Genomic DNA, 57,671 nt, shown 5'->3' on the forward strand with positions numbered 1-57,671 from the left:
TTACTATGATTGGTATTAATCTTATTTTAAATAAAAAGCCCAGTAAATCTGGGCTTTTTATTATCTTGATTTTGTTCAGTTTTGTGAACTAAGCGATGTATTCAACCTTAGTGATATCGTATTCGATAACGCCACCAGGTGTTGTAATTGAGATTTCATCGTCTAATTTTTTACCTATTAGGCCGCGTGCAATAGGTGAGTTGATAGAAATAAGATTACTTTTTATATCTGATTCGTCATCACCAACAATTTGATACGTCACTTCTTCTTCAGTATCAATATTAACAATTGTTACCGTTGCACCAAAAATAACTTTGCCGTTATTGGCAATTTTAGTCACATCGATTATTTGGGCATTTGAAAGTTTAGCTTCGATATCTTGAATACGACCTTCACAAAAACCTTGTTGCTCACGAGCTGCATGGTACTCAGCATTTTCTTTTAAATCGCCATGTTCACGAGCTTCAGCAATAGCATGTACAATCTCTGGACGCTTAACTGTTTTTAACTGCTCTAATTCAGCACGTAAAATTTCAGCGCCTTTGGCTGTCATTGGGTATTGAGTCATTAACCATCACCTTATTCTGGAAACAATGTTTCACTAACTATATTTAGAAAATCGGGTATTTTACGCTAATTACTCACATTAGTCATTTATTATAGGAAAAATGCTTTTGCTATTGTTGTAAATTCGTTGTGCGATCACGTCTCTTGGTTCTTCCCTCAAGGCGCATAATGCTTCAAAGATAACAGTAATATTTAACGGTGAATTAAACTCAGTTGATTGTTGGTATACGGGCATATCAGGCGCATCGGTTTCTAAAACTAAACTACTTAATGGTAGTTTACTTAAGGTCTTTTGCGTTTTCTTAGCGGTTGGGTGAGTGATCACACCACCAATACCTAATTTAAAACCTAACTTAATAAACTCATTGGCGATCTCTTCACTACCCGAAAAAGCATGGTAAACCCCGCCATAAGAGAATTTAGTTTGTTTGAGTAGTTGTAATATACGTGATTGAGTTTTCACTACATGTAAAATAACAGGGAGTTGCAGGCGTTGTGCGATAGCTAGTTGTGCTAAAAAAACCGCCTCTTGTGTTTCCATACTGGTATCGATTAACTTATCTAATCCAATCTCACCCAGTGCTATACAATGATGTTCAGCTTGATGATGTAAATTCAATAAAGTTGACTCTAGTGTAACGAGATCCTCTGCTTTAAAGGTCGATAAGAAATGCGGATGAATCCCTAAGGCAAAGTACAATTCAGCATATTTTTCACAAAGGGTGATAATCTCAGGCCAGCGTGCGGCATCCGTAGCTGGAATAATGACTTGAGTAATATTAGCTGACTTTAACTCTGCTAATAATGTTGCCAAGTCTTGTTTGAAGCAATCAAAGTTTAAGTGGCAATGACTATCTATAAACATATTCTCTCCGAACCTATAAAAAAGCGTCCGAAGACGCTTAATCATAAACACTTAACCTATTAATATAAAATATTAATGTTCACGTGTTTTACGGAATTTAACGTCTGGGTAACGTTCCATTGCTAGGTTTAAGTTAACCATAGTCGGCGCTACGTAAGTTAAGTTATTACTACCATCTAATGCTAGGTTATCGTAAGCTTTTTTCTCAAACTCAGCCATTTTAATTGGATCTTCACAATCAACCCAAAGTGCTGTTGCTACGCTGATACCTTCATAGATAGCATCTACCTTGTATTCAGATTTTAAACGTTGTACAACGACTTCAAACTGTAGCACACCTACCGCGCCTACAATCAGATCATTACTGCGTAATGGACGGAATACCTGAACAGCACCCTCTTCTGATAATTGCATTAGACCTTTTAACAGTTGCTTTTGTTTTAATGGATCTTTTAAACGAATACGACGGAACATTTCTGGTGCAAAGTTAGGAATCCCCGTAAATTTTAGATCTTCACCAACGGTAAATGTATCACCAATTTGAATAGTACCGTGATTATGTAAACCAATAATATCACCAGAGAATGATTCGTCAGACGCAGTTCGGTCACCCGCCATGAAAGTTACCGCATCAGAAATGCTGACCATTTTACCTGTACGTACATGGTGCATTTTCATGCCTTTTTCATATTTACCTGAACAGATACGCATAAAGGCAATACGGTCACGATGTTTTGGATCCATGTTCGCTTGAATTTTAAAAACAAAACCAGAAAACACTTCTTCAGTCGGTTCAACTACACGTTGTACTGTTGCTCTTGGTAATGGCTTTGGAGCCCACTCCACTAAGCCATCAAGTACATGGTCAACACCAAAGTTACCTAATGCTGTACCGAAGTAAACTGGCGTTAACTCGCCAGCCAAAAACATCTCTTTATCGAACTCATTAGATGCACCTACCACTAACTCCATCTCATCACGTAAATCATCAGCATGGTTTGGTAAGGCTTTATCTAATTCAGGGTTATCTAAGCCTTTAATAATACGCACTTCTTGGATGGTATGACCTTGACCTGATTCATATAAAATCACTTCATCGCGTAGAATATGGTAAACACCTTTGAACTCTTTACCCATACCAATTGGCCAAGTAATAGGAGCACAGGCGATATTCAGAACTTCTTCAACTTCATCCATCAATTCGATTGGGTCACGAGTGTCACGGTCACATTTGTTCATGAAAGTAATGATTGGTGTATCACGCAGACGCGTTACTTCCATTAATTTAATGGTACGTTGCTCAACACCTTTTGCCGCATCAATAACCATCAAACAAGAATCAACAGCAGTTAAAGTACGGTAAGTATCTTCCGAGAAATCTTCATGTCCAGGTGTATCCAGTAAGTTTACTAGACCATCATTGTATGGGAATTGCATCACCGAAGTAGTGATCGAGATACCACGGTCTTTTTCCATCTCCATCCAGTCAGATTTTGCATGTTGACCAGATTTTTTACCCTTTACTGTACCCGCTTTTTGTAACGCGTTTCCGAATAATAATACTTTCTCAGTAATGGTTGTTTTACCCGCATCAGGGTGAGAGATGATTGCGAATGTACGTCTAGAGTTGACTGCCTCTAGAAATTTAGCGTCTGCCATATTTAGTTTTCTCTTTAATATGCGCATCAAACTGCGCACAATAATTTTTCTACGAAATGAGTGATTTATAAATTTGGCAGAACTATAGCAAATTGCCTAGATGAATTCATTTCCTATTATCTTAATTACTATAAATTTGTTGTTTGAATTTCAATCAAATATTTAATGTTGAACATCATCTATCAACAGTTTTGTAATGGTTCAAAGCTATTAAGTCGCGCTTGCTAAGGCTAATTTAACGGCAAAACCAACAAAGCCAACACCAACACTACCTCCAGAAATAGCACTGACTCTTTTACGCTTCTTAAAACCTGCCGCTAACGTTGAACCGGCATAAATTAGGGTCGCTAAATACAGTAAACTAAAGACTTGAATAGTCACCGCGAGTATTAAAAAAGGCACAACAGGTTGCGGGTAAGTTGGGTCAACAAACTGCGCAAAAAATGACAGGAAAAAAAGAATCGCTTTCGGGTTTAATAAACTCACTAACAACGCTTTTCTAAAGGCTTGTCCTGCAGTTGTTTTCTTGATTTTAACGCTTTCTTGTAAGTCTACATGACCTAATTGACGCCAAGACTTAATTGCCCCGCTGATCAATTGGTATCCAATATAAATGAGGTAACCTGCACCGGCATATTTAATAAACATAAACACTGCAGGATAAGTAGTCAGTATGGTCACCGCACCCAATGCCGTTGCAATGATTAACAAAGAGTCACCAAGCAATACCGCAGCAACGGCAGCCCAACCAACGCGCCTTCCCTGCTGTGCAGCTAATGCCAGTACATATAAAGAGTTTGGACCGGGTAATAAAATGACAAACAAAGCGCCAAAAAAATAAGTAATGTAATTAACTACGCCAAATGCTTCCATGATCCCTCTATCCGTTATATTTTTGTATTTAGATATTTTAAATATCCATTATTAAAATAATGGCTATCACTTTTTATTTTATTGTTTAATCAGGTGACATATGTACTAAGGTTTCCACAACATCACCACATATTGATAAGCAATTAATTACATTTTTATCGAATGCTTTACTATTTTCGACATTACTCTCTAAGAGTTTGATAAACATTAGGTCGATGTAACTCCATAAAAAGTTCTGGAGATGCTAAAGCAGAAAAGCCAAACTTTCTATATAAATTATGCGCATCACTGGTGGCCAGTAACATGCGACGTAACCCTTGTAATTGAGGGTGATCTATAATGGTTTGTACAAGCCATTTACTTAATCCTTTACCACGATGTTCGGGTAATACAAACACATCAGCTAGATAAGCAGACGTTGCATAATCAGTGATCATACGCGCAAAAGCCACTTGTTGCCCTGCTTCGGTAAAAACACCAAAACAGAATGAATTATTAATCGCCGTTTGCATGGTCGATAAAGGAATGCCTTTAGCCCAATAAGAGCCAGATAAATAACCATGTATCACAGACAAATCCATCTGCTTTGGATCTGAACTGATTTTATAACCCGCTACCATAATACTCTCCAATATTAATCACTCATTGTGTGATTAGTCTAGCTCCCAGAGTGATAGATGACTTTGTTAATCGCTGGAGACTATCCAATCATTTCATGACGATCTAATACCCAACAACGCGGGTTATGGCTAAAGCCAATTCCTTCATAATATAAATTGGCAGCAGGAGCAGCTAATAAAATTAGCTTACATTTTGGACCCAATTGCTCTTGGGTTTTAATTTGTAATTGCTTACCAATGCCAAGCTGTTGAAAGTTTGCATCAACTGCCAAATCTGATAAATAACAACAAAAATGGAAGTCAGTCACACTTCTAGCAATACCAATTAATCGATCTCCAGACCACGCACTGATCATCAGGTTACTATTATTAAGCATCCCCTCTAGGCATTCAGCATCATCTACAGGTCGCCTTTCTCCTAAAGAAGTATTAGTTAACAATGTTTTAAATTGAATAACAGAAATGGCTTCATTAAGCTTATAATCAATGTTCATATATCCCTCAACACAAGACAATAAATTTACACTTCAATAACGACACATTACTTAAAGTTCATTTTTCAATCAATCATTTAACTGAATTAAAAATAAGTACAAATAATCCATAAGCATTGATAGTTCTCTCAAATTCATCACTACCTAAACTGACTTTAATGAGGTAAGTTAATTTGGCGTGTTATCAACATAATACACAAAAAACTGATAATAGAGAGACGACAAGAAAATGTTACTTGAAGGGATAGAAACACTATTAGTGCTCAGCAACGAAAAAACCATGAGCCGAGTTGGTAGCCAACTATACATTAGCCAATCAGCAGTGAGTAAACGGATAGCATTACTAGAGAAAAAGTTAGGTAAAAAGCTCATTATGCCTGATGGTCGCCACGTTCGTTTAACTGAAGCTGCTAATGAACTCATTGCCAGTGTTGGGCCTACCTTTCACGAATTACAAGGAAGAATCTATGAACAACATGCATTACAAGACCAAACTATTATCTCATTAAACTGTTCTGAAACCTTAGTTGCGGGTTATTTATCATCTATGATCGGTGATTATTTTCAGCATGACTGTGCAATCAAGATTAGCACTGACCATACACCAAGAATAATAGAAAAAGTACAATCAGGTAAAGCAACCATTGGATTTTGTGCAGGGCATTTACCGCCACATCATGGCCTTAAAGCCATTTTCCTGTGGAAAGAACCCTTTGTATTAGTAAGTAAAACACCATTAACGAGCTTACCAACGCAGATCTTAACTAATGACCTATCGAACCCAGCTAATCGTTATCAATTAGATATTCTATCATCACTGGGTATAGCACCTTTAATGGAGATGGACTCCTATACAGCCTCTGCACAACTAGCATTAAATGGTATTGCCGCTGCTTTAGTGCCTTTATCCATTGTTAATGCATTAAAGATTGAAGATAAATTTTGTTTTAGTTTTGCTGAATTACAACCATTATTTAGACCTGTACATCTTTGTTTGCGTCCTAACACCTATCAAAATTCACGAGTTAAAAAACTCCTTGAAGCCATTGCCAATGCTGTTCCCAAAGTAATTTAACCGCCATGGTCATGGACATAATAATCACCAGAGGTCGAATCAATTTTTGACCTCTTCCTAATACGACTTTTGCCCCCATTCTTGCGCCAATAAAACCACCACAAGCCATGGCTAAACCCAACTCCCATATAGGCAGTCCCGCGATAATAAAAAAGCTAAGTGCTGCAATATTAGACGTAAAATTAAGTACTTTAGTACGCGCCGTTGCAGCGACTAAACCATAACGCCCTATTGCCACAAAACAGACGGTAAAAATAGAACCTGTCCCTGGCCCTAAAAAACCATCATAAAAGCCAATACTACCGCCAACAATAAAGGCAAAAGCCGCTTCCGAGAGTTTTGGTTTATCTTCTGGGTGAGGAGTTATCGATGATGAAAAGAGAAAATAGCTAGAGATAGCAATCAACATAATAGGAATAATACTCATCAATAGATTAGGATTAACATGCTGCACTGTGATCGCGCCTAAAGCCGCTCCCACAAAAGTACAGGCAATGGATAAACACATCGACCTTATTTGTACAACACCAGAGCGAATAAAATACCAACTTGCCGAAAAACTACCAAAGGAGCTTTGTAGCTTGTTGGTTGCCAATGCTTGAGCAGGAGGAATCCCTGCCGCTAATAAAGCAGGCACAGTTAATAAACCACCACCGCCAGCCATTGCATCTATAAAACCTGCTAATGTAGCAACTGCTACCAATAACATGATGATCTCTAATGATAGTTCCATTACTTTCCCTTAACGTTTTGACGCCGAGAATATACCACCACTAGGTGATTAAGTATGAGCAAAAGAGAGGAAACCAACCTATTCCATTTTTTCATCAATTAAATAAATTGTTAATACTTCAATATCTATTTTCTAATTCTCCATGCTTTAAACAGCAATCAATACGAGTTCCTGTTAAAATAAGCTAAATCATCCAATCAAGTGAGTTCCCATGAAATTATTAGTACGTAACCTTGCCAAGGCAACAACAGAAGACAAATTACTGAGTTTATTTAAAGAGTACGGCAACGTTCAATCTTGTAATCTTGTTCTAGATAAAGAAACAGGCGCATCAAAAGGTTTTGCTTTTATTGAGATGCCTAAAGTAGGTGAAGCGAAGGCTGCAATCAAGCAGTTAAATAGCTATAAATTAGCGGGTAATTTAATTCGAGTTAAAAAAGCAGAGACTAAAAAAGAAGCAGCACCAGAAACGCCAGTAGCAACAGTAAAACCGGCAAAAGAAGCAGTGCAAACAGAAACAGCTGAAATGGTTGATCCGGCAACAGTCTGGGGTGAAGTAAAAGACGAAATAAAAGAATAATTTAACTACTCATCTTAAGCTAAGCCCACCTATGACCTAGTCTTTAATGGCTTTAAGCTTAGCTTCGTAATATTGGCGAGATACTGGGTCGAATCGATTTAAACAGAGCTGGAATAAACCAGCACTGTTTAAATGACTCAATAACAAAGCCCCTTTCTTATATTCACTGTTAATATAAGCCAGTTCTGCTTCACTATAAGCGGTATTTTCAGCTAACGTTGTTTGTTTAATATCTTGATAATAATAAGCCATCACTGCATCACCTTCACTCTCAGCTAACACCTGGCATTGTTCATAATTAGCAAGCTTATCACCAATGGTTTTTAAAGCCTCTTGGTTAACAGGTACTGTTTGTTCCTTTGCCAATGCAAAAGAACTTAATAAAGAGATTAACAATACAACGGAATATTTCATCAATATCAATACCAAACAAAAAGGAGCTTCACGCTCCCTTTATGATTTAAGCTAACGCTTGCTCAAAGTCTGCAAGTAGATCAGCAGTATTTTCAATACCAATTGAACAACGGATCATATTCTCACTAATGCCCATCTCTTGACGTAACTGTAAGCCCATTTCAAAGTAGATAGTAGGCGCAACTGGTAAGGCTAACGTGCGGTTATCACCTAAATGTGTTGCGCTGATCACTAGATTTAATTTATTTAAAAATTCACAGCAATCAATACCATCAACCAGATCAAAACTTAATAAAGCCCCAAAACCAGTAAATAGGTCTTTAGCACGTTGATGTTGTGGGTGATCAGCTAAACCAGGGTAATACACTTTAGCTACTTTAGGGTGTGCTTGTAACAGTTCAGCTAAAGCCATACTATTTACTGCTTGGCGCTCCATGCGCAGCTCCATTGTTTCACTACCAACAGAGATAAGATGTGCACCTTGAGAGCTTAAACAAGCGCCCATATCACGGAGGCCTTTTTTCTTGATCTGGCTGATGCCCCATAAGTTACTGTCACCTTTACGGTAACCTTCATAGATATTTGGGTATTTTTCCCAATTAAACAACCCAGTATCAGTCACTGAACCACCCATGGCATTACCATGACCCGCTACGTATTTAGATAATGATGTTACGATTAGACTTGCTTTAACGCTATTAGCATCAAATAAAAAGCTCGAAGTAATGGTATTATCAATGACATAAACTAGCTCATTTTCAACACAGAACTCACCAATTTCATCTAATGCACTGATTTGTGTAACTGGGTTTGCAATTGTCTCTACAAACACGATTTTAGTGTTACTTTTTAGCGCTGCACTAACATCATTAATATCCGTTGCGTCGACTAAAGTAACCTCAATACCGTAACCTTCTAATGTGCCTAATAACGAAGTGGTATTACCAAACAAGAATCGACTACAGATAAGGTGATCACCAGACTTTAACAGTGTTAAAAAAGTCGCTACGATAGCTGACATTCCACATGAAAAAACAGCAGTTGCAACACCGTTATCTATTTTCTGAATTTTTTTACATAATGCATCTAAAGTAGGTGTTGAAGAACGAGCATAAGCGTGGCCAGGTTGCCCTTGGAAAACGTCAATTAACCCTTGTACATCTTTAAACCCGTATGGGACTGAGTTATGAATCGGAGCATGGACCGCGCCTGCTTCTAGGCCTAATTGATGATCTGAATGCACTATTTTTGTGGTAAAACCTAACGCTGTCATTTAAATTCCTTGCTTTTATTCTCAATAATGATCGCTTTGATCTAAAATGTCGTAAATTTAACGTATTATGCCTAATCTAGACGGATTTAGCATCAGGTGTATTAAGGAAATAAATTGAAGTCAAATATATACGGTGTGTTAGTTTTTTTCTTAGGGTTAGTATTTTCATACTTCATTTCCCTGCATTTGACTGAAAAAGAAAAAGTACAACAACAGCAAAATATTTTAGTGGAGAGTAAAAGTATTGCTTTTAACATCCGTAATAGCATCGAAAGTAATGCAGAGCAGATTCAATTATTAATTAATCATTGGGGTTCTATTGATGACCTCAATGGGCATTGGGAAGTGGACACCAACCTTCTGATTAATAGAAACCGTTTTCTAAAAACCATCAAATTGTTTCCAATGGTAGATGAATCCTTATTTGATTTACCAGAGGGCACATTGATTAAAACCAATGATGAAATAGACAAAAGAAGACAGTTACGTACACGTGAGCATCTCCCTAAAAACGCAGATCAAGTTGTCTCTAATTTTGTTTATACCACCCGTGCTACTTATTTACCTGATAATAATATTGAGTTAAAACTGCAATTCCCGATTGTTATTGACAACCAATTGATTGCTTATGTTGAAGCACCAATACAATTAGGCATGTTATTAAACCATAAGTTAGATACCTACCAAATCACTAAACCCTTTGCTATTTCCGAAAATGGGACTGTGTTATTTAATTATCTCCCTCAAAAACTGCATATCAATAATATTACTAAGGAATCGATCATTCACATATATGGCCATACATGGACGTTAATGGTGTGGTCAAATATAGTGCATCAAGAGAAAGGATTATTCTTAATATTATCGCTCTTGGTTTCGTTTTTAGCTGCAATAACAGTGAAACTTGCTATGTCGAATATTGCACTCATTAAAAATGATCTGAAAAACAAGCATTTAATTAGGCAAGTTGATGATGAGTATAGAAGTAGCCAAGCTAAGTTAATACAATCTAATAAACTCGCCTCTTTAGGGGAGATTGCGGCTGGTATCGCCCATGAAATTAATCAACCTTTACAGGTTATTTGTATCCATACCGATATTTGCCAAGAAAATATTAAAAATGGTAACTACCATTTAATCGAAAAAAGCTTTAAAGCCATTACATCTCAAAGTGAACGTATCGAAAAAATTGTTAAACAAGTGGGTAGCTTTGGCCGAGATAGTGAGCTGGATAATTACCAGCAAGAGGAACCAAATCGTATATTGAATAATGTAATATCAATCGTCATTAACCAATATAAACAAGATCAAGTGGAGCTTAGACAAGTTATTCCTAGCTCTTTACCATTGCTTTACTGTAATAAAACGCAGATAGAACAAGTGCTGGTTAACTTATTAATTAATGCTAAAGACTCGGTGGAAACGTCAGAAAGGAAAGTGGTCTTTTTCAAAGCGCACGCTCAAGATCATAAACTGTATATTCAAGTCTCAGACTCAGGTACTGGAATAGACCCCAGTAAAGTCAATGATATCTTCACCCCCTTCTACACAACTAAACCCATGGGTAAAGGCACCGGCTTAGGTTTATCTATTAGTTACTCTATTATCCATCAACATCAAGGTCATATTAAAGTGTCTAGTGAAATTGGACATGGTAGTGTGTTTACAGTGATCTTACCTTTTGAACGACCAAAAACAAAAGCTTAGGTGTAGGTGTTAGATACTCTGTCCGTTAGTTAATATAAGGGCATATCAAAGTGTCTAGTGAAGTTGGACACGGTAGTGTGTTTACAGTGTTCTTGCCTTCTCAACGACCAAAAATAAAGCTTAGGTATTATATTAGATAAACAGTTTAGTTTTTGAGGATTGCAGCAAATCACATCATCCTAATATATGGGAAATAGCTTCACTAATTATATGTTGGAAAACATATAACATAAGCATGTTATTAGGATGATGTGATTCGAGTGTTTTTGGTAAGGCTTGTTGCTAGGATAAATCTACAAATATATTTTTTATAACGCATAAAAAAAGGCAAGTCATAACCTACCTTTTTTTCAATCAGAATGAGCATTTACATGCTCATCGAAGCAATATTAAAGAGCTACGATGTTTTCTGCTTGAGGACCTTTTTGACCTTGAGTTACAGTGAACTGTACTTTTTGGCCTTCAGCAAGAGTTTTAAAACCAGTGCTTGCGATAGCAGAGAAATGTGCGAAAACGTCAGGACCGTTTTCTTGCTCGATGAAACCAAAACCTTTAGATTCGTTGAACCATTTAACTGTACCAGTAGTAGTAGACATGTGTATATCCTAATATATTTGAGTAATTTAACCTTAAAAATTAAGGCAGTTGGCTAGAAGTGTTGCTATTACTTATGATGTATAGGATTCGGTACATAAATACGGAACAAAGAACATAAATATCAAACGAACTTTCAAGCTAAAAATTATTATATATAGGTTTAATATGGTGTCAATAGCTATTTAACTTAAATATAAAAAAAACATTAATTTTATTATCAAGTTTAAAGCATTCTTTTATTTTTCAGTCAGTTAAAGTCAATTTAAAATTTAACGATTAATTAACACTAGAATATTTGTTATATTTATCCTTTAAATATTGAGGTTAAATATGACAATTTGGATTGATGCAGATGCTTGCCCAGTGGCAGTTAGAGAGATGGTTTTAAGAGCCAGTACAAGAACCCAAACACCATTGGTTTTTGTGGCAAACTCCCCCTTACCTGTGCGTAGAACACCTTTAGTAAAAACAGTACAGGTTTCACAAGGCTTTGATGTCGCCGACAATTATATTAGTCAACATGTGGAGTTAAACGACTTAGTTGTGACTCAAGATATTCCTCTTGCCGCTGAATTGGTTGAAAAAGGCATCATAGCGCTTAATCCTAGAGGCGAGCTTTACACCCCAGATAACGTTAGACAACGTCTAGCAATGCGTAATATGGCCGAAGAGTTAAGAAGTATTGGACAGATTAGTGGTGGGCCGAGTAAGTTCTCAGACAAAGATAAACAAAACTTTGCTAATTCATTAGATAAATGGCTACAAAAAGCAAAAAGGTAAGCCGAGGCTTACCTTTGGTAATAAAAGAAATAAATTCAAACTTAAATAATACGAGTTTCAGCTTGTAATTTCTTTAATCTAAGTTCTTCTGCTTCCTTCTTCTTACGGGTATCACAAGGATCTGGGCAGTCGCACTCTTTGTCGATACCTACAGATGCAAGTCCACCGCAGCTACCTCCAATGGTTTTTTGGTTAACAATATAACCAATTGCCATTGCAACGATAACTAATAAGAAAACAACAAAGGTAGCAATAAAATAGATCATTATTTTTCCTCTACAAGGTATTGTTCAAACTCAGGAGTAAAGGATTCTATAAATCCATCCCCCTGCTTGGTCAATAAAAAAACAGGCTGTTTTAATTTAGTTGCAAATTCCAAGCCGTCTTCAGGTCCTAGTACAGTAATTGCAGTAGCTAATCCATCTGCAACCATACTACTTTCATCAATCACAGTAACAGATACTAACTTATGATTGATAGGACGACCAGTTTTTGGATCAATCGTATGGGAATAACGTATGCCATCTGCTTCAAAGTAATTACGATAATCACCTGAAGTTGCAATCGCACTATCACCAATATGTAATAGGCGTTGTACATCTTGGCCTGCACCAGGACGTTCAATAGCCAATGTCCACGGTTGTTGGTTTAGTTTAGTGCCACTGGCTCTTAACTCGCCACCAATATCAACTAAGTAGTTATTGATTCCTTTTGTCTCCATAAACTCAGCAACTGCATCAACACCATACCCTTTAGCAATTGATGATAAGTCGACATACAAATCGGGTTTGCTCTTAATAAGCTTGTTACCATCAATGGATAAATATTGGCTACCAATACTTTGCTTAGTTTTTTCAATCAATTCAGCGTCAGGGATCTTATTCGGTTTTTTATCTGGACCAAAGCCCCATAAATTAACCAAGGGTCCCACTGTCACATCAAAAGCACCTCCACTTTGCTGATAAATTTTAAGAGCTTCAGAAACCACTTTGATGGTAGCGTCTGATACTTCCTCTGTGGATTCGCTTTTATTAAATAAAGACAATTCAGAATTAGGTCGATAAGTCGACATTTGATCGTTAACTAACTCTAGTTGTTGATCAATTAACTCTTTTAATGCATTACTTAGTAGTTGTTTGTTAGATGTTTGTTCACTCGATAAAACATAAGTAACTTGATAATAAGTCCCCATGGTTTGCCCCTGAATTTTTAATAATGCAGGTTCAGGTTTAGTGCACGACGAAATAAAAAAGGCTAGCCCTATTAAGGCTAGCCATTTGATTGATGCGTTAATCATCGGGGTTAGCCGCCGAAATCATCAAGTAAGATGTTTTCGTCTTCTACGCCTAAATCTTTAAGCATAGCAATAACCGCTGCATTCATCACTGGTGGACCACACATGTAAAACTCACAATCTTCAGGAGCTTCATGGTCTTTAAGGTAGTTTTCATATAACACGTTATGAATAAAGCCTGTGTAACCATCCCAATTATCTTCAGGTTGTGGATCACTTAGTGCAACATGCCATTCAAAGTTGTCATTTTCAGCAGCAATAGCATCAAAATCTTCTACGTAGAACATTTCACGCTTAGAACGCGCTCCGTACCAGAAACTAGCTTTACGCTTAGTTTTCAAACGACGGAATTGGTCGAAGATATGAGAACGCATTGGCGCCATACCAGCACCACCACCAACAAAGACCATCTCATTTTCAGTTTCTTTCGCAAAGAATTCACCGAATGGACCAGAGATTGTTACTTTATCGCCCGCTTTCAAGCTAAAGATATATGATGACATTTTACCACAAGGTAATGACAGATCACGTGGCGGTGGCGTAGCGATACGCACGTTCAACATGATGATGCCTTCTTCACCAGGGTAGTTAGCCATTGAGTATGCACGGATAGTTTCATCATCTACTTTTGATTCTAGCTCAAAGAATTTGAAATGTTCCCAATCACCGCGGTACTCTTCATCGATATCAAAATCTTTATATTTAACATGATGTGCAGGTGCTTCAATTTGAATGTAACCACCGGCTTTAAACGGTACAGATTCACCATCAGGAATTTGCAGTTTAAACTCTTTGATGAAGGTAGCTTGGTTATCATTAGAGATAACAGTACATTCCCACTTCTTAACACCAAAGATCTCTTCTGGTAGTTCGATATCCATGTCTTCTTTAACATTCACCTGACATGATAAACGCTCGCCTTCTTTAGCTTCACGTTTAGTAATGTGGTCAAGCTCTGTTGGTAGGATATCACCACCACCTGATTTGATTTTCACACGACACTGGCCACAAGTACCACCACCACCACAAGCTGAAGAAACGAATACACCAGCATTTGCTAATGCGCCCAATAACTTACCACCCGCTTGGGTTTTGATGCTTTTATCTGCATCATCATTAATAGAAATTGTAATATCACCCGTGCTTACAAGTTTTGCTTTTGCCGATAAAATAATAACGACTAGAGCTAAAACGATAATTGTAAACATGGCAACGCCGAGAAAGATTTCCATCGACTTTTTCCTTGTTTTGGGAGGGAATAAATTCCCTCGAATTCATCTAAGCTACAACAGTAACAACTACAGCTGGATACCAGAGAACGACATAAAACCTAATGCCATTAATCCAGCCGTTACAAATGTAATACCTAAGCCACGTAAACCATCTGGTACGTCAGAGTATTTCATTTTTTCACGGATACCCGCTAATGCAACGATTGCTAATGTCCAACCAACACCACTACCTACACCGTAAACAACAGACTCTAATAAGTTGTATTCACGTTGAACCATGAACGATACACCACCGAAGATGGCACAGTTAACAGTAATAAGTGGTAGGAAGATACCCAGTGCTTGGTATAACGCTGGAAAGTATTTATCTAAAATCATTTCCAAGATTTGTACTAACGCTGCAATAACACCAATGAAAGTGATAAAGCCTAAAAAGCTTAAGTCAGCATCAGGGAAACCAGCCCAACCAAGCGCACCAGGTGCCAGTAGGTTAAAGTAGATAACTTGGTTAACAGGTACTGAAATACCTAACACCACGATTACCGCAATACCTAGACCGATTGACGTTTTTACTTTCTTAGATACAGCAAGGAAAGTACACATGCCTAAGAAGAAAGCCAGTGCCATATTTTCCATGAAAATAGAACGCACAAATAAACTAAGATAATGTTCCATTCAAATTACTCCTTTGGCTCAACTTGTTCTGGTTTAATCACGCGAATAGCCCAGATAATGCCACCAATAATAAAGAAAGCACTAGGAGGTAATAGCAATAGACCATTACTTTGGTACCAACCACCATTAGAGATTAACGGTAAGATTTCGAATCCAAATAAAGCACCTGAACCGAATAACTCACGGAAACCACCAACTAAAACAAGGATTAAGCCGTAACCTAAACCATTACCAATACCATCCATAAAGCTTGGGAATGGCGCATTTTTCATCGCAAATGCTTCCGCACGTCCCATAACGATACAGTTAGTAATAATAAGACCAACATAAACCGATAACTGTGTAGACAGTCCGTATGCATAGGCTCTTAATACTTGGTCAACAACGATTACCAATGATGCGATAATCGCCATTTGAACAATGATACGTACACTGTTTGGAATGTAGTTACGAATCATCGAAATGAACAAGTTAGAGAAAGCAGTTACAAACAATACCGCTAAGGTCATTACCACAGCAGTTTGCAGTGTTGCTGTTACCGCAAGTGCAGAACAAACACCAAGGATTTGCAATGCAATCGGGTTATTACTTACAACCGGGGAAGTAAGTACTTCTTTTAATTCAGTTGATTTAGCCATTGTTTAGCGCTCCTTCACGAACTTTGCTAAGAAATGGACCAAAACCTTGCTCACCTAACCAGAAAGTAAAGGTATGCTCAACCCCAACACTAGTTAGTGTTGCGCCTGATAAACCATCAATTTTATGTTTAGAACCAGCAGGTGCTTGGCCTTTAACGATTTCAATTGCAGGGTCACCGTTCTCATCGTACAACTCTTTACCTTTAAACAAGTTAGTCCAACGTGGGTTTTGAACTTCACCACCTAGTCCAGGTGTTTCACCTTGCTCGTAATAAGTAATCGCTTCAATAGTATTACCATCAGGTTGTATCGCAACAAAGGCATACATCGTTGACCATAAACCAGCACCGTGTACAGGTAAGATGATACGTTGTAATTCGCCTTGGTCGTTAGACACTAGGTAAACTGTTGCTAAGTTTGCACGACGACCAATTTTAGCAATATTATCCTCTGCACTAAGCTTAATGCTCGTTTCAGGATCTTTAGCTGCTTTACGTTGGTCATAAGTGATTGGGTCTTCTGATGAAACAAACTCACCCGTTGCTAAATCAACTAACTTAGTTTCAATGTTTGAATTAAAGATTTCAGACACTGTTTTATCAGTTGTTAAACCAGCAACATCAAGAATTTTATTTTGCTTATCAATCGCTTTATTTTCGATTTGTAGAGGGCGTAAGCCAACGGCTGCGCCTGCTACAATAATTGAACATACTAGACAGACTGCCAGTACGACAATCATCGTTTTGCCAAATGTTTCTTGTTGGTTAGACATTACGAGCTAGCCTCCGTTTGATGTTACCTTGAACGACGAAGTAATCGAATAACGGTGCAAATAAGTTAGCGAATAGAATTGCTAACATCATACCTTCTGGGAAAGCAGGATTTACAACACGAATCAACACCACCATCAAACCAATCAAAATACCGTAGTACCATTTACCTTTATTAGTGAATGAAGCCGATACGGGATCAGTTGCCATGAAGATCATACCAAATGCAAAGCCACCCATTACTAAATGCCAATACCAAGGTAATTGGAACATATGGTTAGTATCACTACCAATCACATTAAATAGTAATGATGTTGCAATCATACCGATCATCACACCTGCAATAATACGCCATGACGCAATACCGGTAATTACAATGAAAGCACCACCGATCAGAATCGCTAATGTCGATACTTCACCGATACTACCTTGCATGTTACCTAGGAAAGCATCTACCCAAGTTAATTGAGCGTGAACAGCATCTAAACCACCTTGAGACATCACACTTAGTGAAGTCGCACCAGAGAAACCATCTACTGCAGTCCAAACAGCATCACCAGAGATATCTGTTGGGTAAGCAAAGAATAGGAAAGCACGACCTGCTAATGCTGGGTTTAAGAAGTTACGACCAGTACCACCGAAGATCTCTTTAGCAACGACAACACCAAAGGTAATACCTAGTGCAACTTGCCAAAGTGGAATTGTCGCCGGAACGATTAATGCAAACAGTACAGAAGAAACGAAGAAACCTTCATTAACTTCATGTTTACGTACACTTGCAAATAATACTTCCCAGAAACCACCAACAACAAACGTCACTGCGTAGATAGGTAAGAAGTAAGCAGCGCCGAATAAGAAGTTATCAAATACACTAGCCCCAGACCCTAAGGTCACACCAAATGTATTTAACAAAGCAACGCGCCAATCTTCAAGTGCTGAATAACCAGCTACGATTGCATCGTTAGCTTGTACCCCCGTGTTATACATACCGTAAAACATCGCTGGGAACGTTGCTAACCAAACAAAAATCATCATGCGTTTAAGGTCAATACTGTCACGAACGTGCGTAATACCTTTGGTCACATAACCAGGAGTATAGAAAAATGTCGCTGCAGCTTCATACAGAGCGTACCATTTTTCATAACGGCCTCCTGCTTCGAAGTGCGGTTCCATTTTTTCAATTAAGTTCTTAAGACTCATTATTAGCCTTCCTTCTCAATTTTACCTAGACAATCACGCAAGATTGAACCGTATTCGTATTTACCCGGACAAGCGTAAGTACATAAAGCCAAATCTTCTTCGTCTAATTCTAAGCAACCTAACGTTTGCGCACCATCTGTATCACCCACTATTAAATCGCGTAATAACACAGTCGGTAAGATATCTAATGGCATAACACGCTCATATTGACCGATTGGCACCATCGCACGCTTACTACCACCAGTAGTTGTAGTGAACGCAAACTTCTTAGCACTATTTAACGCAGATAAGAACGCACGAGAAACTGAGTGTTTATTTAAACCAGGAGCACCCCAACCAAATAACTCTTTCTCATAACCTTCAATCAATGCAGATACTTGATTATGGTAACGACCTAAGTAAGCATGTGGACCTGTAGCAGTAACACCACATAACACAGAACCCGAAATAACACGTACTTGACCAGTAACAAGTTGGTCAGCAGTTAATTGAGTAGTAGAAGCACCTAGAACCGTACGCACTAAACGTGGTTTTGTTACAGCAGGACCCGCTAAAGAGATCACTTTTTCACTGTAAATTTCACCCGATACAAACAACTTACCGAATGCGATCACATCTTGGTAGTTAATTGACCAAACTTGCTTAGTAGCAGATACTGGGTCAATGAAATGTATATGCGTTCCCGCTAATCCAGCTGGATGAACGCCGGTAAATACTTTTTCTTCAACGCTAGCAACATCAGAAGTTGGCAGTGTCGCTTGGTCTTTACAAACGTACACTTTACCTTCAGTTAGCTGAGATAAAATAGCTAAACCGTCAGTGAAGGCTTGCTGGTTATCATTAATGATAAGGCTTGCGTCAGCCGCTAATGGATTAGTATCCATTGCAGTAACGAAAATAGAAGCAGGCTGCGCATCAATAGCTGGTACTTTACTAAATGGGCGAGTGCGTAATGCAGTCCAAGCACCTGATGCAACCAAGTTCTCAACAACTTTACTACGCTCAATGCTAGCTAGTTGTTGGCTTTCATACTTAGCAAATTGCACATTCTCATTGCCTTGTATTGAAATAACTACAGATTGCAGCACACGTTTAGCACCACGGTTGATTTCTTTAACTACACCAGATGCTGGAGCGGTAAAAAGTACACCTTCATTTTTCTTATCAGAAAATAAAGTTTGTCCTTTTTTCACCACGTCTCCGACTTTAACAGCCATTGACGGGCGCATTCCAACATATTCTTCACCCAGTATAGCAACTTCAGAAATGGCAGGGCCATTTTGAATGACTTGCTCTGGCGCTCCTGAAATCGGGAGGTCCAGTCCTTTTTTTATAGTAATCATATTCTCTTGCACTATGTTACGGGAGGAAAAAGTTAAATGCCTTTCGGCGATAAAACATTACACGCAAAAAATTGAAGTTAACAATTGATTAACATGTACACTAAAAAATTCGGTGAAATATTAACATTAGAGAGGGGTTAAATGCTATATCAAATCAAAAAGCTTACTGCAGTTAGTTCAAATTTAAATAAAAAAGAAAACAAAGTTTGCAAAAAGCGTTCACATTTTAAATTGTGATTAATTAATTTTTCGTTCAGAGCGTCTCTTGTTGATATTTCTTGCTTATACCAATCGCATTGGTATTACTTTCCACCGCCTAAACATTTTGCTGATTCAGGTGATAACTGATTTTTTTCAGCCCATTGAGTAGGTGTGTAAGTATGTAAAGCTAAAGCATGGACAGGGCCAGCAATTTCTTCAGCAAGCAATTCATTAATTAAACGATGTCGCATAATTAAACGCAGTCCCTCAAATTCGTCACAAACAATAGTGACTTTGAAATGAGTCTCAGAATTTGGTGGAACAGAATGATTATGACTTTCATTTACAACTTGCAGGTAATCCGTTTGGAAACGTGCTACCAACTTATCTTGGATAGTTTTTTGAACGATCATATTACCTCTATTGACGGTGTACATTAGCTTAGGGAAAACTAAATTCGTACAACTTAATTAGACGGGACGCATATGGTACCGTATTTCTAAGCTTTTTTTCCACAAATTTAACATTTAATTTACTTTTTAATATTCACTCAATAATTTGCATTGTTTTATCAGCTAATATCATCAAAATATAATCCATACTCAGCAATTAGAAGAGATAAGCCAACGCATCGATAGACAAGTAAGGTGAATATTATTACCCTGAACTGTCATTGGCCTTAATGTTTGTTTATGTGCCCTCATTTTTAACTAACGTTATCAATTATAAAGGTAATTTGTGTCCCAAACTTCAGAACTCAAAGTAGGCCTGACCGCTACTTTTCCATGTTCCTACTTAGCGGAGAAGGAAGAACAGTTAATTATGTTGCTGGATCCTGAAGAAAACGCTAAACAACATTATTCTGCATTGATGGCGATAGGTTTTCGACGCAGTGGTGAACAAGTGTACCGTCCACACTGCCCTGCCTGTAACCAATGCGAATCATTACGTATCGCTAGCCAAGAGTTTAAATTATCCAAGAGCCAAAAACGTTTATTGAATAAAAACAAACATTTCACTACACGTATAGCAAGGACTATTAGCGTAGACTATTACCCTTTATACGAACGCTATATTAACCAAGTTCACCGTGACGGTGTAATGTACCCGGCTACAAAAACACAGTTCGACTCTTTTGTAGCCTGTACTTGGGGAGAGATTCTGTTTGTTGAAGTGTATGATCAAGATAAATTAATTTCTGTTGGTGTTACGGATGCCCTGAACTATGGAGCAACTAGTGCATGGAGCGCTTTTTATTGTTTTTATGATCCTGATTATGCGCATGCTTCTTTAGGTAAATATACGGTTCTGCAACAATTAGCACTCACTAAACAGCATAGTATTGATTTTTTGTATTTAGGGTATTACATTCAAAATTGTCAAAAAATGAATTATAAAAATCAATTTAATCCTCACCAACGTTTCATAAACCAGCAGTGGAAGGACTTTGATTAGCTTTTTAGTGTGAATTATGAACAACAATCCTTTACCACTCTCAATTATTCTGGCATTATGCGCCGATTGAAATTAGCACTACTTACCTATTACAAAGGATCCATCGCCAATGGCAAAAGAAGACAGTATTGAAATGCAAGGCACTATCTTAGATACGCTGCCTAATACAATGTTCCGTGTGGAATTAGAAAACGGTCACGTTGTTACTGCACATATCTCAGGAAAAATGCGTAAAAACTACATCCGTATTCTAACTGGCGATAAAGTGACAGTTCAGCTTACACCTTACGATTTATCAAAAGGTCGTATTGTTTTCCGTGCTCGTTAATACAAGCCGGTAACAAAATTAGGCTTTTATTAGCCATAAAAAAACCAGCTAAACGCTGGTTTTTTTATACTTGAAACAAAATAATTAAATAATTAGTTACTCATCTCTAGTTTTTTCTCGTAATTAAACTCAATACCATCGCCGTCGCTATTTAATATTACACGAACACTACCACCGTCCTGTAAGCTACCAAATAAGATCTCATTAGCTAATGGTTTCTTCAATTGCTCTTGAATCAAACGCCCCATTGGTCGAGCGCCCATCGCTTTATCATAACCATGTTCAGCTAACCAATTGCGAGCCTCACTGCCCACTTCAAGGGATACTTGTTTTTTATCCAATTGTACTTGAAGTTGCACGATGAACTTATCAACAACCTGACTAATCACATCAAGGTCTAAATGATTAAACCAGATAATGTTGTCTAAGCGGTTTCTAAATTCAGGAGAGAATACTTTATTGATCTCATCCATCGCTTTAGCGCCCTCTTTTTGTTCTTTAAAACCAATACTTTGTTTCACGGTTTCTTGGACACCAGCATTAGTTGTCATTACCAAAATAACATTTCTAAAGTCGACTTTGCGGCCGTTGCTATCGGTTAACGTCCCGTGATCCATTACTTGTAATAGGATGTTATACACATCACTATGGGCTTTTTCTATCTCATCCAATAACACCACTGAGTAGGGGTGTTTTACCACAGCATCGGTCAATAGACCTGCTTGCTCGTAACCTACATAGCCAGGAGGAGCACCAATGAGGCGTGAAACCGTATGCTTTTCCATGTACTCAGACATATCAAAACGTAATAACTCAATACCTAGTGCTTTCGCTAGCTGTTGTGTTACCTCAGTTTTACCCACCCCTGTAGGGCCAGCAAATAGGAATGAACCAATGGGTTTTAGCTCGTCAGATAAACCAGAACGATTTAAATGAATCGCATCGGTTAATGCATCAATGGCACTGTCTTGACCAAAAACCGTCATTTTTAGACGTTGGTGTAATTTAGCTAATGCATCTTTGTCTGAGCTAGAAACTGATTTTTGTGGAATACGCGCAATTTTAGCAATGATGTTTTCAATCTCAGTGACACCAATGGTTTTTTTTCGTTTACTCACTGGTAATAAACGCATTTGCGAACCAGCTTCATCAATCACATCGATCGCTTTATCCGGTAAATGACGGTCATTGATATACTTAGCGCTTAGTTCAGCGGCAGCAATCAATGCTTTGTTGGTATAACGGATATTATGATGCTCTTCATAACGTGTGCGTAACCCTAATAGGATTTGCCCAGTTTCTTTAATTGAAGGCTCAAGTACATCGATTTTTTGGAAACGACGCGCTAAGGCATGTTCTTTCTCGAAGATCTGCCCAAACTCTTTATAAGTCGTTGAGCCAATACAACGCAGTTTGCCACTACTTAATAAAGGTTTTAATAGGTTAGCTGCATCAAGTTGCCCACCTGTCGCTGCACCTGCACCGATAATAGTGTGAATTTCATCGATAAATAAGATGGCATTATCTTGAGACTGCAGTTTCTTTAACACATCTTTAAAGCGTTGCTCAAATTCGCCACGGTATTTTGTTCCGGCAAGCAAAGCCCCCATATCTAATGAATAGATAATATGGTCTTCGATAACATCTGGCACATTGTTATGTACAATTTGATACGCTAACCCTTCTGCAATAGCGGTTTTACCAACTCCTGATTCACCCACTAACAACGGATTGTTTTTACGGCGACGACATAGAATTTGCACACAACGCTCTACCTCTTTCTCTCGGCCAATTAACGGGTCGATAGTTCCAGCAACCACTTGCTCGTTAAGGTTAACGGTGAAAGGCAACTCATGACTCTCTTCTTCAACAGGTTCGGCCTGTTCAGGTTCATGGAAGGTAATACTGTCAGGGTGTTTTTCAGTGCCATGTGATAGGTAATTCACAACATCTAATCGAGAAAGGTTAGATTTTTTAAGTAGATAAGTAGCCTGAGACTCTTGTTCACTAAAGATAGCCACCAGCACGTTAGAAGCGCTAACTTCTGATTTGCCAGAAGACTGAACATGAAAAATAGCGCGCTGTAGGACACGTTCAAAAGCTATAGTTGGCTGTACTTCTAGCTTTTCACTTTTAACATCAGACAGGCTTGGATTGGTTTCTAAGAAATTCGTTAATTCAATATGTAAAGAAACAATATCTACAGAACACGCTTGTAGGATCTTCTTTACTTCTTCATTTTCTAATAAGGCTAATAACAAATGCTCTAATGTCATGAATTCATGATATTTTTCATAAGCGATTCGGAAAGCTAAATCAAGACTATGTTCTAAAGGTTTATCTAGCATGGAGTCTCCTTATGAGAGTGTAAGTAAATAATATCGTAAAACTGTTAACTCTCTTTTTCCATTGTACATTTCAATGGGTGTTGATTATCTTTTGCATACTGAACGACTTGCATTACTTTGGTTTCGGCAATTTCAGCAGTAAAGGTGCCACAAATACCAACCCCTTTATAGTGAACGTTCAACATAACTTCTGTTGCTGTTTCATGATCTAATCGAAAAAAACGTTGTAACACATCAATAACGAAGTCCATCGGCGAATAATCATCATTATGTAACAACACGTTATACATAGATGGCGGCACTAACTTTGTTTGTTGCGACTCAATTGTTGCCGATTCGTTACCCGTTTTTGGAGAATTTTTATCACTCATGGTTTAGTCTAGTCTTCATTATTAAGGTTGTTGAAATAATTAGTCTTTCTATTCAATTAACGTTATGAGCTTCTCAATATTAATCATATAGGAAGGCATAAAGCTAGTCATTTATATGTCACACTAATCAGATTAAATAGATGCAATTCGCTTTGTATTTGAAAAAAGGTAACTTTTAACAAAAAAACCAAGGCTTTGATTGCGAGTACAATGTCACTCCTTATCACTTTGTACAATATTAGAGTAAAGCTTAATCCTATATTGTGCAAACACTAGGTGCATTGCTTTTTTATCTCAGTTTATTGGTCAAGCTTCGCTTTCAAACAAGTCTGAACAACTTCCACTAAGCGATCCGGCTGAAATTTAGAAAGAAACTCATTACAGCCTACTTTTTCCACCATTGCTTTATTAAAATCACCGCTTAATGAGGTATTCAAAACCACAAACAGATCCGACATACGCGGATCATTTCTAATCTCTGAGGTTAACTTATAACCATCCATGATCGGCATTTCCGCGTCGGTGATCACCATCAAGATTTGATCTTTAATATTTTTACCTTGCTCTAACCAACTTTTTAATAGCTGTAATGCTTCCTGACCATTTTTAGCAGGAATCACTTCAACACCAAGTTGCTCTAGAGTATTAGCAACTTGTCTACGCGCAGTGTAAGAGTCATCCACGTGTAAAACACGTTGGCCTGCAAATTCCGACAAAATATTAGGGTCAACAACGCCTTCAGATATATCTACTTTATAATCTAGAATCTCTGCCAGTACTTTTTCAACGTCAATAATTTCAATTAACCCAGTTAACTCACCTCTTGTCTCTTCTCTGAGCTTAGTGATCGCTGTTAAATAATGGTAACGGCCCACAGTTGAAGGAGGCTCCATAATCTCACTCCAAGTCATATTCACAATATGCTCTACTTTTCCGACTAAGAATCCCTGCACAGTACGGTTATATTCAGTGATAATAAGGTTTGATTCACTATCAGGGACTAAGGGTTGTAGACCAATGGCAGCTTTGAGATTAATCACTGGAATCGATTCACCACGAATTGCCACTACCCCATCAATATGTGGGTGAGAGTTAGGTAGTTTGTTGAAATGAGGTAATTTCACCACCTCTTTTACCTTAAACACATTTAATGCAAAAAGTTGGCGGCCAGAAAGGTGAAACAACAATAATTCTAAACGATTCTCCCCTACCAGGTTGGTTCGTTTATCAATATTGTCCAATAAGTTAGTCATATTTATATCCCTATAAAACATTAATCATTATCAAGTTTAATATAATCATTAAAATACTGAGATAATAAATGGTTTACGTTGTAAGAAAGCAGTTTGACGTGCAACAGTTAATAACGAGGACTCTATCACGTCAACGCCACTATTTATATTTACCTTGTAAGAGCTGGCTTAATAGCCTGGCTAATCGCTGTATCTTTATATTCGATAGCTGGCGATAATCAAAATAGGGACAAACAATAATGTGTTGTTCAAAGTTAATGGCAAACTCTTCATCTAACCACAACAGCTCAGTATTTAACTGCTCACTATTTAATAATTGCTTTGCATAAGTCCTACCGCAGATAATATGTACAGTGCGCTTGCTTTTATCTGCTTCAGCTTCAACAAGGTTCAAAGCGGGAGCACTAAACAATAACGCCGTAGCGCTATTTTCTTGCAATAAATACTCGTCACGGTAAGCCTGCCAAGTTGCCGCTAATTGTGAAAACTGAAAATCATTGTTGTCCAAAGCATAAAGTACCTTGGCGTATACATTAAACACCTTTCGCCAGCCGTTACCACAAGCTCTGCCTATCGCCTCGATATCAGTTTCTTGTAAAGGAACAACAGTTGTTACCCCCTGCCATTGTTCCATATTAGGTTGATTTTGAATATACACAGCAAAAGTGAAGTTAATATCTCCTAAACCAATACACGCCTGTCTTTTCTCTCGCACTTAGTTAACACCTTTATTAAAACAAAAAAATAACACAATAAACACCTCATTAGGGATAGAAATTCAGTTTGTAACAATGTTACTATCTCGCGCAATCAGCATCTATCAATTATAGATAACCAGTCGCATTAATCACACTGACATTAATGCCTATTTAGCCAACCAATTAAGAGTTACCAACATGTATCTTAACTTCAAAGGGCGCATTGTTTCCGCAGCAATCGTTATGTTAACCGTTGCCACTGCAACGCTCTCGTTTATCTCCTACACCCAGCAATCTAACATTACCATAGATAACGTTGACCGATACTCGATGCTAAACCTATCTAGCAACGGAGACAAAATTCAGCAATTCGTTGCCAGCATTGATAGAAGCATAGGCTCAACTGCGTCACTTTTTACCACAAGAAGCGACCAACAAAACATCATTACTAACCTCAAGTTATTACAACAATCAACACAAGCTTCAGCGATTGTTGTTGGTTATGCTGATGGGGTTGCCTTTAATAGTAATAAAGGCAAATATACATCCAGCTATGACCCACGCACACGCGGTTGGTATCAACAAGCAAAACGTCAAGGTAGTACTATTATTACCGACATCTACACAGGAAGTAGCACTGGCCGCCTGATGATCAGTATTGCTGCTCCTTTTTATACAAACAATGTTATCCAAGGCGTGCTACTTGCTGACCTTGAGTTAAACGGCTTACAAAGCATGGTTGATAACACGGTGTTTTCAGGCGCAACAGCCACACTATACACAGATTCAGGTTTAGTATTGGCCTCCTCAGATCGCACCTTAATCGCAGGAAAAAGCCATATGTCAGATAGTCCGGCATTAGCACCTTTTAAAGATCAACTACTAAACCAACAACGAGGCTCTTTTTCATACCACTCAAATGGAGAAGATAAGGTTAACTATTTCCAAACGATCAAGCTCAATGATACAAACCAATGGCACCTGTTAATTACCTTAGATGAAGCGGTTGTGTATCAGGTTGTTGATCAATCTTTGCAGACTAGCCTGATTAGCACACTTATCTTAATTAGTATTGGTTCATTAGTTATCTATCTACTACTTAGCTACACATATCGACCGATCATAGCCCTCAAACAAACAGTGCAAGCACTATCTAGTGGTCATGGTGATTTAACCACTCGATTACCTGTCACTAGCGAAGACGACCTAGGGCAAATATCAGCGAGCATTAATATCTTCATTGCTAACCTTCAGCATATGATGTTGGATATTGCTAAAGCATCATCGCGTATCGACGCTAGTATTGATGGCTTACAGACTTTAACTGAACAGAATAAACAGACCTTTAATCAACATAAAATTGAAACAGAGCAAGCAGTTACAGCGTTAGAAGAGATGAGTGCAACTTCTCAAGATGTAGCTCAAAATACCTCTGGCGCCGTAGAGTTTACTAGTAAAACCAATACTCAAGCAGAACAGTCAAAAGTAGTCGTGCGTAATGCGACACAAACTGTGACTGAGTTAGTAGAAAGTGTGGATGATGTTTCTAAAAATATTAGCGAAATGGGTCTACAGATATCAGAAATAGCCAAAGTACTTGGCATCATTGGTGAAATTGCAGATCAAACGAACCTACTCGCATTAAACGCAGCCATTGAAGCTGCGCGAGCAGGTGAACATGGTCGAGGTTTTGCAGTAGTTGCCGATGAAGTACGTGCGCTAGCGTTAAGAACGCAACAAAGTACCACTGAGATTCAACAAACGATTAATCGACTCACCAGCAGTGGTCATACGGTAACGCAGACCATGAAAGCGACTCGCACTAGTTGTGAAGAAACTTCTTTACAGATCAACTTAGTGGTGACGGATCTAGATGATATTAGTTTATCTGTTGAAGAGTTAAATGCCATTAATGTACAAATCGCGACAGCCGCTGAAGAACAAAGTGCCGTATCCCATGAGATAAATAAAAATATGGTAAAAATAAGCGAAATGGTGGAACGTATTGCCACAAGTGGTGACGATGTAAATCACGAAGCCATTAATTTAGCAGATGCAAATTTACACCTCACTGATATTGTTAAAAAATTCAAACTGCAGTAATTAACCACAAGATTCATTAAATCAAACAAAAGAAGAGCTCACTGAGCTCTTCTTTTTTCTACTGCTGTTCAAGGTTACTACTTAGATCAAGTTATCCATTACCTATAAATAATGGATAACTTGATTGGAACTACCACGCCAACTCAAGGATAAATCTGCTTTATCTTGATCATACTTACCATCAATCAACACATCAATCCAAGGTAATATCAAACGCTGTTCAGCAGTTAATTCATCTAATACATAACCCGTCCATACCCAGATAGTTTTTCCATGGCACGATTGCTTAACGCGCTTCACTAACTTCAATACTGTTTCAAGATTTGTCGGATGTAATGGATCTCCGCCGGATAAAGTCAGCCCTTGTTTGACAATTCGCTGGTCATTGAGATCATCAATAACCTGTTGTTCAAGCTCCTCAGTAAATAACTGACCAGCTGTTAAAGACCAAGTTGATTGGTTATAACATCCCCTACATTGATGCACACAACCAGATACAAATAACGTACAACGTGTACCTTCACCATTAACCACATCAACAGGGAAATATTTAGAATAATGCATCAACTAACACCTCTATAAATGCTTTACTCTTCGCTTAACTTCTTCTTGCTTACCTTCGTTAAAAGGCCGCGCATCTGGGCTACCTAAATAACCACAAACACGTCGTGTTACTGCTACTTTTTCCGGATCTGAGTTACCACAGTTTGGACACACAAAGCCTTTACTGGTGCATTCAAACTCACCAGTAAAGCCACATTCGTAACATTCATCAATGGGTGTATTTGTCCCGTAGTAAGGCACTCGGCTGTAACTATAATCCCAAACATTTTCTAAGGCTTTTAAGTTATGTTGCATATTCGGGTATTCGCCATAACAGATAAAACCACCATTGCTGATTGCAGGGTAAACCATTTCAAAATCTATTTTATCGTAAGGGTTGGCCGATTTTTCCACATCTAAGTGGAATGAGTTTGTATAATAACCTTTATCCGTTACACCATTCACAATGCCAAACTCTTTGGCATCTAAACGACAAAAACGGTCACATAAATTTTCTGAAGGAGTGGAATATAAACTAAAGGCATAACCCGATTCTGCAGACCAATCTTGCACTGCTTGTTTCAATGCGCTGAGTATTTGTTGAGACTTTTGTTGCTTAACTTCATTATCAAAAATATGCTGATCATGACCAAATAAAGCATTTACCGTTTCATGCAAGCCAATATAGCCCAGAGAGATTGAAGCACGGCCATGCTTAAATACATCAGCCACACAATCATCAGCTTTTAATCGAACCCCACAAGCACCTTCCATATATAAAATAGGTGCAACGCTTGCTTTAACATCACTAAGTCGACTAATACGAGTATCTAACGCTTGCTTTGCGAGTTTTAATCGTTCATTTAACATCTGATCAAAGCGTTTTACATCTCCCTTTGTTTGCAGCGCAATACGAGGTAAGTTAATACTTACCACACCGAGGTTCCCCCTGCCATCGTGAATCAATTCAGAGTCTATTTCACCTGCTTCTGTCAGAGAGGTTTGTTGGTAGCGGTCGAGGAAGCTTCGGCATCCCATTGGTGTTTTAAAGGAACCAGTCACCTCAACGACTTTGTCATAATTTAAAATATCAGGGTACATTCGCTGCGAGGCACAACGTAACGCCAATTGCTTGATATCGTAGTTTTGGTCACCCTCTTTGAGATTGATGCCGTTTTTAATAGCAAACACTAACTTCGGAAAAATAGCGGTTTTTCTGTTCTTACCTAATCCAGCAATACGGTTTTTTAAAATGGCACTTTGAATTAAACGCGACTGCCAATCGACTCCTAATCCAAAACCAAAAGTAACAAAAGGAGTCTGCCCGTTAGCTGTGTGCAGAGTATTCACTTCATACTCTAATGATTGAAACGCGTTATAACATTCAATTTCCGTTTGTTGTGTTGCAAAGGCATGAGCATCTTCAATCGACCACTGTTTAGCGGTAAGCAGATGCTTTTCAAAGCTTTTTGTCACGTAAGGTGCAAGTATTGTATCAATGCCATTAATGGTTGTTCCGCCATAAATATGGCTGGCAACCTGGGCAATGATCTGCGCTGTCACTGCAGTTGCCGTTGAAATTGACTTGGGCTCTTCAATCTCCGCATTACCCATTTTAAAACCTTGAGTAAACATCCCTTTAATATCAATCAACATGCAATTAAACATCGGAAAAAATGGCGCGTAATCTAGATCATGATAATGAATTTCACCGCGATCATGCGCTTGCACGACATCTCGTGGCAACATATAAGATTTAGCATAATGCTTAGCAATAATGCCGGCTAATAAATCACGTTGCGTAGGGATAACTTTGCCGTCCTTATTAGCATTTTCATTCAACAAAGAGGCATTACTTTGTGCTATCAAACCATCTATTTCATAGTTTAATTTACTTTTCCGTTCGCGAGCAATATCGCGATCATGTCGATACTCAATATAAACTCGCGCTAACTCAAGGTGGCCATTTTTCATCAGGCAGGCTTCAACGGCATCTTGAATATCGTGTATATCGACACTTTGTTGTTGAAGTAATGAGTTACTTACTTCATGTGCAATTAACTCCGGTTGTACTTTATTATCATTAATCGCTTTTGCAGCCTTACTAATTGCTGCTTTAATTCGCTCTCCATCAAAGAGAACTTGGCTACCATCTCGCTTAATCACAACGGGTTTCATCAAACACTCCAAAACACAATATATAGTAACAAAGAACTATACGTAACACTAAATATAGATTATTGATGTGAATCAAGTTTATAAAAGGCGTATCCTTAATAGTAAATAAGTGCAGGATTTATCAACAAAATTCAGTCTTGATTTTTTTAATCACAGAAGAAATCAGGCTATCACCAAAATTGACTGCATTTTGACACTGAAATGGGTAGATTTTGTTGTTACAATAGCCCTCTTTTTTTATGCATAAAATAACCTACAGTCAGTAGTGGAATTATTATTTATGAGCGATTACTTTTTACTCTTTTTTGGCACAGTGTTAGTGAACAACTTTGTGCTAGTAAAGTTTTTAGGCCTATGCCCATTTTTAGGGGTGTCTAATAAGATTGAAACAGCCGTAGGTATGTCTTTAGCGACCACCTTTGTTTTAACCTTAACGGCGGCGCTTTCCTATATTGTAAATACTTACTTACTTGAGCCACTAGGCTTACATTATTTGCAAACATTGAGCTTTATCTTAGTGATCGCCGTAGTAGTACAATTTACAGAGATGGTCATGAATAAAACCAGCCCTACGCTATATCGTTTGCTGGGCATATTCTTACCGCTAATCACCACTAACTGTGCGATTTTAGGCTTAGCCTTATTAAACTTAACTGAGCAACATAACTTCGCGCAGTCTGTTATCTATGGTTTAGGTGCAGGCGTAGGTTTCTCTTTAGTGCTTATTTTATTTTCCTCTATTCGTGAGCGCCTCAGCGCAGCGGATATTCCGTTACCTTTTAAAGGAGCATCTATCGCTATGATCACAGCAGGTTTAATGTCATTAGCATTCATGGGCTTTACTGGGTTAATTAAATGATCATCAGTATTGTAATTGCCATTGTCACCTTAGGTGTTTTAGGGCTGATTTTTGGTTCCCTATTAGGCTACTCATCAATTCGTTTTAAAGTAAAAGAAGATCCAATCGTAGAAGAGTTGGATGCGATGCTGCCACAAACACAATGTGGGCAATGTGGTTACCCAGGTTGTAAACCGTACGCAAAAGCCATTGCAGAAGGTGATGATATTAATAAATGCCCCCCTGGCGGTGAAGCGGTAATGCAACAATTAGCAGACCGTATGGGCATTGAACCTAAGCAATTAGAAGGTGAAGAAAAACCTAAAATGATTGCCTTAATACGAGAAGATGAATGTATCGGCTGTACTAAATGTATTCAGGCGTGTCCCGTAGACGCTATTTTAGGTGCCACTCGACAAATGCACACAGTGATCACAGACGAATGTACTGGCTGTGAGCTATGTGTAGCACCATGTCCAACAGATTGTATTGATATGTTACCGATTCAAATTACCACACAAAACTGGCAATGGAATTTACAGACTATCCCAACAAAAACGATTACAACCGACAGCAGTAACGAGCCGTAACATGACACAAAAAAGCAATTTATTAAGTGATAAAAAATTAGAGCAGATTGCGGCTGGTAAAATGTGGGATTTTCACGGTGGTGTGCACCCTGAACAAAATAAACTGCAAAGTAACCAAAGTCCTATTACCGATGCCGGTATTCCAGAAGAATTGATCATTGCCGTTGAGCAAAAAGGTCATATTCCGCAATTACTGGTGGCAGTAGGCGATACCGTATTAAAAGGCCAGCCTTTAACCAAAGTGTATGGCGCCTTAGTTGTACAACATGCAAGTAGTTCGGGTGTGGTCAAAGCCATTGAGCCAAGAACTGACTGCCACCCTTCGGGCCTTCCAGTGTTATCGATAGTGATTGAGACCGATGGTTTAGATAGACCTTTCCCTTCTCAAGGTTTTAGCGATTATCGTCAAGAGATGCCAGCCACCTTAATCGAAGCGACTCAACAAGCAGGTATTGTGGGTTTAGGCGGCGCAGGTTTTGCTACGCATTTAAAATTAGCACACAGTGAAAACCGTTTATTAATCATCAATGCCATTGAATGTGAACCTTACATCACAGCTGATGACCGTTTAATTCAAGAGCATGCCGATGAGATAATCGAAGGCATTAATATACTGCAACACATTTTACAGCCTAAATTAACCATATTTGCTGTTGAAGATAACAAACCGGAAGCCATTGAAGCATTCACTAAATCATTACAAAGCATTCCCGGTGCTGCGGACAACATCTTATTACGTGTTATTCCAACTCGTTACCCTTCAGGAAGTGCGAAACAACTGATTGAAGTGTTAACTGGTGAGCAAACACCAATCAACAAACACTCTTCAGAATTAGGCATCTCTATGTTTAACGTCGGGACAGCCTTTGCCGTTAAAGAAGCCATCATCAACGGTAAACCACTGGTTTCACGTATCGTCACTATTACTGGTGACGCCTTTGCCCGTAAAGGTAATGCCAGCGTGCGTATCGGTACACCGATTCAACACTTATTAGATACTTATTGGTTAAATGCTTTACATCACCAACAATTGATTATTGGCGGCCCAATGATGGGTTTCACCGTTAGCGACCCAAGTATGCCGGTATCAAAAACCTGTAACTGTATTCTTGCGCCAACGGAAAAAGAGTTACCGCAACCAGAGCCTGAGATGAACTGTATTCGTTGCAGTGAATGTGCAGAGGCCTGTCCAGTAGAGCTATTACCGCAGCAGTTACTTTGGTACTCACAAAGTGAAGACCATAAAAAACTAGAGGAATACGACCTATCTGCCTGTATCGAATGTGGCGCTTGTGCTTTTGTGTGTCCGAGTCATATTCCTTTAGTTGAATATTACCGTGTTTCTAAATCACAAATTAAAGCTGCTAAGTTTGAAGCTGAAAAAGCGGCTATTGCTCGTAAACGCCATGAAGATAGAGAGCGACGTTTAGAAACAGAGAAACAGCAACGTCAATTAAAACACAAGTTAGCCGCTGAAAAACGCAAAGAGCAAATGCAAGATAAGAATGGTGGTGAAGACTTAGTTGCAGCGGCCTTAGCCCGAGCTAAAGCCAAAAAACAAGCCAATAGTGAAGCACCAGCAGAAGCTAGCAATAAACCAACGGCAGCAAATAGCCAAGTTGCAGCAGCCATTGCCCGTGCAAAAGCCAAGAAACAAGCAGCAGATAGCGGGACTCAATCAGAAAATAATGTAGATTCAGATCCGAAAAAAGCCACTGTCGCTGCCGCAATCGCACGAGCAAAAGCGAAAAAACAAGCAGCAGCAGAGGCTAAAGCGCAATCAGATTCATCTGAAAATAATATTGAAACTGATCCAAAGAAAGCAGCGGTAGCAGCTGCCATTGCTCGCGCTAAAGCGAAGAAACAAGCAGCCGCAGAAGCTAAAGATAAGCTTACAACACCAGATACTTCAGAAGGCAACGTTGAAACTGAAGTTGATCCTAAAAAAGCGGCAATCGCTGCAGCTGTTGCTCGCGCTAAAGCGAAGAAAAAAGCAGCCGCAGAAGCTAAAGATCAGCCTACAACATCAGACGCTTCAGAAGATAATGTTGAAACTGAAGTTGATCCTAAAAAAGCAGCCATCGCTGCAGCAGTTGCTCGCGCTAAAGCAAAGAAACAAGCAGCCGCAGAAGCTAAAGATCAGCCTACAACATCAGACGCTTCAGAAGATAACGTTGAAACTGAAGTTGATCCTAAAAAAGCGGCAATCGCTGCAGCTGTTGCTCGCGCTAAAGCGAAGAAAAAAGCAGCCGCAGAAGCTAAAGATCAGCCTACAACATCAGATACTTCAGAAGGTAATGTTGAAACTGAAGTTGATCCTAAAAAAGCAGCCATCGCTGCAGCCGTTGCTCGCGCTAAAGCTAAGAAACAAGCAGCTACAGAAGCTAAAGAGCAAGCTTCAAGATCAGATTCAACAGACAATGACCTAGAAAATGGCGTTGAAGATAAAGCAGAAGTTGATCCTAAAAAAGCAGCCATCGCTGCAGCCGTTGCTCGCGCTAAAGCTAAGAAAAAAATGGCTGAAGAAGCTAAGGCACAACCTGCACAATCACAAGCTGGCTCGGTATCAGCAGAACCAGTAGAAGAAAGTCCTGTGGATGACAAAAAAGCAAAAATAGCGGCAGCCATTGCCAAAGCAAAAGCCAAAAAACAGGCAGAGAAGGATTAATAAGTTATGGCATTTTTCAGTTCGACCTCACCGCACCAACGTATAAGACGCCGTACGCCTGACATCATGAAAATGGTGGTGTTGGGATTATTGCCAGGCATCCTAGTTCATAGTTACCTGTTTGGTTTGGGCATCTATGTACAAATCGCTTTGGCTATTGCAACAGCCGTTGCATCGGAAGCTATTTTCCTGATGTTACGCAAGCGCCCTTTTATCAATAGCATTAAAGATTATACGGCAATTGTCACTGCGGTATTATTAGCTATCTCTATCCCCTCGCTTGCGCCATGGTGGGTAATTGTTATTGGTACTGCTTTTTCTATCGTGATAGTTAAACAACTTTACGGCGGTCTTGGTCAAAACATTTTTAACCCTGCCATGGCTGGTTATGTTTTACTGTTAATCTCATTCCCGGTGCAAATGACAGCTTGGTTGCCTATTGAATCGATGCAAGCATTTCCAGTGACCATTATGGATACGTTGAGCTTAATCTTTACTGGTTACAGCATTGATGGCTATAGCGTGACTCAAATTAAGACATCAATTGATGGCTTTACCTTAGCGACGCCATTAGAAACCATTCGTAATGCGCTACACGTAGGAGACACCATTTCTGACACACTGAAAACCACCTTATTCAGTCCAGATTCACAGCAAGGTAGCCAATGGGTTAATTTAGCCTTCTTAGCAGGCGGCCTTTACTTACTCAAAAAGCAGATAATTTTGTGGTACATCCCAGCGAGTTTCTTAGTAGGTATGATTGTTTTCTCTTTCATCCCTTTTGCAACAGATCCTGAATTGTTCCCTTCACCGCTTTATCATTTATTCTCAGGCGCAACTATGCTTGGTGCTTTCTTCATCTTAACCGACCCTGTTACCGCCAGTACCACAGTAAAAGGACGTATCGCCTACGGGTTACTATGTGCATTATTAGTGGTGATTATTCGTGATTTTGGTGGTTACCCTGACGCAGTGGCTTTTGCAGTGTTACTAGCAAACATATGTGTGCCATTAATTGATTACTACACCAAACCTAAAGTTTATGGGAGAAGACGCTCATGATGATGCCAGCAATCAGCCGTAATGCGCTATTACTTGGTATATTTGCAGTACTTTGTACAGGTGCAATCGCCTTGGTAAATGTATTAACGCAACCTGTCATTCAACAACAGGAACAAATTGCCTTACAAAACAATATTAATGAGTTAATCAAACCAGATCGTTATGATAACAACATCATTGAAAGTTGCTTTACCGTAGTTGATAGCGAATTATTAGGTGATTCAACCCCTAAACAAGTGTTTATCGCTACCCAATATAATCAACCTGTGGCCGCTTTAATTCAGAGCAGTACCTTCAAAGGTTACTCAGGTGAAATTAAATTGTTAGTAGGTATTTATGCCGATGGCACAGTGGCAGGCGTGCGTATCAATAGCCATACTGAAACACCGGGGTTAGGCGATAAAATACAAACCAATAAATCAGATTGGATCTATTCATTCGATGGTACTGACTATCAAGCTGATCAAGATGATAAATGGGAAGTGAAAAAGAATGGCGGTAGTTTTGATGCCTTCACTGGCGCAACTATCACACCACGTGCAGTAGTTTTTGCCGTTAAAAATGCACTGATGTATTTTAACCAGCATAAATCAACCCTATTCAATACAGCAGCAACTTGTGGAGACCTATAATGACACAAGAAAACAAAGCGAATGCCACTATCGCGAATGATATGACGGAAGAGATAGATGCAGAAGAAGTAGCACCTCAAGCCGACAATGCGGCTATTTATAAAGACTTAAGCCTGCAAGGTTTATGGAAAAATAACCCAGGTATAGTGCAGTTACTAGGCTTATGTCCCCTACTAGCCGTGACCAATACACTAACCAATGCACTGGGTTTAGGCTTAGCCACATTGTTTGTGGTAATTGCCTCTAACGTGTTAATTTCATTAATTAGACACTATGTGCCTAAAGCAATCCGTATTCCTGTATTCGTATTGATCATCGCCTCTTTAGTAAGCTGTATTCAATTATTAATGAATGCTTATACTTACCAACTATATTTATCGCTAGGTATTTTCATTCCATTAATTGTAACCAACTGTATGATCATTGGTCGTGCTGAAGCATTTGCCTCAAAAAATAACGTTAAACACTCTGCCTTTGATGGCTTGATGATGGGCTTAGGTTTCACTGCCGTATTAATCGTGTTAGGCGCTGCACGTGAAGTACTGGCACAAGGTACACTATTTGATGGTATCGAAACCTTATTAGGTGACTGGGCAAGCTTTATGACCGTTAGCCTTTACAATACAGACACTAGCTTTTTAATTGCGGCTTTACCACCAGGTGCCTTTATCCTGATGGGTTTAATCATCGCCTTTAAAAACAGCATTGATAACATATTGAAAAAATAATGAATACTATAAAACGTAAACAGATCTTAACTCGCTTAAGAGACAATAACCCTCACCCAGAAACAGAGTTAAACTTCAGTTCTCCCTTTGAGTTATTAGTTGCAGTGACTTTATCGGCACAAGCTACCGATGTTAGTGTTAATAAAGCCACTGACAAACTGTTCCCTGTGGCGAATACACCAGAAGCGATTTACGCATTAGGTGTTGATGGGTTAAAAAACTATATAAGAACCATTGGCTTATATAACAGTAAAGCTGAAAATGTCATTAAAGCCTGTAAGATGTTAATCGAACTTCATAACAGTGAAGTCCCGCAAGACAGAGACGCACTGGTTGCTCTACCAGGTGTGGGTAGAAAAACCGCTAACGTTGTATTAAACACTGCTTTTGGATGGCCAACCATCGCCGTTGATACGCATATTTTCCGTGTTTCTAACCGCACTAAGTTAGCCATGGGTAAGAATGTCGATGATGTAGAGAAGAAGCTATTAAAGGTCGTTCCAGCGGAATTCAAAGTAGATGTACATCACTGGTTAATATTACACGGTCGTTATACCTGTATTGCTAGAAAACCGCGCTGTGGCTCATGCTTAATAGAAGACCTGTGTGAGTTTAAAGAAAAAACCAGCTATTAAACATTATCGCAATCCATCAGCCATGGATTGCGATGCTTAACTTTCACCGTCTAATCAATAGGCATTGAATCCGCTTTTACCACCTTATTTTCAATAACAGAGACACCCGCCCACTTTCGTACCAACTCAAGATAAACGCCAAATGGACGGCTGATCACCAACATGATTAAAGATGAGGATGCGATTAAGCTCATAATCTCTTTACTATCGGCACCTGCAATAACCAGTGTTAACACATAAATAGGCACCTGAAAGATCATAAAAGCCAAACTATCAACAAGCGTATTACCCCACCCAGTTGTTGGCTTTGCTGCTTTGAACAAAAAGTCTCGCCAAATCCCATAAGGCCGAGCAGTAACCACCATCATAGGGATCATGATCAAGCGCGTCACTAATACTTCATAAGGATCCATTCCTGCAATAAACAGTTCCGTAGAAGCTGCAAGCAATGTAAAGAACACAACCGTCGCAACTGTATCAATAATAAAACAACGCATGCCCTCTCCCTTTAACGACTTTCAATGCCCCTAACGATGCAACAGTCACTATTTAATTAACAAACTATGCTAATCAAGCTAACAATGCAATACATCTAAATGGCAGTGACTCTCTTTCATGAACAAATACCTGACTCAATTCAAGCAACACTAACTTGCCTTTATTGAGCAGAAAGATATTCTGTATTATTCATATTAAATAAAATTATAAAAGTTGAAGTTTATGCCCTTTCGTTACCTAAGACACACATTATTTATTCTACTCGGTTCAGCGACCTTTGGACTTTCCGCAGCAAGTATTGGCACAGTAACGTTAGATAACGGCGCCACAGTTCAATTAAACAATGACCACACGTGGGAATATATCGCGGTTAACGCTGAGATAACTACAAAAGCTGATAATACAATTGCACCAGCCGTCATCGCCCCGACTACAGTAATACCTGCTAGCACAGAAAAAACAGCAAAAGATAAATCATCACTAGTGCGTTCAGGATTGTTAAATACGGCCGTAAAAAGTGATGTCAAAGTGACCTTTACTGAAGCCACTTGGCGAGAGCAATCCCTTGGTTTGAAGTTTGCCTTATCCAGTAATAACTCAGAGGGTGTGGTAATAGTAAAAGTAGCCGTTACTTTTTATGATGACGATACCAAGCAAATATCAGAGCAAACCTTCAACGTTTGGCAAGCTAGCTACCGATTACCTAATACTTATCTTCGCCAAGGTGAAACAAGAAACAGCCGAGTCATTTGGGTTGATGGTATCGACAAAGCTAATTGGACAGATAAATTACTGAGTTTGAAGATAGTTGAAGTAGAGACGCGTTAGTTTTTATGAATTAGCCAACGATAAAAATGAGTGTGAATTTATTATAACCACTCATTTTTTATTACTGAATCCTTTATCTGACTCAATAAGTTATAAATCAATTATTAAAATTAATCGGCAAAAACCTTTGGAGTTATTATGAATTCAATAAATTACACAACTGCAAAAGCACATTTAGCCAATGTATGACGCATGTTTGTAATGACCGTGCTCCGATTATTATTACACGTAAAAGTGAAGTACCTGTTGTTATGATGTCATTAGAAGATTACAACGCATGCAAGAAACCACATATTTACTGAACTCTCCAGCTAATGCTGCAAACCTTTTAGAACCGATTACAGATCTTGAAACTGATAGTGGTATTCAGAATAAAAGCGAGTAAGTGCATTTCTTCAAGAACATATGTATCAATACGCAAAATACTATTCAATATACTTTTCTTCGTTTCAAAAATAAGAGCAGCAATACAACAAGAAATAAAGTGATAATGAGGTATCTTAGATAACTATAATTTAAATTTGGCTTGAATAATCTCATCTATAACTAGACAGCGAAAATTCCAGTGCCACTATAAGCATAAGAGAACTGATACATGAAGGATCAAGTATTGCTCGTCAAAATTTATCGATATCCAAGTCTTTTAAGGTATCAGATTTTGATTGCTTATACTTATACACTCAATATTAGATATTATTACCCTGAACTTAATGAGAATATTAAAATGAAGAAAATTATATTCGTTACACTTATCTTATCTCTAAGTGGATGTTTTGAATTAGTTAAGCCAGCTATATTAGATCCATCAAGCGCAGAGGCAATTGAAGATTCAGCTCAAAAAATCATAAGTGGACTCACGGAAGAAGAGGAAAAAGAGTTCAATAAAGCACTGCAATACTATTCCTTCCAAGCTTATAAAATTGTAATGAATAATGCCTTTACGACTAGTGGAATGAAGCCGCATGATGAAATAATGAGAGAAAGTTACAGTTCAATAGCCGGTTTGACAGGAAAACAGATTATCGAAAAGTACCATTTAGTTTTAGAGAAAAAACGCATTAAAACTGAGAATAAAAATATCAAAATATAAAATTAATTAGTTTAATAACTGAGTCTCGATATAGAGCAAGCTCAGATCTTTAATTTTACACGTAAAAACATTTGTGCAAGCTAATTTCGTATAGTGACCGTAATTCAGCTTCCTTATTTATAGTTATTAATTACCTCTGTATCCTGAGTGGATAAGCTTGGCGTCAGTTTTGTAATTCGGTGTTTAAATATCCTTTTAAACTCATTGCATGACCACTGAAATGTCACGGTGTGGCAATGCATATCGTCATCGGTAATTTGAATATCATAAAAAGTTCGTGGGTGTGTCAGCTTATTGCGACTACCTTTGGCGCGCAAAAAGTCACGATAATTTTCTCCACTAGCATCAAATTGAAAATCATCTAGACCCCAAAGCTTAGACGCGATCTTAAATGTAAGTTTAAGGTTTTCCTCAATAGGCAAAAACTTCTGTTCTTTCGAGTTAGGCGTTATAGAAAGGCCGCCTAATACATTTAACTCTTTGCCTGACAAACTTTCTTTTCCGCCCTCTAACCTTAAAGTAGAGCGAATTTCTACCTTTATGATTTCAGCTATAGCTTCGACCAAAGCAAAAACTGATCTGACAACTGCACGCCGTAAGAATTGTGACTCTTTTTCCTTATCAAGCACTTCATATGCTTTTAACACATCAGCTTGTAATTCTTCAAAAAGCTCATAAGCTCTGACGACCCCTTCGCCTTTACTGATATCTGGAATTTCTGACATCAAACTCTCCTTTGCACCTAACAGCACATTAAACTGAAAAATTCCACATTTCAGGCAGAAAAACGGAATCAGTGATTACATTAAAATTAACATAAAAAAACATCTATAGTATATGAAATCAGATAATTAAAGTTTTTAATAAAATGCCTGTCTGTAGATAGATGGAAAAAGTCCAGATTAACAACGAAAATATGGAATGCTGAGCACTCTGCATGTAAGCCTATATAAAGCTAAAGGTAGGAATACAACAAATAGGATTTTTATTTTGAAACGAGTTATAGAAAGTACTTAAAACAACAGACATAAAAAAGCCGAGTTAATTAACTCGGCTTTGATATTGGATTGAAGCTAAATAAATTTACTCAGCATCAACTGCGTCAGTACTTGGTTTAGTTCCACGGAACTGCACTGTGATACCGTCAATAAAGCGACGTAGTAGTTGATCGCCACAAGGCTTGTAATTACGATGATCAGACTTTCTAAATAATGCAGATAACTCGCCTTTAGATACAGGGAAGTTAGCTAATTTAAGCGCGTTTAACATATCTTCATCTTTAAAGTTTAACGCAATGCGTAATTTACGAAGAATATCGTTGTTAGATAAAATCGCTTTAGCAGGCAATACAGCAGGTACTGCGCCCTCTTTACGGCCACGTTTTTCATAGATTAAGCCGTCAAGAAACAAGGATAAAACGCTGTCACGGCATAGTACAAAACCTTCCGCGTCTTCTTTAGCAATAATACTATGTAAAAAATCAACGCTCATTTCGTTATCAACTGAAGCAAAGATGGCTAGCATTTTTGTATCATTTAATTGCAGTGCATAACGTACACGGCGTAAAACATCATTAGTAATCATAAATTCTCAATAAGTTGAGTGATAGTAAGCTCATTCTGTGAGAGCTTACAATAAAACGCTTACGCGTTACCTTTAACTTTTAACTGTTGCTCAGCGGCAAAGTTTAACATTCTATCTAAAGATACAAGTGCACCTTTAGCAACATTAGGGTCAACATCTATCTCATGCCCTGATGCATCGTTTAATGAGTCGTATATCGCTTTAAGGCCATTCATTGCCATCCAAGGACAATGAGCACAGCTACGACAAGTTGCACCGTTACCAGCGGTTGGTGCCGCCATCATCTCTTTGTCTGGACACGCTTGTTGCATCTTGTAAAAGATACCAGTATCAGTCGCGACAATTAACTTTTTGTTTGGTAATGTTTGTGCCGCTTTAATTAATTGGCTAGTAGAACCAACAGCATCAGCTAATTTAACAACACTCTCTGGTGACTCTGGATGAACCAGTATAGCAGCATCAGGGTAGATTGCTTTCATATCGCGCAATGCACTCGCTTTAAACTCATCATGCACGATACAGTCGCCTTGCCACATGATCATATCTGCTTTTGTTTCACGCTCAATGTAGCTACCTAAGTGGCGGTCAGGTCCCCAAATGATTTTTTTACCTTCGCTATCTAAATGCTCAACGATCTCTAACGCAATGCTCGATGTCACGACCCAATCTGCGCGTGCTTTAACGGCTGCCGAAGTATTTGCGTAAACCACAACGGCACGTTCTGGATGTTCATCACAAAAGGCAGAAAACTCTTCCACAGGACAACCCACGTCTAAAGAACAAGTTGCAGCTAGCTCGGGCATTAATACGGTTTTGTGTGGTGTTAATATTTTTGCTGTTTCACCCATAAAGCGAACACCAGCAATGATTAATATTTTTGCTTTATGATCTCGACCAAAGCGAGCCATCTCTAAAGAGTCTGCAACATAACCACCAGTTTCTTCAGCTAAAGCTTGGATTTCAGGATCGGTATAATAATGAGCGACAAGTACCGCATCTTTTTCAACAAGTAGTTTTTTGATTTTAGCTTTGTAATCAATCTTTTCCTGTGAAGTTAATTCAACAGGTTTACCAGGAAATGGATAATCAGATCCAACAAGCGGGGAAAATTGGCTCATTATTAACTCTTAGATATAGAAAAATGGGTGCAGATTATAGCAACTTAGGAGAAAAAAAGTAATGAATATTTGCTAGGAGTAGATATATAAAGGTGGAAGTAAAAAGGTGGTGGGCCGTGAAGGATTTGAACCTTCGACAAATGGATTAAAAGTCCACTGCTCTACCAACTGAGCTAACGGCCCATATAGTTTTATATGGATATGGTTTTGTTTAATGAAATTACTTTTAGATTAAAAGTACTTCAATGGCTCTACCAACTGAGCTAACGGCCCATATAGTTTTATATGGATATGGTTTTGTTTAATGAAGTCGCTTTTAAATTAAAAGTGCTTCAATGGCTCTACCAACTGAGCTTATATAAAAGTGGTGGGCCGTGAAGGATTTGAACCTTCGACAAATGGATTAAAAGTCCACTGCTCTACCAACTGAGCTAACGGCCCATATAGTTTTATATGGTTTGTTTTTAACTCTACAACTGAGCTTTATATAAAATTGGTGGGCCGTGAAGGATTTGAACCTTCGACAAATGGATTAAAAGTCCACTGCTCTACCAACTGAGCTAACGGCCCATATAGTTTTATATGGTTATGGTTTTGTTTAATGAAGTTACTTTTAAATTAAAAGTGCTTCAATGGCTCTACCAACTGAGCTAGCGGCCCATATAACTTTATATGGTTTTGGTGTTGTTTGATGAAGTCGCTTTTAAATTAAAAGTACTTCAATGGCTCTAACAACTGAGCTTATATAAAAGTGGTGGGCCGTGAAGGATTTGAACCTTCGACAAATGGATTAAAAGTCCACTGCTCTACCAACTGAGCTAACGGCCCATATAGTTTTATATGGTTATGGTTTTGTTTAATGAAGTCGCTTTTAAATTAAAAGTGCTTCAAGGGCTCTACCAACTGAGCTAACGGCCCATATAGTTTTATATGGTTATGGTTTTGTTTAATGAAGTTACTTTTAAATTAAAAGTGCTTCAATGGCTCTACCAACTGAGCTAACGGCCCATATAGTTTTATATGGTTATGGTTTTGTTTAATGAAGTGACTTTTAAATTAAAAGTGCTTCAATGGCTCTACCAAATGAGCTTTAGTTTAAGCTAGAACATGATTTGCATCACGTGTTGCTCTCAACTGCGGCGTATAATATACAAATATTTTCAGAGCGCAACAAAAAAATGCCACTTTTATTTCATGTGCTGAGAAATTAAACAAAATCAGATTTAAGCACAATTAATCTAGATAAAATATGTGCTTAAAGTGCCTTTAAACGTTTAGCAGCTAAGTTGGCTGCAGATGAACTTGGATACTCAGTGACCGTCTTCTGATAGAAAGATTTCGCAGAATCAATCGAACCAGCATATTCATCAATGATACCAATTTTAAATAGTGCATCAGCGCGTTTATTAGAATCAGGATATTTTTCCGTGACCACTAAGAATGCAACTTTAGCTTCATCTCGTTTTTTTTCTTTGTAGAGGAGTTGCCCTAACCAGTATTGCGCGTTCGGAACATAACTTGATTCAGGGTAATCAATAACAAAAGCTTCGAAGGCAGTAATTGCCTGAAGGTATTGCTTATCATTAAGCACTAAATCAACAGCGGCTTGATAAGCAGCTTTGTCTGTACCAGGAGCAGCTGGTGTTGCAGATACAGCAACAGGTTGTGAAGTTTGCTGACGTTCATCTAACATTTGATAGAGATTACGTTGACGCTCTTCAATTTGCTCTAGGTCATTGGAAAATACTTCCATTGAACCTTTAATTTGATTTATCTCTTGGCCTAATTGATCTAACTGAGTTTGAAAACGAATTTGCATTTTATTGCGTATCGTCATTACTCTAGTTAGCTCATCCATACGTTTTAGTAATTCAGCATTACTAGCCGTACTGACTGTAGCATCTGAAACAGGTGCCGCAGCATAGCTTGGAAAAGAGAAAAAAGCGGTCAAAAGCATGACCGCTGATAGATTACGTTTTTTCATATAGAAATTAGTAAACTAATTCTGCACGACGGTTTTCAGCACGAGCTGACTCGTTGTGACCTAGGTTAACAGGCTTCTCTTCACCGTAGCTTACTACAGTGATTTGGCTTGCTGAAACACCCATGTTTTCTAGGTAAGTAGAAACAGCTAGACCACGACGTTCGCCAAGTGCGATGTTGTACTCTGGCGTACCTAATTCATCAGCATGACCTTCAACAGTGATTGATTTATCAGTGTTGTTTACTAAGTATTTAGCATGTGCATCTAAGATAGTTGCGTATTTAGGAGAGATAACTGATTTATCAAACTCAAAGTTGATAGTTGTCTCTAAAATCGCACTAGTGTATTGCTCAACTAATTTTTCTTCAGCAGTTAATTCAATTGCTTGAATTGTATCTGTTTGAACTGCATCTTCAGCTGCTTTTTTAGCTGCTGCCGCTGCTTGCTCAGCTTGTAGCTTCGCTGCTGCTTCTGCATCCGCATCTGTAGTTGAAGAACAAGCACCTAATGCTAACATTGGTAGTGCAATTAATAAGCCTTTTGAAATCATAGATAGATTCATTTTATTTCCTTAGTACGTTTTTAATTAAAATTATTGTAAAAATGGTGACCATGCCGGTGATTTAACCTCACCATTATTCGCTGGTATATTTGCTTTAAATCGACCATCCATCGAAACTAGTGCTAAGCCTTGTTTACCTTGATAAACAGTGCTGTAAATAATCATACTGCCGTTTGGAGCAATACTTGGTGACTCATCTAACTGTGTTTTTGTTAATGTTCTTAACTCACCAGATTCAAGGTCTTGCACCGCAATCATATAATTCCCATTATGACGACTTACAAGTACAAGATTATCACCATCTGGGGTCATTGTTCCACCTAAATTAAGATCGCCCTCCCAAGTTAGGCGTTTTGCTTTACCCGTTGCTAAAGACACTTGATAAATCTGTGGTCTTCCGCCTCGTTCAGATGAAAATATAATCGACTTTCCATCTGGTGTCCAACTAGGTTCAGTATCTATGACACGATTATTTGTCAATCGTTTCAATGCTTTTGTCTTTATATTAAAAGTATATATCTCTGGTTGTCCATCTTTCGACAACACTAATGCGAGTTGAGTTCCATCTGGTGACCAAGTTGGCGAACCATTAATTTTCGGGAACGAAGTCATTAACTCACGTTGTTGTGTGTAAAGATCTTGTATGTACACCTGTGAACGACGTTTTTCAAAGCTTACGTAAGCTAATTTACGACCATCTGGAGACCAAGAAGGTGACATAATTGGCTGCTTCGAACGTAATACTAGTTTCTCACCTTCACCATCATAATCAGAAATACGTAACTGATAAGGGTGTGTGCTAGTTCTGTCTATCGCCACATACGCGATGCGTGTTAAAAAAGCACCTCGTTCACCGGTTAGTTTTTCATAAACGATATCACTAATACGATGCGCGTACTGTCTTAACTGGCTTGTTGATATAGTACTACGACGCTTATCCATCACAGGATCAAAACTAGGCATATTCACGTTACCAGTTAATACGTCTAACAACTCAAAAGTAACTATATATTTACCGGCAGTGGTATCTGGTTTTACTTCACCCATTACTATTGCTTCAACACCTAACTCCGTCCACGCAGAGTAATCAATATCTTTACTGTTAGAAGGTGTTTTTGGCATTTTATCAATTGATAAAGGACTGAATTTACCACTGCGTTGTAAATCAGCAGCAACAATCTCAGAAAAATTCTGTGGCTTTTTGCCTTTGCCTAGCCATTTAAAAGGAACAACAGCAATAGGACGCGCACTATTGACACCTTCTGTGATTAAAATTTCTAAACGTGCTGATGCGTTGCTTGAAGCAGCGATCAATATAATTAAACTAATTAATCGAACAAACATGTTCATTCCTTATAGGTCTGGCTCTAATGTAATATCGAAATCCCTAAACTGACCACTAATCTCTGGATCTTTAGGAATAGGTAACGTTTTAGCCTGTAGTGTTGCTCGACGAGCAGAATCACATAACTTTTGATCACCTTTACTCATCACTGCACTTAATACTAAGCCGTTAGAAGCTAACTTAATTGCTAACGTACAAGTTTGTCCGCTCATACTTTTATCAACCTTCCAATTACGACTTATTTTAGATCGAATTAACGCTTGATATCTAGCGATCTCAGATGTTTGCTTGGCACTTCTTGCACTTGAAAAATCATCTGAAAACTCAGCCTCCATTTGTCTATCAAGCTCTTCTTGTCTTAATCTTTCTTTTTCAGCAGCCGCTTTTTGTTTAGCAATTCTTTCCGCTTTCTCTTTCGCAGCTTTCTCAGCGGCTAATTTTTCGGCTTTTGCTTTAGCAGCCTTTTCAGCAGCTAATTTATCAGCCTTCTCTTTCGCCGCTTTTTCTGCCGCTAGTTTGTCAGCTTTCTCTTTCGCCGCTTTCTCTGCGGCTAGTTTGTCAGCTTTTTCTTTGGCAGCTTTTTCAGCGGCTAATTTATCTGCTTTTGCTTTGGCAGCTTTTTCAGCAGCTAATTTATCTGCTTTAGCTTTGGCAGCTTTTTCAGCAGCTAATTTATCTGCTTTAGCTTTTTCAGCTTTTGCAGCTTCATCTGCTTTTTTCTTTTCCGCTGCAGCTATCGCTGCTTGTTCAGCTTGTTTTTTCTCTTCTGCTTCCTTTGCTGCCGCTAATTTTTCGTTTTCAATACGCTGCTGCTCTTGTTGTTTACGTACTGCTTCCTCTTTCTCAGCTTTTAGCTTGTCATCTTTTTGCTTTTGCAACAGCGCCTGTTGACGTTGCTTTTCAGCTTCTTGTTGTGCTTGTAACTCACGTTGTTGATCTATTATTTTCTGCTGAGCTTGCTTTTGTTGCTCAGAATGCTTTGCCATACTATCAAGCATATCTTGATTAATAATGGTGGCATCAATGATCGACGCCGCCTCTGGTTTATCCCTAGGCAGCGAAAAATCAATATTCATCAACAACACACCGCCAATAATGAGGTGCAAAGCAAATGCGGTAATAAATGCAATAATGTTTGTACTATTTTTCATCTATTCGTCGGGCTCTGTCATTAAACCTAAAGAAGGCACACCAGCTTGTTGCAGCAACACCATCAATTTCACAACACTTTTATAATCTACATCTCCATCACCTTTCACAATAAATTGTGCGTCAGGATCAAGTTCAATCTGCCCTTCAACAAGTGATGACATTTGCGATGCATCTAGCGGTGTATCAGACTCATCACCGACGCTTAGATAGTAACGCCCCTGTTTATCAATCGAAGCAATTAAAGGCGGCTTAGAATCTTCAGGTAATGACTCAGCAGCAGCTTGTGGTAAATCAACTTTAACACCCTGCGTAACTAACGGTGCAGTTACCATGAAGATGATCAGTAGTACCAACATAACATCGATATAAGGTACTACATTGATTTCCGCAATAACGCGTTTTCGTCTAGGCGTTCGATAAGAATGTCGCATAATAGTTACTCACTCTCAGTCATTGCTTGGCGCTGTAATATCGAGGTGAACTCTTCCATTAAGTTAATGTATGAAGCTTCTAAATGACCAACTTGAGTTGAAAATTTGTTGTAAGCCATTACAGCAGGGATCGCAGCAAATAAACCCATTGCTGTTGCAATTAAGGCTTCTGCAATACCAGGGGCAACCATAGATAAAGTAGCTTGTTGCACTTCACCCAAAGCGATAAATGAGTTCATGATCCCCCAAACCGTACCAAATAAACCAATGTATGGGCTAATAGAACCGATTGTTGCTAATGCCGGTAAACCAGACTCTAGCTCGTCCATTTCGCGCGACAAGGTAACACGCATTGAACGATGTGCACCTTCAATAACGCTATCAACGTTACGACCTGGCATACGATGTAAACGTGAGAACTCTTTAAAGCCCATGTAGAATATTTTTTCACCGCCATTCACTCGCTCACTACGCGCAGCGGTTTCTTTGTATAAGCGGCTTAAGTCATGACCTGACCAAAAGCGATCTTCGAAATGTTTTAGTGCTAACTTAGAAGCCTTTAACATTCTTGAACGTGAAAAAATCAACGTCCATGAATAGATAGACATGCCTAAGAGCAATAACATAACCGTTTTTACAAGCAAACTAGCTTGTAGGAATAACCCTAAAAATGACATATCAGCGTGCACGAGTAATTACCTCAATTATTTCTGTTGGAATAGCGGTTGGTTTCATTTTATTCAAATTTACGCAAGCGATTAGAGTATCCGCCTGACAGAGAAGTTCCCTGTTTTCATTAAAAACTTTCTGCTTAAATAATAAGCTGGCTTTACGGTAGGATGCAACCTCTGTTTCTATACTTAGCAATTGATTAAATAACGCTGACTTAATACAGTCCATATCAACTTTTTTAACCATGAACGCAATCCCTTCAGCTAATAAGGTATCCTGTTGGATATCAAAATCGCGTAAAAACTCGGTGCGACCACGCTCAAAGAACTTCAAATAGTTAGCGTAATAAACAACGCCCCCTGCATCTGTATCTTCGTAATAGACTCGAACTGGTAGTGTTGACGTTAACAAACTGTTTTCCTTATGCTAATGCTATTGTGACTGGTACAAATAATAGTGGATCTAAAGGCAAATGAACATATCCATTAAAGCCTACTCAATCTCTACCATATGTAAGTTTCGTTATGATATACATAAACCCTACTTTACATAGAGTTATTTTACTAATGTGGCACTAAATACTTGATTAAAAACAAGCTCACAGCAGTGAATTGTAATTCCTATTGTATTTATTAAACGCACTCAGTATTGTGTCTGCGTATTTGTGCTTAATAAATATTTACAGATAGATCATTACATTTAAAATCATCATGTTATTAAGAGGCATTTTACAACGCAATCAGTTTTGTGTCATTTTATGCCCAAATAGACAGAAATAGCCTGTTAAGTCAGTTTATTTATAGCATCAAGGTAAATGAATAGGTCTAAAACACAACATCAAACGTACAATTATTAGTAGTTATAATAAATAAATGATCTCGATTTTACCTAAATTAAACTCTTTGATTTAACAAGTGAAATAGATCAATTAACCATGCAACACGACAATGAGCAGATAAATGGATATCCCTTTAGAAAAGCAATTAACAAAGTGGTTAAAACAACAAAAAAAGGCCTGTGGTTTTTTCCTCAATTTAACAGTGACTTTAGGCTTATTAACTGGCCTCTCTCTTTTAGTACAAGCCTATTTAATTGCATCAATTGTTCATGACATTGTCATTCTTGAACTTCCTAGACAAGCATTAAACAATGAATTTATTGCATTATTATGTTTAATTCCGGTCCGAGCTCTCTTAGCTTTTGCTCGTGAACGTGCTAGCTTCGAAGCAGGTAAACGCTTACGCTTACACATTCGTAAGTTGGTATTAGATAAATTATCAGAGTTAGGGCCTGCTTATATTAAAGGGAAACCAGCGGGTAGCTGGGCAACCATAGTATTAGAGCAAATTGAAGATCTGCACGACTTCTACGCGCGTTATTTACCACAAATGTTATTAGCCGGCTTCATCCCTCTGACCATTTTAATTGCAGTATTCCCATTAAACTGGGCTGCAGGATTAATTTTATTAACCACCGCACCTCTGATCCCTATATTTATGATCCTAGTGGGTAAAGGAGCGGCTGACGCTAACCGCAAAAACTTTAAAGTTTTAACACAATTAAGCGGCCATTTTATGGATCGTTTAAAAGGATTAAAAACCCTTAAGTTATTCAACCAAGGTGAAACAGAGTTAAACAATATTGAATCGGCTTCTGAATCATTCAGAGCAGGTACCATGGCGGTATTACGCCTTGCTTTTTTAAGCTCCGCTGTGTTGGAATTTTTTGCTGCTATCTCCATTGCAGTATTAGCCGTTTACTTTGGATTTAGCTTTTTAGGTGAACTTAACTTTGGTGATTACGGTGAACCGCTTACTTTATTCATTGGTGTATTTGTATTAATGCTAGCGCCTGAGTTTTATCAACCGCTGCGAGATATGGGGACACATTATCACGCTAAAGCTCAAGCTATAGGCGCAGCTGAAGCGCTTAAAGAGTTACTTGATTACCAACTACCAAATCAACAACAAAGCAATGCCACAGCAGCGCATTCATTCAAGCAAGACCAAACCTTAACATTACAAGCTAAAGACCTTTGTGTACAAAGCTTAGACGGGACTTTATTGGTTGGCCCTATTAGCTTTTCAATCGCTGGAAATGAGGATGTTGCCTTAGTTGGGCCAAGTGGCTCAGGCAAAACCAGCTTACTCAATGCAGTGTTAGGTTTTTTGCCTTATCAGGGCTCATTATTAATTAATGGCGTTGAGCTATCGAGTATCGATAAAGCACAATGGCGTAAAAACCTAGCCTGGTTAGGGCAAGACCCACAGCTATTTTATGGCACAGTGCGCGAAAATATTAACATGGGTGATAACTCTATTTCAGACCAAGCCATTCAATCTTACTTGCAGCAAGTCGCTATCTGGGACTTTATAAAGCAGAAGCCATTAGGGCTAGAGCATCCTATTGGAGAACAAATGGCAGGACTTTCTGTGGGTCAAGCACAACGTATTGCATTAGCCCGCGCCCTAACTAAAAATGCACAGCTATTTTTGTTAGATGAACCAACGGCAAGTTTAGATCAAGACAGTGAAACGGTGATTTTCAGCGCGATTCAACAAGCGACACAGGGGGTCACTAGTATCATGATCAGCCATCGATTAGATCAGCTACAGCAGATGCATAAAATTATCGTATTAGACAAAGGTCAAATAGTGCAACAAGGTGACTTCCAAACACTCAATAAAACACCGGGTCTATTTAATGATATGCAACAAGATATGAGTAATCTTGATCGTGCAATTTCAATGACTTCTCAGGCGGAACTATAATGACAGTATTACTTCCCTTCATTCGACTTTTTAAAACACAATGGCTAATGATGTCAGTTGGTTTATTGCTAAGCATTATCGCCCTGCTTTCTGGGATTGGTTTGTTATCATTGTCAGGCTGGTTTTTATCTGCGTCAGCAGTGGCAGGTTTAACCCTGTTAGCCACGCAAAGCTTTAACTACTTTACACCTGCAGGTGGTGTGCGTTTCTTATCGATTCTACGCACCGCAAGTCGCTATGGTGAACGTTTATCAACTCACCAAGCGACCTTTAAATTATTGACTCAATTACGTGTATGGGCGTGGCGGAAATTATTGCCGCTTAGTGCGTCGAATATGCAAGGTAAACGTCAAGGGGAAATACTCAACCGCTTAGTGTCGGATATAGATACCCTAGATCATTTGTATCTACGCTTACTTACTCCACTCTTTAGCGCTTTCTTTGTACTACTAGCGATGTTTTTCTTTGTCGCTTGGTTTGATCTAACTATTGCTATTGTATTAACCGCTAGCTTATTAGTGCTGTGGTTAGTATTACCAGTTTTATTCTATTTGTTAGGGCGTAAACCTGGTGTTCAACAATTGCATAATAAACGTCATTATCGAGTGCAGTTGTTATCATTTATTCAAGGCTTCTCTGAAATCTCTTTATTTTCAGCCACTGAACGTTTCCGTGCTCAATTAGCAGAGTCAGAACAAAAGTTATTAGCGAGCCAACAAATGACCGCTAATGTTATGGCATTTAGCCAAGCTTTGTTGATTCTATGCCATGGTTTTATTGTATTAAGCATTTTATATATCGCCTCATCGGGTGTCGGTGAATATCAACCTCCAGGGGCTATGTTGGCCATGGTTGGTTTTATGGCGTTAGCAAGTATTGAGCTATTGTTGCCAATATCAGGGGCTTTCCAACATCTATCTTCATGTATTGATGCAGCAACAAGGGTCAATGATTTATTAGAGCAAACACCTGATATTGTATTTAATGAAGAAAATGCACAACAAATTACCCGGGGTGAGATTCAACTTAATGATATCCAGTTTGCTTACCAAGGTGACTCAGTTGGTGGCGACAACTCACTTATCTTAAACAAGATAAACCTCACCATAAATGCTGGTGAAAAAATTGCCTTATTGGGTAAAACAGGTTGTGGTAAATCTACCTTATTATCGTTATTAACTCGCGAGTGGGAAGCAAACTCTGGCAGTATCACACTAGATGGCACCGCCATTGAGCAATACTCACAAGCAGCCCTCACTTCTGGCATTTCAGTCGTTAGTCAACGAGTCTATATTTTTGCAGGCACATTACGTGACAATCTGACATTGGCTCAAGCTAACACCAACCAACAAACCTTTAAAAATGCTGCAGAGCAAAAAGCTGCACGTGATATTAATGATCAAGTATTATCAGATGTACTAAAAAAAGTCGGACTCGATGCATTAACTCAAGGCGACGCTCCCTTTGATACTTGGTTAGGAGAAGGCGGTAGACAACTTTCCGGTGGCGAACAAAGACGTATTGGTGTTGCCCGTGCTTTATTACACGATGCGCCAATACTATTGCTCGATGAACCAACAGAAGGCTTAGATAAACGTACCGAGCGCGATATATTAAAACTCTTATTTGAACATGCTCAGCACAAAACATTACTGATGATCAGCCATCGTTTAACCGCGATGGATAGAATGGATAAGATCTACTTAATGGAAGAAGGCACTTTACGTAATCAAGGAACTCATCAAACACTACTTAAAACCGATGACTATTACGCCTGTTTACATAAGCACTTATGTTAATTTAATCGATAAGGTTTAAGCTGAGTGTCATCAGCTTAAACCTTTTGTTAACCGCTATTCAACGCATCACTTAAAGGCTAACCTAAGACTTCCACAAATACCTTCCTAAGGTACAAGCTTAACCTTATTACTTCCCCTTCGTGAGCCTATTATACCAATCATACTAATCAACTGATCTATACTAGAAAAAAGACAAAAAAAAGCGGTTACTTAAAAAGTAACCGCTTAATTTAAAGATCCATTTTATTGGTCTTTTTCATCCTGTTCATTAGCTTCAGTTTGTTCAAACCAAAGTCCATTGATAATGCCCAATGAACAAGCCAGTAATACACCTAAAATCCATGCAAAATACCACATAATATAATTCCTTAATTAGTACGCTGAATGTTTATATTTAACTAAAAACTCTTTACCTACACGACCAAACATCTTGATGTAACCGAAGCTGGTGTAAAGTAAAATGATAGGTAAAAATATCGCTGCAGCAATAGTCATAATGTTTAGTGTCAACTCACTAGAAGTCGCGTCCCATACTGTCAAGCTGTGACTTGGGTTTAAGCTTGAAGGCATAATGAATGGGAACATGCTCACTGCACAAGTTAGTAATACACCAAATTGTGTAATACTGGTTGCGAAGAAAGCAAAACCACTACGTTTAAAGATACTCATTACAAATGCAATTAATGGGAACAGTAAACCAACAATAGGTGCAAGCATCGCAATTGGGTAGTCACTGTAGTTTTGTAACCAAGCACCAGGTTGAATCTCTACTACTTTTGCTAATGGGTTAGACACACCATTTAAATCAAGCGCAGAGGTAATAACAAAACCGTCAATGCCTTTTGCTAACCAAAGACCAGCAAGTGCAAATAATAGCGTGGTTAATGGCGCAACAACTAATGTCACTTTACGTGCACGTTCGTACAACGCCCCTTCTGTTTTCATTTGTAACCAAGTTGAACCTTGCAATACAAATAAACATAGGCTGAATACACCCACTAACAATGCAAATGGGTTTAATAGCGCAAAGAAAGTACCTTCGTAATTAGCACGTAGGAACTCATCTAATACAAAAGGCACACCTTGTAATAAGTTACCAAATGCCACGCCAATCACGATTGGTGGTATCGTACTACCAGCAAAAATGCCCCAATCCCAGCTTGATTTCCAACGTGGGTCAGCGACTTTTCCTCGGTAATCAAAACCAACAGGTCTGAAGAACAGCGCAAATAGCGTCAACATCATCGCCACATAGAAGCCTGAAAATGCTGTTGCATAAACAGCAGGCCAAGCAGCAAAAATAGCACCAGCGGCTAATACTAGCCAAACCTGGTTCCCTTCCCAGTGAGGTGCAATACTGTTGATCATCATACGACGCTCGTCATCACTTTTACCAATCACAGGTAATAGCGTACCAACGCCCATATCAAAACCATCAGTTACTACAAAACCAATTAGTAATACACTAATTAACACCCACCAAATTAATCTTAACGTTTCGTAATCAAACATTATTTTAACTCCTGTTGGTTTTCAAGCTGCTCGAAATGATACTTACCTGTTTTTAAACTACTTGGACCGATACGAGAGAACTTGACCATTAAATAAACTTCAACAATAAGTAATACAGTGTAAAAACCAATAATAGACAGGATACTAAACCAAATTTGATCTGTTGTAAGTGAAGATACCGCCATATGAGTTGGTAATACTTCCGCTATCGCCCATGGTTGACGACCATATTCTGCAACAAACCAACCTGCTTCAATAGCAACCCAAGGTAATGGAAGACTGTATAAACAGATGCGAGCAAACAGTTTGCTTTGACCAATACGGTTGGTCGCTGATTGGTATAGTGCAAATAGGAAGATACCTAACATAGCCACACCTGCTCCCACCATGATTCTGAACGACCAGAACATTGGCGCAACACCAGGGATACTATCATCAACAGCCATTTGAATTTGCTGTTCAGTAGCATCAACTACATTCGGCGCATAACGCTTAACCAATAAGCCGTAACCTAAATCAACTTTAAGCTCTTCAAATTGTGCAATGTTTTCAGGTGTTTCATCACCAGCACGTAATTTTTGAAGTAAGCCGTATGCAATCATACCGTTACGGATACGCACATCATGCTCATCCATTAACTCTTTTAAGCCTTTTACCTCACCATCAAGAGAACGCGTAGCAATAATACCCAGTGCATAAGGAATTTTAACTGCGTAATCAGTACGTTGCTCTTCTTGGTTTGGTAAACCAATCATAGTAAATGAAGCTGGAGCTGGATGTGTTTCCCATTCAGACTCGATAGCTGCTAATTTCACTTTCTGTACGTCACCCACTTCATAACCACTTTCATCACCAAGAATGATAGTACATAAGATACCAGCCGTACCAAACGCGGCTGCAATCGCAAATGAACGCTTAGCAAATGGTAAATCACGACCTTTTAATAAGTAGTATGAGCTGATTGCTAATACAAACATCGCACCAGCAACATAACCAGAAGCCACTGTATGAACGAATTTAACCTGTGCAACAGGGTTAAATACTACGTCGGCGAAGTTAACCATCTCCATACGCATACTTTCATAGTTAAACTCTGCGCCCACTGGATTTTGCATCCAAGCGTTTGCCACCAGAATCCACAGCGCCGACATACTTGAACCAAAAGCAACAAAGAAAGTGGCTGTAAGATGTTGTAACTTAGATAGCCTATCCCAACCGAAGAAGAATAAACCAACAAAGGTCGATTCTAAGAAGAATGCCATTAGGCCTTCAATCGCTAGAGGTGCGCCAAATACATCACCTACATAATGAGAGTAGTATGCCCAGTTAGTACCAAACTGGAACTCCATGGTTAAACCTGTCGCTACACCTAGTGCAAAGTTAATCGCAAATAGCTTTCCCCAGAACTTAGTCATATCCTTATAGATCTCTTTCTTAGTCATCACATACAGTGATTCCATAATCAATAAGATCCACGATAACCCGAGGGTTAAGGGCACAAATAAAAAGTGATACATCGCAGTCATGGCAAACTGAAAACGCGATAAATCAACTATATCGTCCATTGTATTCTCCTAAACGTATAAAAATAAAATCTGTAAGTGAGTCAACCAGTAAACTCTTGCACTTTATTACTTGTTAAACCCTTGAGTATTTTGCACTGTTAAAATACCGGGCTGGCTAGGGGAAGCCGAGTATTCTAAATGGTGATAAGCTTATTTTTCTTATCCTAGATCAAAGAAAGGTTGAGTAATCAAATCAAACCTTTGACTTAGTATATTTAGCACTTAATATCTCACCATTTTGATTAATAATTGAACCTAAATCCTTCCTTTAAAGATGCTTAAAAAACCTGCTAAAAAATAAATTTTATAAGTTTTTTGGACCTCGAAATTTACACAATAAAAAACACATTTTACGGCTTGTTTGTTAATTTTATGTTGCCTATAGAAGTTAACAGGATGTTACGTTAACCCTTGCAAAACAAGCATGTAACCTAGCTTTAACATCTGACTTAAATCGCCTAAACTTAATTCTTTATACTGCGAAACATGATCTAGATCAAGCCCGACAAGCACTTTAAAATGACAATTTCAGGCTTTTATAAATCATAGAAAAGCTCAAAAAACATACCGCAAATTTATGGTTTATTTGCGGATTTAAAATCCTAAAAAATTACTGGGGTTTAGAAACAAAAAACAGCTCTGCTTGAGCTGTTTTTACATAAAAGTGATATACAAATTGGTGGGATGTTAGTGGTTAAATTTAGCTTATTCGGTTTTAGGCTTGTCAAAACCAAAATGAA

59 protein-coding genes and 4 tRNA genes (1 of these 63 running past the window's edge) are annotated in these 57,671 nt (G+C 38.5%); 19 read left to right on the forward strand and 44 right to left on the reverse strand.

Going from position 1 to position 57,671, the window contains the following annotated elements:
- Window positions 1–88 precede the first annotated feature (88 nt).
- The 6 genes from greA to DS885_RS14565 all read right to left on the reverse strand — a co-directional run bounded on the left by greA (window position 89) and on the right by DS885_RS14565 (window position 5,078).
- Complete coding sequence (gene greA / locus DS885_RS14540) at window positions 89–568, reverse strand: transcription elongation factor GreA (RefSeq protein WP_113820142.1); 480 nt, start codon at window positions 566–568, stop codon at window positions 89–91.
- A gap of 78 nt (window positions 569–646) precedes the next feature.
- Window positions 647–1,432 carry a TatD family hydrolase gene (locus DS885_RS14545; protein ID WP_113820143.1) on the reverse strand — a complete coding sequence of 262 codons (786 nt, stop codon included), beginning with the start codon at window positions 1,430–1,432 and terminating at the stop codon, window positions 647–649.
- Window positions 1,433–1,504: 72 nt separating this feature from the next.
- Entirely contained in the window at window positions 1,505–3,091 is a 1,587-nt protein-coding gene (gene prfC, locus DS885_RS14550; protein WP_113820144.1) for a peptide chain release factor 3, read from the reverse strand.
- Window positions 3,092–3,301: 210 nt separating this feature from the next.
- Entirely contained in the window at window positions 3,302–3,964 is a 663-nt protein-coding gene (gene leuE, locus DS885_RS14555) for a leucine efflux protein LeuE (RefSeq protein ID WP_113820145.1), read from the reverse strand.
- A 182-nt stretch (window positions 3,965–4,146) separates the two neighbouring features.
- Window positions 4,147–4,584 (reverse strand): GNAT family N-acetyltransferase, encoded by a 438-nt coding sequence (locus tag DS885_RS14560; protein WP_113820146.1) that lies wholly within the window; start codon window positions 4,582–4,584, stop codon window positions 4,147–4,149.
- Between the two features lie 80 nt (window positions 4,585–4,664).
- Complete coding sequence (locus DS885_RS14565; protein WP_113820147.1) at window positions 4,665–5,078, reverse strand: GNAT family N-acetyltransferase; 414 nt, start codon at window positions 5,076–5,078, stop codon at window positions 4,665–4,667.
- A 229-nt stretch (window positions 5,079–5,307) separates the two neighbouring features.
- On the opposite strand from DS885_RS14565, the gene DS885_RS14570 reads away from it, so the two are divergent.
- Window positions 5,308–6,153, forward strand: coding sequence for a LysR family transcriptional regulator (locus tag DS885_RS14570; RefSeq protein ID WP_113820148.1), 846 nt, complete (start codon window positions 5,308–5,310; stop codon window positions 6,151–6,153).
- Here DS885_RS14570 and DS885_RS14575 read toward each other — a convergent pair.
- Window positions 6,104–6,886 (reverse strand): TSUP family transporter, encoded by a 783-nt coding sequence (locus tag DS885_RS14575; protein WP_113820149.1) that lies wholly within the window; start codon window positions 6,884–6,886, stop codon window positions 6,104–6,106. The genes DS885_RS14570 and DS885_RS14575 overlap by 50 nt on opposite strands.
- A 211-nt stretch (window positions 6,887–7,097) precedes the next feature.
- Between DS885_RS14575 and DS885_RS14580 the strand changes: the two genes are divergently transcribed.
- Window positions 7,098–7,466, forward strand: coding sequence for an RNA recognition motif domain-containing protein (locus DS885_RS14580; protein WP_113820150.1), 369 nt, complete (start codon window positions 7,098–7,100; stop codon window positions 7,464–7,466).
- A 36-nt stretch (window positions 7,467–7,502) separates the two neighbouring features.
- On the opposite strand, the gene DS885_RS14585 is transcribed toward DS885_RS14580, so the two are convergent.
- Both DS885_RS14585 and DS885_RS14590 read right to left on the reverse strand, forming a co-directional pair.
- Entirely contained in the window at window positions 7,503–7,880 is a 378-nt protein-coding gene (locus tag DS885_RS14585) for a hypothetical protein (RefSeq protein ID WP_113820151.1), read from the reverse strand.
- Between the two features lie 46 nt (window positions 7,881–7,926).
- Window positions 7,927–9,153 carry a cystathionine gamma-synthase family protein gene (locus DS885_RS14590; RefSeq protein WP_113820152.1) on the reverse strand — a complete coding sequence of 409 codons (1,227 nt, stop codon included), beginning with the start codon at window positions 9,151–9,153 and terminating at the stop codon, window positions 7,927–7,929.
- A gap of 114 nt (window positions 9,154–9,267) precedes the next feature.
- Between DS885_RS14590 and DS885_RS14595 the strand changes: the two genes are divergently transcribed.
- Window positions 9,268–10,860, forward strand: coding sequence for a sensor histidine kinase (locus DS885_RS14595; RefSeq protein ID WP_113820153.1), 1,593 nt, complete (start codon window positions 9,268–9,270; stop codon window positions 10,858–10,860).
- A gap of 389 nt (window positions 10,861–11,249) precedes the next feature.
- Here the strand turns inward: DS885_RS14595 and cspE are convergent, their stop codons facing one another.
- Entirely contained in the window at window positions 11,250–11,456 is a 207-nt protein-coding gene (gene cspE, locus DS885_RS14600) for a transcription antiterminator/RNA stability regulator CspE (protein ID WP_019613006.1), read from the reverse strand.
- 331 nt (window positions 11,457–11,787) lie between these two features.
- On the opposite strand from cspE, the gene DS885_RS14605 reads away from it, so the two are divergent.
- Window positions 11,788–12,237 (forward strand): YaiI/YqxD family protein, encoded by a 450-nt coding sequence (locus DS885_RS14605; RefSeq protein ID WP_113820154.1) that lies wholly within the window; start codon window positions 11,788–11,790, stop codon window positions 12,235–12,237.
- A gap of 41 nt (window positions 12,238–12,278) precedes the next feature.
- Here DS885_RS14605 and nqrM read toward each other — a convergent pair whose 3' ends face one another.
- From nqrM to DS885_RS14650, 9 genes are all read right to left on the reverse strand, one after another.
- Window positions 12,279–12,503, reverse strand: a complete 225-nt coding sequence (gene nqrM, locus DS885_RS14610) for a (Na+)-NQR maturation NqrM (RefSeq protein ID WP_113820155.1) — start codon at window positions 12,501–12,503, stop codon at window positions 12,279–12,281.
- Window positions 12,503–13,534: an FAD:protein FMN transferase gene (locus DS885_RS14615; protein ID WP_113820156.1), complete on the reverse strand. Its 1,032-nt coding sequence runs from the start codon at window positions 13,532–13,534 to the stop codon at window positions 12,503–12,505. The genes nqrM and DS885_RS14615 overlap by 1 nt, the downstream gene beginning before the upstream one ends.
- 5 nt (window positions 13,535–13,539) lie before the next feature.
- A complete protein-coding gene (gene nqrF, locus DS885_RS14620; protein WP_113820157.1) occupies window positions 13,540–14,763 on the reverse strand; it encodes an NADH:ubiquinone reductase (Na(+)-transporting) subunit F in 1,224 nt (407 codons plus the stop codon).
- A 66-nt stretch (window positions 14,764–14,829) separates the two neighbouring features.
- On the reverse strand, window positions 14,830–15,438 hold the full coding sequence (nqrE, locus tag DS885_RS14625; protein ID WP_113820158.1) for an NADH:ubiquinone reductase (Na(+)-transporting) subunit E: 609 nt from the start codon (window positions 15,436–15,438) through the stop codon (window positions 14,830–14,832).
- 5 nt (window positions 15,439–15,443) lie between these two features.
- Complete coding sequence (locus DS885_RS14630; protein WP_113820159.1) at window positions 15,444–16,076, reverse strand: NADH:ubiquinone reductase (Na(+)-transporting) subunit D; 633 nt, start codon at window positions 16,074–16,076, stop codon at window positions 15,444–15,446.
- The gene (locus DS885_RS14635; RefSeq protein ID WP_113820160.1) at window positions 16,069–16,848 is read right to left on the reverse strand and encodes a Na(+)-translocating NADH-quinone reductase subunit C; all 780 of its coding nucleotides are present in this window, start codon (window positions 16,846–16,848) and stop codon (window positions 16,069–16,071) included. Before DS885_RS14635 ends, DS885_RS14630 begins: the two co-directional genes overlap by 8 nt.
- The gene (locus DS885_RS14640; RefSeq protein WP_113820161.1) at window positions 16,841–18,046 is read right to left on the reverse strand and encodes an NADH:ubiquinone reductase (Na(+)-transporting) subunit B; all 1,206 of its coding nucleotides are present in this window, start codon (window positions 18,044–18,046) and stop codon (window positions 16,841–16,843) included. The genes DS885_RS14635 and DS885_RS14640 overlap by 8 nt, the downstream gene beginning before the upstream one ends.
- A 2-nt stretch (window positions 18,047–18,048) precedes the next feature.
- Window positions 18,049–19,389: a Na(+)-translocating NADH-quinone reductase subunit A gene (locus DS885_RS14645; RefSeq protein ID WP_113820162.1), complete on the reverse strand. Its 1,341-nt coding sequence runs from the start codon at window positions 19,387–19,389 to the stop codon at window positions 18,049–18,051.
- A 302-nt stretch (window positions 19,390–19,691) separates the two neighbouring features.
- On the reverse strand, window positions 19,692–20,003 hold the full coding sequence (locus DS885_RS14650) for a BolA family protein (RefSeq protein WP_181817777.1): 312 nt from the start codon (window positions 20,001–20,003) through the stop codon (window positions 19,692–19,694).
- Window positions 20,004–20,328: 325 nt separating this feature from the next.
- Here DS885_RS14650 and DS885_RS14655 point away from each other — a divergent pair, with 325 nt between their 5' ends.
- Window positions 20,329–21,045, forward strand: coding sequence for an arginyltransferase (locus DS885_RS14655; RefSeq protein WP_113820163.1), 717 nt, complete (start codon window positions 20,329–20,331; stop codon window positions 21,043–21,045).
- A 109-nt stretch (window positions 21,046–21,154) separates the two neighbouring features.
- Window positions 21,155–21,373 carry a translation initiation factor IF-1 gene (gene infA, locus DS885_RS14660; protein ID WP_007419779.1) on the forward strand — a complete coding sequence of 73 codons (219 nt, stop codon included), beginning with the start codon at window positions 21,155–21,157 and terminating at the stop codon, window positions 21,371–21,373.
- A gap of 92 nt (window positions 21,374–21,465) precedes the next feature.
- On the opposite strand, the gene clpA is transcribed toward infA, so the two are convergent.
- The 4 genes from clpA to DS885_RS14680 all read right to left on the reverse strand — a co-directional run bounded on the left by clpA (window position 21,466) and on the right by DS885_RS14680 (window position 26,060).
- The gene (clpA, locus tag DS885_RS14665; protein WP_113820164.1) at window positions 21,466–23,721 is read right to left on the reverse strand and encodes an ATP-dependent Clp protease ATP-binding subunit ClpA; all 2,256 of its coding nucleotides are present in this window, start codon (window positions 23,719–23,721) and stop codon (window positions 21,466–21,468) included.
- A gap of 44 nt (window positions 23,722–23,765) precedes the next feature.
- A complete protein-coding gene (gene clpS, locus DS885_RS14670; RefSeq protein WP_113820165.1) occupies window positions 23,766–24,092 on the reverse strand; it encodes an ATP-dependent Clp protease adapter ClpS in 327 nt (108 codons plus the stop codon).
- Window positions 24,093–24,391: 299 nt separating this feature from the next.
- On the reverse strand, window positions 24,392–25,345 hold the full coding sequence (locus DS885_RS14675) for a chemotaxis protein CheV (RefSeq protein WP_113820166.1): 954 nt from the start codon (window positions 25,343–25,345) through the stop codon (window positions 24,392–24,394).
- Between the two features lie 139 nt (window positions 25,346–25,484).
- Window positions 25,485–26,060 carry a DUF6942 family protein gene (locus DS885_RS14680; RefSeq protein ID WP_258546921.1) on the reverse strand — a complete coding sequence of 192 codons (576 nt, stop codon included), beginning with the start codon at window positions 26,058–26,060 and terminating at the stop codon, window positions 25,485–25,487.
- Between the two features lie 181 nt (window positions 26,061–26,241).
- On the opposite strand from DS885_RS14680, the gene DS885_RS14685 reads away from it, so the two are divergent.
- Window positions 26,242–28,146, forward strand: a complete 1,905-nt coding sequence (locus DS885_RS14685; RefSeq protein WP_113820167.1) for a methyl-accepting chemotaxis protein — start codon at window positions 26,242–26,244, stop codon at window positions 28,144–28,146.
- Window positions 28,147–28,248: 102 nt separating this feature from the next.
- On the opposite strand, the gene nrdG is transcribed toward DS885_RS14685, so the two are convergent.
- Window positions 28,249–28,710 (reverse strand): anaerobic ribonucleoside-triphosphate reductase-activating protein, encoded by a 462-nt coding sequence (gene nrdG, locus DS885_RS14690; protein WP_113820168.1) that lies wholly within the window; start codon window positions 28,708–28,710, stop codon window positions 28,249–28,251.
- Window positions 28,711–28,722: 12 nt separating this feature from the next.
- Window positions 28,723–30,867: an anaerobic ribonucleoside-triphosphate reductase gene (gene nrdD, locus DS885_RS14695; RefSeq protein WP_113820169.1), complete on the reverse strand. Its 2,145-nt coding sequence runs from the start codon at window positions 30,865–30,867 to the stop codon at window positions 28,723–28,725.
- A gap of 280 nt (window positions 30,868–31,147) precedes the next feature.
- On the opposite strand from nrdD, the gene rsxA reads away from it, so the two are divergent.
- From rsxA to nth, 7 genes are read left to right on the forward strand one after another with little or no spacing between them, the layout of a single operon-like run.
- On the forward strand, window positions 31,148–31,726 hold the full coding sequence (gene rsxA, locus DS885_RS14700) for an electron transport complex subunit RsxA (protein ID WP_113820170.1): 579 nt from the start codon (window positions 31,148–31,150) through the stop codon (window positions 31,724–31,726).
- The gene (rsxB, locus tag DS885_RS14705) at window positions 31,723–32,295 is read left to right on the forward strand and encodes an electron transport complex subunit RsxB (RefSeq protein ID WP_113820171.1); all 573 of its coding nucleotides are present in this window, start codon (window positions 31,723–31,725) and stop codon (window positions 32,293–32,295) included. The genes rsxA and rsxB overlap by 4 nt, the downstream gene beginning before the upstream one ends.
- Window position 32,296: 1 nt before the next feature.
- Window positions 32,297–34,963: an electron transport complex subunit RsxC gene (gene rsxC, locus DS885_RS14710; RefSeq protein WP_113820172.1), complete on the forward strand. Its 2,667-nt coding sequence runs from the start codon at window positions 32,297–32,299 to the stop codon at window positions 34,961–34,963.
- A 6-nt stretch (window positions 34,964–34,969) separates the two neighbouring features.
- On the forward strand, window positions 34,970–36,025 hold the full coding sequence (gene rsxD / locus DS885_RS14715; RefSeq protein ID WP_113820173.1) for an electron transport complex subunit RsxD: 1,056 nt from the start codon (window positions 34,970–34,972) through the stop codon (window positions 36,023–36,025).
- Window positions 36,022–36,657, forward strand: coding sequence for an electron transport complex subunit RsxG (gene rsxG, locus DS885_RS14720; protein WP_258546922.1), 636 nt, complete (start codon window positions 36,022–36,024; stop codon window positions 36,655–36,657). The genes rsxD and rsxG overlap by 4 nt, the downstream gene beginning before the upstream one ends.
- A 41-nt stretch (window positions 36,658–36,698) precedes the next feature.
- Window positions 36,699–37,385 carry an electron transport complex subunit E gene (locus DS885_RS14725; RefSeq protein WP_113820200.1) on the forward strand — a complete coding sequence of 229 codons (687 nt, stop codon included), beginning with the start codon at window positions 36,699–36,701 and terminating at the stop codon, window positions 37,383–37,385.
- Window positions 37,385–38,020 carry an endonuclease III gene (gene nth / locus DS885_RS14730; RefSeq protein ID WP_113820174.1) on the forward strand — a complete coding sequence of 212 codons (636 nt, stop codon included), beginning with the start codon at window positions 37,385–37,387 and terminating at the stop codon, window positions 38,018–38,020. The genes DS885_RS14725 and nth overlap by 1 nt, the downstream gene beginning before the upstream one ends.
- Before the next feature lie 50 nt (window positions 38,021–38,070).
- On the opposite strand, the gene alaE is transcribed toward nth, so the two are convergent.
- Window positions 38,071–38,517, reverse strand: coding sequence for an L-alanine exporter AlaE (gene alaE / locus DS885_RS14735; protein ID WP_113820175.1), 447 nt, complete (start codon window positions 38,515–38,517; stop codon window positions 38,071–38,073).
- A gap of 223 nt (window positions 38,518–38,740) precedes the next feature.
- Between alaE and DS885_RS14740 the strand changes: the two genes are divergently transcribed.
- The 3 genes from DS885_RS14740 (at window position 38,741) to DS885_RS14750 (ending at window position 40,436) form a co-directional block, all read left to right on the forward strand.
- Window positions 38,741–39,346, forward strand: coding sequence for a DUF3157 family protein (locus tag DS885_RS14740; protein ID WP_113820176.1), 606 nt, complete (start codon window positions 38,741–38,743; stop codon window positions 39,344–39,346).
- Window positions 39,347–39,531: 185 nt separating this feature from the next.
- Window positions 39,532–39,648: a type II toxin-antitoxin system Phd/YefM family antitoxin gene (locus DS885_RS17805; RefSeq protein WP_258546923.1), complete on the forward strand. Its 117-nt coding sequence runs from the start codon at window positions 39,532–39,534 to the stop codon at window positions 39,646–39,648.
- A gap of 293 nt (window positions 39,649–39,941) precedes the next feature.
- Window positions 39,942–40,436, forward strand: coding sequence for a DUF6694 family lipoprotein (locus DS885_RS14750; RefSeq protein ID WP_113820177.1), 495 nt, complete (start codon window positions 39,942–39,944; stop codon window positions 40,434–40,436).
- Between the two features lie 113 nt (window positions 40,437–40,549).
- On the opposite strand, the gene DS885_RS14755 is transcribed toward DS885_RS14750, so the two are convergent.
- From DS885_RS14755 to ybgC, 14 genes are all read right to left on the reverse strand, one after another.
- Complete coding sequence (locus DS885_RS14755; RefSeq protein ID WP_113820178.1) at window positions 40,550–41,161, reverse strand: hypothetical protein; 612 nt, start codon at window positions 41,159–41,161, stop codon at window positions 40,550–40,552.
- A gap of 358 nt (window positions 41,162–41,519) precedes the next feature.
- Entirely contained in the window at window positions 41,520–42,020 is a 501-nt protein-coding gene (locus DS885_RS14760; RefSeq protein WP_113820179.1) for a DUF1456 family protein, read from the reverse strand.
- A 59-nt stretch (window positions 42,021–42,079) separates the two neighbouring features.
- Window positions 42,080–43,138 carry a quinolinate synthase NadA gene (gene nadA / locus DS885_RS14765; RefSeq protein ID WP_113820180.1) on the reverse strand — a complete coding sequence of 353 codons (1,059 nt, stop codon included), beginning with the start codon at window positions 43,136–43,138 and terminating at the stop codon, window positions 42,080–42,082.
- Window positions 43,139–43,245: 107 nt separating this feature from the next.
- Window positions 43,246–43,321: transfer RNA gene (locus DS885_RS14770), tRNA-Lys, on the reverse strand.
- A gap of 182 nt (window positions 43,322–43,503) precedes the next feature.
- Window positions 43,504–43,579, reverse strand: a tRNA-Lys gene (locus DS885_RS14775).
- Between the two features lie 53 nt (window positions 43,580–43,632).
- A tRNA-Lys gene (locus tag DS885_RS14780) sits at window positions 43,633–43,708 on the reverse strand.
- 182 nt (window positions 43,709–43,890) lie between these two features.
- A tRNA-Lys gene (locus DS885_RS14785) sits at window positions 43,891–43,966 on the reverse strand.
- 427 nt (window positions 43,967–44,393) lie between these two features.
- Window positions 44,394–45,122 carry a tol-pal system protein YbgF gene (ybgF, locus tag DS885_RS14790; protein WP_113820181.1) on the reverse strand — a complete coding sequence of 243 codons (729 nt, stop codon included), beginning with the start codon at window positions 45,120–45,122 and terminating at the stop codon, window positions 44,394–44,396.
- A 7-nt stretch (window positions 45,123–45,129) separates the two neighbouring features.
- Entirely contained in the window at window positions 45,130–45,684 is a 555-nt protein-coding gene (pal, locus tag DS885_RS14795; RefSeq protein WP_113820182.1) for a peptidoglycan-associated lipoprotein Pal, read from the reverse strand.
- A 30-nt stretch (window positions 45,685–45,714) separates the two neighbouring features.
- Window positions 45,715–47,034, reverse strand: a complete 1,320-nt coding sequence (gene tolB, locus DS885_RS14800; RefSeq protein ID WP_441344269.1) for a Tol-Pal system beta propeller repeat protein TolB — start codon at window positions 47,032–47,034, stop codon at window positions 45,715–45,717.
- A 3-nt stretch (window positions 47,035–47,037) separates the two neighbouring features.
- A complete protein-coding gene (gene tolA, locus DS885_RS14805) occupies window positions 47,038–48,180 on the reverse strand; it encodes a cell envelope integrity protein TolA (protein ID WP_113820184.1) in 1,143 nt (380 codons plus the stop codon).
- Window positions 48,181–48,612, reverse strand: a complete 432-nt coding sequence (gene tolR, locus DS885_RS14810; protein WP_113820185.1) for a protein TolR — start codon at window positions 48,610–48,612, stop codon at window positions 48,181–48,183.
- A gap of 5 nt (window positions 48,613–48,617) precedes the next feature.
- Window positions 48,618–49,301 carry a protein TolQ gene (gene tolQ, locus DS885_RS14815; RefSeq protein ID WP_113820186.1) on the reverse strand — a complete coding sequence of 228 codons (684 nt, stop codon included), beginning with the start codon at window positions 49,299–49,301 and terminating at the stop codon, window positions 48,618–48,620.
- Window positions 49,291–49,695, reverse strand: a complete 405-nt coding sequence (ybgC, locus tag DS885_RS14820) for a tol-pal system-associated acyl-CoA thioesterase (RefSeq protein WP_113820187.1) — start codon at window positions 49,693–49,695, stop codon at window positions 49,291–49,293. The genes tolQ and ybgC overlap by 11 nt, the downstream gene beginning before the upstream one ends.
- Window positions 49,696–50,243: 548 nt before the next feature.
- Here ybgC and cydD point away from each other — a divergent pair.
- Both cydD and cydC read left to right on the forward strand, forming a co-directional pair.
- On the forward strand, window positions 50,244–52,055 hold the full coding sequence (cydD, locus tag DS885_RS14825) for a heme ABC transporter permease/ATP-binding protein CydD (RefSeq protein ID WP_113820188.1): 1,812 nt from the start codon (window positions 50,244–50,246) through the stop codon (window positions 52,053–52,055).
- Window positions 52,055–53,854, forward strand: a complete 1,800-nt coding sequence (gene cydC / locus DS885_RS14830; RefSeq protein ID WP_113820189.1) for a heme ABC transporter ATP-binding protein/permease CydC — start codon at window positions 52,055–52,057, stop codon at window positions 53,852–53,854. Before cydD ends, cydC begins: the two co-directional genes overlap by 1 nt.
- 243 nt (window positions 53,855–54,097) lie before the next feature.
- Here the strand turns inward: cydC and cydX are convergent, their stop codons facing one another.
- The 4 genes from cydX to ruvB form a co-directional block, all read right to left on the reverse strand.
- Window positions 54,098–54,211 carry a cytochrome bd-I oxidase subunit CydX gene (cydX, locus tag DS885_RS14835; protein ID WP_113820190.1) on the reverse strand — a complete coding sequence of 38 codons (114 nt, stop codon included), beginning with the start codon at window positions 54,209–54,211 and terminating at the stop codon, window positions 54,098–54,100.
- Window positions 54,212–54,226: 15 nt separating this feature from the next.
- On the reverse strand, window positions 54,227–55,366 hold the full coding sequence (gene cydB / locus DS885_RS14840) for a cytochrome d ubiquinol oxidase subunit II (protein WP_113820191.1): 1,140 nt from the start codon (window positions 55,364–55,366) through the stop codon (window positions 54,227–54,229).
- Window positions 55,366–56,931, reverse strand: a complete 1,566-nt coding sequence (locus tag DS885_RS14845) for a cytochrome ubiquinol oxidase subunit I (RefSeq protein ID WP_113820192.1) — start codon at window positions 56,929–56,931, stop codon at window positions 55,366–55,368. Before DS885_RS14845 ends, cydB begins: the two co-directional genes overlap by 1 nt.
- Window positions 56,932–57,636: 705 nt before the next feature.
- Window positions 57,637–57,671, reverse strand: partial view of a Holliday junction branch migration DNA helicase RuvB gene (ruvB, locus tag DS885_RS14850; RefSeq protein ID WP_113820193.1) — the 3' end only. 976 nt of this gene lie beyond the right edge of the window; 35 of the gene's 1,011 nt are visible here — the last part of the coding sequence; its start codon lies beyond the right edge, outside the window; it ends in the stop codon at window positions 57,637–57,639.

The sequence above is a fragment of the Psychromonas sp. B3M02 genome (assembly GCF_003318165.1).
Lineage (GTDB): Bacteria > Pseudomonadota > Gammaproteobacteria > Enterobacterales > Psychromonadaceae > Psychromonas.

Excerpts from the sequence above, each read along its gene's own strand:
- DS885_RS14740 (WP_113820176.1), top strand. The coding sequence starts at position 38,741 with ATGCCCTTTCGTTACCTAAGACACACATTATTTATTCTACTCGGTTCA.
- DS885_RS14725 (WP_113820200.1), top strand. The coding sequence starts at position 36,699 with ATGACGGAAGAGATAGATGCAGAAGAAGTAGCACCTCAAGCCGACAAT.
- DS885_RS14755 (WP_113820178.1), bottom strand. The coding sequence starts at position 41,161 with ATGTCAGAAATTCCAGATATCAGTAAAGGCGAAGGGGTCGTCAGAGCT.
- cydD (WP_113820188.1), top strand. The coding sequence starts at position 50,244 with ATGGATATCCCTTTAGAAAAGCAATTAACAAAGTGGTTAAAACAACAA.
- DS885_RS14575 (WP_113820149.1), bottom strand. The coding sequence starts at position 6,886 with ATGGAACTATCATTAGAGATCATCATGTTATTGGTAGCAGTTGCTACA.
- DS885_RS14615 (WP_113820156.1), bottom strand. The coding sequence starts at position 13,534 with ATGATTAACGCATCAATCAAATGGCTAGCCTTAATAGGGCTAGCCTTT.
- tolA (WP_113820184.1), bottom strand. The coding sequence starts at position 48,180 with ATGAAAAATAGTACAAACATTATTGCATTTATTACCGCATTTGCTTTG.
- DS885_RS14645 (WP_113820162.1), bottom strand. The coding sequence starts at position 19,389 with ATGATTACTATAAAAAAAGGACTGGACCTCCCGATTTCAGGAGCGCCA.
- tolB (WP_441344269.1), bottom strand. The coding sequence starts at position 47,034 with ATGAACATGTTTGTTCGATTAATTAGTTTAATTATATTGATCGCTGCT.
- DS885_RS17805 (WP_258546923.1), top strand. The coding sequence starts at position 39,532 with ATGACGCATGTTTGTAATGACCGTGCTCCGATTATTATTACACGTAAA.
- leuE (WP_113820145.1), bottom strand. The coding sequence starts at position 3,964 with ATGGAAGCATTTGGCGTAGTTAATTACATTACTTATTTTTTTGGCGCT.
- DS885_RS14570 (WP_113820148.1), top strand. The coding sequence starts at position 5,308 with ATGTTACTTGAAGGGATAGAAACACTATTAGTGCTCAGCAACGAAAAA.
- nqrF (WP_113820157.1), bottom strand. The coding sequence starts at position 14,763 with ATGGAAATCTTTCTCGGCGTTGCCATGTTTACAATTATCGTTTTAGCT.
- cydC (WP_113820189.1), top strand. The coding sequence starts at position 52,055 with ATGACAGTATTACTTCCCTTCATTCGACTTTTTAAAACACAATGGCTA.
- DS885_RS14545 (WP_113820143.1), bottom strand. The coding sequence starts at position 1,432 with ATGTTTATAGATAGTCATTGCCACTTAAACTTTGATTGCTTCAAACAA.
- pal (WP_113820182.1), bottom strand. The coding sequence starts at position 45,684 with ATGAATCTATCTATGATTTCAAAAGGCTTATTAATTGCACTACCAATG.
- rsxB (WP_113820171.1), top strand. The coding sequence starts at position 31,723 with ATGATCATCAGTATTGTAATTGCCATTGTCACCTTAGGTGTTTTAGGG.
- alaE (WP_113820175.1), bottom strand. The coding sequence starts at position 38,517 with ATGCGTTGTTTTATTATTGATACAGTTGCGACGGTTGTGTTCTTTACA.
- DS885_RS14630 (WP_113820159.1), bottom strand. The coding sequence starts at position 16,076 with ATGGCTAAATCAACTGAATTAAAAGAAGTACTTACTTCCCCGGTTGTA.
- DS885_RS14845 (WP_113820192.1), bottom strand. The coding sequence starts at position 56,931 with ATGGACGATATAGTTGATTTATCGCGTTTTCAGTTTGCCATGACTGCG.
- DS885_RS14585 (WP_113820151.1), bottom strand. The coding sequence starts at position 7,880 with ATGAAATATTCCGTTGTATTGTTAATCTCTTTATTAAGTTCTTTTGCA.
- prfC (WP_113820144.1), bottom strand. The coding sequence starts at position 3,091 with ATGGCAGACGCTAAATTTCTAGAGGCAGTCAACTCTAGACGTACATTC.
- DS885_RS14590 (WP_113820152.1), bottom strand. The coding sequence starts at position 9,153 with ATGACAGCGTTAGGTTTTACCACAAAAATAGTGCATTCAGATCATCAA.
- clpS (WP_113820165.1), bottom strand. The coding sequence starts at position 24,092 with ATGAGTGATAAAAATTCTCCAAAAACGGGTAACGAATCGGCAACAATT.
- DS885_RS14605 (WP_113820154.1), top strand. The coding sequence starts at position 11,788 with ATGACAATTTGGATTGATGCAGATGCTTGCCCAGTGGCAGTTAGAGAG.
- DS885_RS14650 (WP_181817777.1), bottom strand. The coding sequence starts at position 20,003 with ATGATCGTTCAAAAAACTATCCAAGATAAGTTGGTAGCACGTTTCCAA.
- tolR (WP_113820185.1), bottom strand. The coding sequence starts at position 48,612 with ATGCGACATTCTTATCGAACGCCTAGACGAAAACGCGTTATTGCGGAA.
- DS885_RS14635 (WP_113820160.1), bottom strand. The coding sequence starts at position 16,848 with ATGTCTAACCAACAAGAAACATTTGGCAAAACGATGATTGTCGTACTG.
- DS885_RS14675 (WP_113820166.1), bottom strand. The coding sequence starts at position 25,345 with ATGACTAACTTATTGGACAATATTGATAAACGAACCAACCTGGTAGGG.
- cydX (WP_113820190.1), bottom strand. The coding sequence starts at position 54,211 with ATGTGGTATTTTGCATGGATTTTAGGTGTATTACTGGCTTGTTCATTG.
- ybgF (WP_113820181.1), bottom strand. The coding sequence starts at position 45,122 with ATGAAAAAACGTAATCTATCAGCGGTCATGCTTTTGACCGCTTTTTTC.
- DS885_RS14560 (WP_113820146.1), bottom strand. The coding sequence starts at position 4,584 with ATGGTAGCGGGTTATAAAATCAGTTCAGATCCAAAGCAGATGGATTTG.
- rsxA (WP_113820170.1), top strand. The coding sequence starts at position 31,148 with ATGAGCGATTACTTTTTACTCTTTTTTGGCACAGTGTTAGTGAACAAC.
- DS885_RS14640 (WP_113820161.1), bottom strand. The coding sequence starts at position 18,046 with ATGAGTCTTAAGAACTTAATTGAAAAAATGGAACCGCACTTCGAAGCA.
- DS885_RS14565 (WP_113820147.1), bottom strand. The coding sequence starts at position 5,078 with ATGAACATTGATTATAAGCTTAATGAAGCCATTTCTGTTATTCAATTT.
- nadA (WP_113820180.1), bottom strand. The coding sequence starts at position 43,138 with ATGAGCCAATTTTCCCCGCTTGTTGGATCTGATTATCCATTTCCTGGT.
- DS885_RS14760 (WP_113820179.1), bottom strand. The coding sequence starts at position 42,020 with ATGATTACTAATGATGTTTTACGCCGTGTACGTTATGCACTGCAATTA.
- cspE (WP_019613006.1), bottom strand. The coding sequence starts at position 11,456 with ATGTCTACTACTACTGGTACAGTTAAATGGTTCAACGAATCTAAAGGT.
- DS885_RS14685 (WP_113820167.1), top strand. The coding sequence starts at position 26,242 with ATGTATCTTAACTTCAAAGGGCGCATTGTTTCCGCAGCAATCGTTATG.
- nqrE (WP_113820158.1), bottom strand. The coding sequence starts at position 15,438 with ATGGAACATTATCTTAGTTTATTTGTGCGTTCTATTTTCATGGAAAAT.
- cydB (WP_113820191.1), bottom strand. The coding sequence starts at position 55,366 with ATGTTTGATTACGAAACGTTAAGATTAATTTGGTGGGTGTTAATTAGT.
- DS885_RS14580 (WP_113820150.1), top strand. The coding sequence starts at position 7,098 with ATGAAATTATTAGTACGTAACCTTGCCAAGGCAACAACAGAAGACAAA.
- rsxD (WP_113820173.1), top strand. The coding sequence starts at position 34,970 with ATGGCATTTTTCAGTTCGACCTCACCGCACCAACGTATAAGACGCCGT.
- clpA (WP_113820164.1), bottom strand. The coding sequence starts at position 23,721 with ATGCTAGATAAACCTTTAGAACATAGTCTTGATTTAGCTTTCCGAATC.
- nth (WP_113820174.1), top strand. The coding sequence starts at position 37,385 with ATGAATACTATAAAACGTAAACAGATCTTAACTCGCTTAAGAGACAAT.
- infA (WP_007419779.1), top strand. The coding sequence starts at position 21,155 with ATGGCAAAAGAAGACAGTATTGAAATGCAAGGCACTATCTTAGATACG.
- nrdD (WP_113820169.1), bottom strand. The coding sequence starts at position 30,867 with ATGAAACCCGTTGTGATTAAGCGAGATGGTAGCCAAGTTCTCTTTGAT.
- DS885_RS14750 (WP_113820177.1), top strand. The coding sequence starts at position 39,942 with ATGAAGGATCAAGTATTGCTCGTCAAAATTTATCGATATCCAAGTCTT.
- rsxC (WP_113820172.1), top strand. The coding sequence starts at position 32,297 with ATGACACAAAAAAGCAATTTATTAAGTGATAAAAAATTAGAGCAGATT.
- nrdG (WP_113820168.1), bottom strand. The coding sequence starts at position 28,710 with ATGCATTATTCTAAATATTTCCCTGTTGATGTGGTTAATGGTGAAGGT.
- greA (WP_113820142.1), bottom strand. The coding sequence starts at position 568 with ATGACTCAATACCCAATGACAGCCAAAGGCGCTGAAATTTTACGTGCT.
- rsxG (WP_258546922.1), top strand. The coding sequence starts at position 36,022 with ATGATGATGCCAGCAATCAGCCGTAATGCGCTATTACTTGGTATATTT.
- nqrM (WP_113820155.1), bottom strand. The coding sequence starts at position 12,503 with ATGATCTATTTTATTGCTACCTTTGTTGTTTTCTTATTAGTTATCGTT.